General features: G+C 71.3%; 43 protein-coding genes (1 of these 43 running past the window's edge). 21 read left to right on the top strand and 22 right to left on the bottom strand.

Annotated elements, in window-relative coordinates:
* Together OG453_RS43815 and OG453_RS43810 are read left to right on the top strand one after the other, a co-directional pair.
* Positions 1-1,977: the 3' portion of a type I polyketide synthase gene (locus OG453_RS43815; RefSeq protein ID WP_266874408.1), read on the top strand. It extends 3,624 nt beyond the left edge of the window; the window shows 1,977 of its 5,601 coding nt (coding positions 3,625-5,601); the start codon falls outside the window, past its left edge; its stop codon occupies positions 1,975-1,977.
* 56 nt (positions 1,978-2,033) lie between these two features.
* Positions 2,034-2,783, top strand: a complete 750-nt coding sequence (locus tag OG453_RS43810; RefSeq protein WP_266874407.1) for a thioesterase II family protein — start codon at positions 2,034-2,036, stop codon at positions 2,781-2,783.
* Positions 2,784-2,847: 64 nt separating this feature from the next.
* Here the strand turns inward: OG453_RS43810 and OG453_RS43805 are convergent, their stop codons facing one another.
* The gene (locus OG453_RS43805; RefSeq protein ID WP_266874406.1) at positions 2,848-3,549 is read right to left on the bottom strand and encodes a TetR/AcrR family transcriptional regulator; all 702 of its coding nucleotides are present in this window, start codon (positions 3,547-3,549) and stop codon (positions 2,848-2,850) included.
* Between the two features lie 155 nt (positions 3,550-3,704).
* On the opposite strand from OG453_RS43805, the gene OG453_RS43800 reads away from it, so the two are divergent.
* Positions 3,705-3,902, top strand: coding sequence for a hypothetical protein (locus OG453_RS43800; protein ID WP_266874405.1), 198 nt, complete (start codon positions 3,705-3,707; stop codon positions 3,900-3,902).
* Between the two features lie 289 nt (positions 3,903-4,191).
* On the opposite strand, the gene OG453_RS43795 is transcribed toward OG453_RS43800, so the two are convergent.
* Complete coding sequence (locus OG453_RS43795; protein ID WP_266874507.1) at positions 4,192-6,315, bottom strand: BTAD domain-containing putative transcriptional regulator; 2,124 nt, start codon at positions 6,313-6,315, stop codon at positions 4,192-4,194.
* Between the two features lie 451 nt (positions 6,316-6,766).
* Positions 6,767-7,384: a TetR/AcrR family transcriptional regulator gene (locus OG453_RS43790; RefSeq protein WP_266874404.1), complete on the bottom strand. Its 618-nt coding sequence runs from the start codon at positions 7,382-7,384 to the stop codon at positions 6,767-6,769.
* A 126-nt stretch (positions 7,385-7,510) separates the two neighbouring features.
* Here OG453_RS43790 and OG453_RS43785 point away from each other — a divergent pair, with 126 nt between their 5' ends.
* A complete protein-coding gene (locus OG453_RS43785) occupies positions 7,511-9,202 on the top strand; it encodes an MFS transporter (protein ID WP_266874403.1) in 1,692 nt (563 codons plus the stop codon).
* A gap of 231 nt (positions 9,203-9,433) precedes the next feature.
* Here the strand turns inward: OG453_RS43785 and OG453_RS43780 are convergent, their stop codons facing one another.
* The 4 genes from OG453_RS43780 to OG453_RS43765 form a co-directional block, all read right to left on the bottom strand.
* Entirely contained in the window at positions 9,434-9,952 is a 519-nt protein-coding gene (locus OG453_RS43780) for a flavin reductase family protein (RefSeq protein ID WP_266874402.1), read from the bottom strand.
* A 101-nt stretch (positions 9,953-10,053) separates the two neighbouring features.
* Entirely contained in the window at positions 10,054-10,257 is a 204-nt protein-coding gene (locus OG453_RS43775; protein WP_266874401.1) for an acyl-CoA carboxylase subunit epsilon, read from the bottom strand.
* A gap of 78 nt (positions 10,258-10,335) precedes the next feature.
* Positions 10,336-11,883, bottom strand: coding sequence for an acyl-CoA carboxylase subunit beta (locus tag OG453_RS43770; protein ID WP_266874400.1), 1,548 nt, complete (start codon positions 11,881-11,883; stop codon positions 10,336-10,338).
* 203 nt (positions 11,884-12,086) lie between these two features.
* Positions 12,087-12,500 carry a nuclear transport factor 2 family protein gene (locus tag OG453_RS43765; protein WP_266874399.1) on the bottom strand — a complete coding sequence of 138 codons (414 nt, stop codon included), beginning with the start codon at positions 12,498-12,500 and terminating at the stop codon, positions 12,087-12,089.
* Positions 12,501-13,437: 937 nt separating this feature from the next.
* Here OG453_RS43765 and OG453_RS43760 point away from each other — a divergent pair.
* Positions 13,438-15,612 carry a BTAD domain-containing putative transcriptional regulator gene (locus tag OG453_RS43760; protein ID WP_266874398.1) on the top strand — a complete coding sequence of 725 codons (2,175 nt, stop codon included), beginning with the start codon at positions 13,438-13,440 and terminating at the stop codon, positions 15,610-15,612.
* Positions 15,613-15,677: 65 nt separating this feature from the next.
* On the opposite strand, the gene OG453_RS43755 is transcribed toward OG453_RS43760, so the two are convergent.
* Complete coding sequence (locus OG453_RS43755; protein ID WP_266874397.1) at positions 15,678-16,460, bottom strand: siderophore-interacting protein; 783 nt, start codon at positions 16,458-16,460, stop codon at positions 15,678-15,680.
* The gene (locus OG453_RS43750; RefSeq protein WP_266874396.1) at positions 16,442-16,591 is read right to left on the bottom strand and encodes a hypothetical protein; all 150 of its coding nucleotides are present in this window, start codon (positions 16,589-16,591) and stop codon (positions 16,442-16,444) included. The genes OG453_RS43755 and OG453_RS43750 overlap by 19 nt, the downstream gene beginning before the upstream one ends.
* Before the next feature lie 175 nt (positions 16,592-16,766).
* On the opposite strand from OG453_RS43750, the gene OG453_RS43745 reads away from it, so the two are divergent.
* On the top strand, positions 16,767-17,528 hold the full coding sequence (locus OG453_RS43745; protein WP_266874395.1) for a TetR/AcrR family transcriptional regulator: 762 nt from the start codon (positions 16,767-16,769) through the stop codon (positions 17,526-17,528).
* Between the two features lie 97 nt (positions 17,529-17,625).
* Here the strand turns inward: OG453_RS43745 and OG453_RS43740 are convergent, their stop codons facing one another.
* On the bottom strand, positions 17,626-24,150 hold the full coding sequence (locus tag OG453_RS43740; protein ID WP_266874394.1) for a type I polyketide synthase: 6,525 nt from the start codon (positions 24,148-24,150) through the stop codon (positions 17,626-17,628).
* Positions 24,151-24,214: 64 nt separating this feature from the next.
* Positions 24,215-29,710 (bottom strand): type I polyketide synthase, encoded by a 5,496-nt coding sequence (locus OG453_RS43735; RefSeq protein ID WP_266874393.1) that lies wholly within the window; start codon positions 29,708-29,710, stop codon positions 24,215-24,217.
* 349 nt (positions 29,711-30,059) lie between these two features.
* On the opposite strand from OG453_RS43735, the gene OG453_RS43730 reads away from it, so the two are divergent.
* Together OG453_RS43730 and OG453_RS43725 are read left to right on the top strand one after the other, a co-directional pair.
* Complete coding sequence (locus OG453_RS43730) at positions 30,060-30,218, top strand: hypothetical protein (RefSeq protein WP_266874392.1); 159 nt, start codon at positions 30,060-30,062, stop codon at positions 30,216-30,218.
* A 60-nt stretch (positions 30,219-30,278) separates the two neighbouring features.
* Positions 30,279-31,178 carry an AfsR/SARP family transcriptional regulator gene (locus tag OG453_RS43725; protein WP_266874391.1) on the top strand — a complete coding sequence of 300 codons (900 nt, stop codon included), beginning with the start codon at positions 30,279-30,281 and terminating at the stop codon, positions 31,176-31,178.
* A gap of 60 nt (positions 31,179-31,238) precedes the next feature.
* Here the strand turns inward: OG453_RS43725 and OG453_RS43720 are convergent, their stop codons facing one another.
* The 3 genes from OG453_RS43720 to OG453_RS43710 all read right to left on the bottom strand — a co-directional run bounded on the left by OG453_RS43720 (position 31,239) and on the right by OG453_RS43710 (position 34,528).
* Complete coding sequence (locus OG453_RS43720) at positions 31,239-31,886, bottom strand: TetR/AcrR family transcriptional regulator (RefSeq protein WP_266874390.1); 648 nt, start codon at positions 31,884-31,886, stop codon at positions 31,239-31,241.
* A gap of 104 nt (positions 31,887-31,990) precedes the next feature.
* Positions 31,991-32,860: an NAD(P)H-binding protein gene (locus OG453_RS43715; RefSeq protein ID WP_266874389.1), complete on the bottom strand. Its 870-nt coding sequence runs from the start codon at positions 32,858-32,860 to the stop codon at positions 31,991-31,993.
* Positions 32,861-32,908: 48 nt separating this feature from the next.
* On the bottom strand, positions 32,909-34,528 hold the full coding sequence (locus OG453_RS43710; protein WP_266874388.1) for an FAD-dependent monooxygenase: 1,620 nt from the start codon (positions 34,526-34,528) through the stop codon (positions 32,909-32,911).
* Positions 34,529-34,774: 246 nt separating this feature from the next.
* Between OG453_RS43710 and OG453_RS43705 the strand changes: the two genes are divergently transcribed.
* The 5 genes from OG453_RS43705 to OG453_RS43685 all read left to right on the top strand — a co-directional run bounded on the left by OG453_RS43705 (position 34,775) and on the right by OG453_RS43685 (position 37,962).
* Complete coding sequence (locus OG453_RS43705) at positions 34,775-35,071, top strand: antibiotic biosynthesis monooxygenase (protein WP_266874387.1); 297 nt, start codon at positions 34,775-34,777, stop codon at positions 35,069-35,071.
* A gap of 4 nt (positions 35,072-35,075) precedes the next feature.
* A complete protein-coding gene (locus OG453_RS43700; RefSeq protein ID WP_266874386.1) occupies positions 35,076-35,516 on the top strand; it encodes a nuclear transport factor 2 family protein in 441 nt (146 codons plus the stop codon).
* Between the two features lie 39 nt (positions 35,517-35,555).
* A complete protein-coding gene (locus tag OG453_RS43695) occupies positions 35,556-36,017 on the top strand; it encodes a nuclear transport factor 2 family protein (RefSeq protein ID WP_266874385.1) in 462 nt (153 codons plus the stop codon).
* A gap of 69 nt (positions 36,018-36,086) precedes the next feature.
* A complete protein-coding gene (locus OG453_RS43690) occupies positions 36,087-36,854 on the top strand; it encodes an SDR family NAD(P)-dependent oxidoreductase (protein WP_266874384.1) in 768 nt (255 codons plus the stop codon).
* Between the two features lie 34 nt (positions 36,855-36,888).
* Complete coding sequence (locus OG453_RS43685; RefSeq protein WP_266874383.1) at positions 36,889-37,962, top strand: LLM class flavin-dependent oxidoreductase; 1,074 nt, start codon at positions 36,889-36,891, stop codon at positions 37,960-37,962.
* Positions 37,963-38,045: 83 nt separating this feature from the next.
* On the opposite strand, the gene OG453_RS43680 is transcribed toward OG453_RS43685, so the two are convergent.
* Complete coding sequence (locus OG453_RS43680; protein ID WP_266874382.1) at positions 38,046-39,518, bottom strand: GMC oxidoreductase; 1,473 nt, start codon at positions 39,516-39,518, stop codon at positions 38,046-38,048.
* 370 nt (positions 39,519-39,888) lie between these two features.
* On the opposite strand from OG453_RS43680, the gene OG453_RS43675 reads away from it, so the two are divergent.
* From OG453_RS43675 to OG453_RS43660, 4 genes are all read left to right on the top strand, one after another.
* A complete protein-coding gene (locus tag OG453_RS43675; RefSeq protein WP_266874381.1) occupies positions 39,889-40,929 on the top strand; it encodes an acyltransferase domain-containing protein in 1,041 nt (346 codons plus the stop codon).
* 110 nt (positions 40,930-41,039) lie between these two features.
* On the top strand, positions 41,040-42,308 hold the full coding sequence (locus OG453_RS43670; RefSeq protein ID WP_266874380.1) for a beta-ketoacyl synthase: 1,269 nt from the start codon (positions 41,040-41,042) through the stop codon (positions 42,306-42,308).
* Positions 42,305-43,540, top strand: a complete 1,236-nt coding sequence (locus OG453_RS43665) for a ketosynthase chain-length factor (protein ID WP_266874379.1) — start codon at positions 42,305-42,307, stop codon at positions 43,538-43,540. The genes OG453_RS43670 and OG453_RS43665 overlap by 4 nt, the downstream gene beginning before the upstream one ends.
* Positions 43,541-43,611: 71 nt before the next feature.
* Positions 43,612-43,890, top strand: a complete 279-nt coding sequence (locus OG453_RS43660) for an acyl carrier protein (RefSeq protein ID WP_266874378.1) — start codon at positions 43,612-43,614, stop codon at positions 43,888-43,890.
* A 101-nt stretch (positions 43,891-43,991) separates the two neighbouring features.
* Here the strand turns inward: OG453_RS43660 and OG453_RS43655 are convergent, their stop codons facing one another.
* Positions 43,992-45,095 (bottom strand): phosphotransferase family protein, encoded by a 1,104-nt coding sequence (locus OG453_RS43655; protein ID WP_266874377.1) that lies wholly within the window; start codon positions 45,093-45,095, stop codon positions 43,992-43,994.
* Positions 45,096-45,387: 292 nt separating this feature from the next.
* Between OG453_RS43655 and OG453_RS43650 the strand changes: the two genes are divergently transcribed.
* A complete protein-coding gene (locus tag OG453_RS43650; RefSeq protein ID WP_266874376.1) occupies positions 45,388-46,116 on the top strand; it encodes an SDR family NAD(P)-dependent oxidoreductase in 729 nt (242 codons plus the stop codon).
* A gap of 135 nt (positions 46,117-46,251) precedes the next feature.
* On the top strand, positions 46,252-47,178 hold the full coding sequence (locus OG453_RS43645; RefSeq protein WP_266874375.1) for a zinc-binding dehydrogenase: 927 nt from the start codon (positions 46,252-46,254) through the stop codon (positions 47,176-47,178).
* Between the two features lie 129 nt (positions 47,179-47,307).
* Here OG453_RS43645 and OG453_RS43640 read toward each other — a convergent pair whose 3' ends face one another.
* Complete coding sequence (locus OG453_RS43640) at positions 47,308-47,952, bottom strand: hemerythrin domain-containing protein (protein WP_266874353.1); 645 nt, start codon at positions 47,950-47,952, stop codon at positions 47,308-47,310.
* 69 nt (positions 47,953-48,021) lie between these two features.
* A complete protein-coding gene (locus OG453_RS43635; protein WP_266873289.1) occupies positions 48,022-49,593 on the bottom strand; it encodes a DHA2 family efflux MFS transporter permease subunit in 1,572 nt (523 codons plus the stop codon).
* Between the two features lie 304 nt (positions 49,594-49,897).
* Between OG453_RS43635 and OG453_RS43630 the strand changes: the two genes are divergently transcribed.
* A complete protein-coding gene (locus tag OG453_RS43630) occupies positions 49,898-50,848 on the top strand; it encodes an MBL fold metallo-hydrolase (protein WP_266873290.1) in 951 nt (316 codons plus the stop codon).
* Positions 50,849-50,920: 72 nt separating this feature from the next.
* Here the strand turns inward: OG453_RS43630 and OG453_RS43625 are convergent, their stop codons facing one another.
* The 4 genes from OG453_RS43625 to OG453_RS43610 all read right to left on the bottom strand — a co-directional run bounded on the left by OG453_RS43625 (position 50,921) and on the right by OG453_RS43610 (position 55,204).
* Positions 50,921-51,862, bottom strand: a complete 942-nt coding sequence (locus OG453_RS43625; RefSeq protein ID WP_266873291.1) for an aromatase/cyclase — start codon at positions 51,860-51,862, stop codon at positions 50,921-50,923.
* Positions 51,863-51,900: 38 nt separating this feature from the next.
* Positions 51,901-52,698: an SDR family NAD(P)-dependent oxidoreductase gene (locus OG453_RS43620; RefSeq protein WP_266873292.1), complete on the bottom strand. Its 798-nt coding sequence runs from the start codon at positions 52,696-52,698 to the stop codon at positions 51,901-51,903.
* A gap of 1,166 nt (positions 52,699-53,864) precedes the next feature.
* Entirely contained in the window at positions 53,865-54,275 is a 411-nt protein-coding gene (locus OG453_RS43615) for a transposase (RefSeq protein ID WP_266873293.1), read from the bottom strand.
* 740 nt (positions 54,276-55,015) lie between these two features.
* Positions 55,016-55,204, bottom strand: a complete 189-nt coding sequence (locus OG453_RS43610) for a hypothetical protein (protein WP_266873294.1) — start codon at positions 55,202-55,204, stop codon at positions 55,016-55,018.
* 978 nt (positions 55,205-56,182) lie between these two features.
* On the opposite strand from OG453_RS43610, the gene OG453_RS43605 reads away from it, so the two are divergent.
* A complete protein-coding gene (locus OG453_RS43605) occupies positions 56,183-57,463 on the top strand; it encodes a S9 family peptidase (RefSeq protein ID WP_266873295.1) in 1,281 nt (426 codons plus the stop codon).
* The last annotated feature ends 208 nt before the right edge of the window (positions 57,464-57,671 follow it).

Below are 57,671 nucleotides of genomic sequence, written 5' to 3'. Positions count from 1 at the left end.
GCACTGCGTCCGGTGTCGAAGGAAGCCCTGGCCGAGGCGGGCGGAACGCGCGGCGACGACCAGTTCCTCATGAAGTGGGAGGCGGTCGGGCCCGGCACGGCCGACGAGCCGACCGGCAGCTGGGCCGTCCTGGGAGACACGGAAAATCTTCTGGGGGAATCGCTGCCGGACGCACCTGCGTACGCCGATCTCGCAGCACTCGCCTCGGCCGTGGACCGGGGCGAAGCGTCCGTACCCGCCGTGGTCGCCGCACCGCTGATATCCGGCCGGACCTCTGCCTCCGTGGATGTTGCTGGTGGGGTGCGTGGTGTGGTGGGCGGGGTTCTGCAATGGCTGCGGACGTGGCTGGGCGATGCCCGGTTCGAGGACTCGCGGCTGATCGTGGTGACACGGGGCGCGCTGGACGCGGTCAACGGCGAGGGCGTAACCGACCTGGCGGGCGCCGCGGTGTGGGGGCTGTTGCGCTCGGCACAGTCGGAGCATCCGGGCCGGATCGTCCTGGCCGACCTGGAGGAGAGCCCGGCCCAGGCCGGCTCCGACGAGGTGGCCGGACTCCTGCAGACCCTCGCAGGCTCGGGGCTTGAGCAAGTTGCCGTGCGTCAGGGGCAGTTGCTGGCGCCGCGTCTGGTGCCCGCCGCCGCAACCGGCGCGGGCCCGGACTGGGGTGAGGGCACCGTCCTGATCACCGGCGCCACCGGCACCCTGGGCGCCATCGTGGCCCGCCACCTCGTGACCGAACACAAGGTGCAGTCCCTGCTGCTGCTCAGCCGCAGCGGCGAAACCTCCCCCGGAGCCCGGGAACTGCGCGCCGAACTTCAAGAACTCGGCGCACAGGTCACCCTCGCCGCCTGCGACGTCGCCGACCGCCAAGCCCTCACCGACGCGCTGGCGCGTGTGCCCGCAGACCACCCGCTGACAGGTGTCGTGCACACGGCCGGTGTGGCCGAGGACGGCCTGCTGTCCGAGATGAGCCAGGAACAACTGGAGCGGGTACTGCGGCCCAAGGTCGACGGCGCCTGGAACCTGCACGAGCTGACCCGCGAGCTCGACCTGAAGGCCTTCGTCCTGTACTCCTCACTGGCCGGCCTGTTCGGCACGGCGGGCCAGGCCAACTACGCAGCAGGCAACACCTTCCTGGACGCACTCGCCTCCATGCGCCGGGCCCAGGAACTGCCCGCCGTGTCCATGGCCTGGGGCCTGTGGGAGGAATCCAGCGGCATCAGCGGCGACCTGAGCGACACCGACCTGCGACGACTGAACCGCATGGGACTGAAAGCGATGCCGTCCTCACAGGCCATGACCCTGTTCGACGCCGCCCTGGCGGCGGACGAACCGGTGGTGGCCCTCACCGGCATCGACACCGGCGCCCTGCACCAGCGCGGTGACAGCGTGCCCGCACTGCTCCAGGGCCTCGTGCCCGCGCAGCGCCGGCGGCGGTCCCCGGCCGGAGGCGAGACCGGCGGGGAGGCGCAGGCGCTGGCTGCGCGGCTGGCGGGCCTGACCCCGGGCGAGCGCGAGCGGGTCCTGACCGATCTGGTGCGCAGTGTGGTGGCCGGGATCCTGGGCCATGAGGACCCGCGGGAGATCGAGACGGACCGTGCCTTCCAGGAACTGGGCTTCGACTCCCTCAACGCGGTGGAGCTGCGGAACCGGCTGAACGCACTGAGCGGACTGCGCCTGGCCAACACCGTCGTCTTCGACTACCCCTCCGTCGACGCACTGGCCCGGCTCCTCGACGGACAGCTCACCGTCCAGCACACCCCCGCACCTCACACCCTGCTCACCACTCTGGGCGGGCTGGAGGAGCGCATCCGGGGCGTCGGGGATGACGAGGCGCTGCGGCGGCAGATCACCGAACAGCTGCAGCGGCTCCTGGAACTGACCGGGGCCGGGCTGGACGACGACCCCGATTCCACCGACGACCTCGATTCCGCCAGCGACGAAGAGCTCTTCGCGCTGATCGACGGGGCCGAGTAGCGGCGCATCCGCCTGCCCCGGACACCGACACAGACAACAGGAAGAGGGCATCGACCATGGGCAGCAGCCACTGGATACGGCGGATGGGGGTGACGGGCCAGGGGGACCTCCGGCTGGTGTGCTTTGCGCATGCGGGCGGCGCCGTCACCTCCTTCACGGGGCTCGCGCGGGCGCTGGCACCAGATGTCGAGGTGCTGGGGGTGCAGTACCCGGGCCGCCAGGACCGCCACAGGGAGCAGCCGGTCGAGGAGATTCCCCGTATGGCCGAGGCCGTCAACGCGGAGCTGGGCGCGATCCTCTCGGACGGGCGTCCGTGCGCGTTCTTCGGGCACAGCATGGGCGCGCTCGTGGCCTTCGAAGCGGCGGTGTCGCTGCGTGGGGACCAGCCGTCGAAGGAACTCACGCGCCTGTTCGTCTCCGGCCGTGCCGCTCCGCTGGCGGGGCCGCGCCCCGGCGATCTGCTGTCCGGGGCCGAGGAGTTGCTGACCGAGCTGCACCGGCTGGGGGGTGTCGGCAAGGACATCCTGGACGACCCCGAGATGGTCTCGATGATCATGCCGGCGGTGCGGGCCGACTACCGGGCGCTTGCGGCGTACCGCATGACCCCGGGCGCCTCGCTGGACTGCCCGGTCACGGTGCTGACCGGGGAGGCGGACCCGCTCGTCTCGCCGGAAGAGGCGGCGCAGTGGCAGGGCCTCACCTCGGCCCCCACCGAGGTGCGCGTCTTCCCCGGCGGCCACTTCTATCTCCAGGACCAGGTCCAGCAGGTCGCGGCAGCGGTGCGAGAGTCGCTGCTCTCCTCCTGACCTGCCGCCGGCCGGACGGGCGGAGGGCTTTTGCAGGGAGGGCCCGCTTCCGCCGGGGCGGGTGCTACTTGGAGGGGGGCTCGTACGTCAGATTGTGCATGGCGCACAGCTCGTACAGGTTCTCCTCAAATACCGGCTCGAGGTCGCTGTAGGCGAAGTCGAGCTGGCGGAGGATCTCCATGCACAGCAGGCCGTAGAGCTTGATCCAGCTCGACAGGAACAGATGCAGGGCCTCGGGCGGGAGCGCGGTGTTCGTCCGGGCCGAGTATTCGTTCATCTGCAGCTGGATGGATGGTGCCAGGTCGTCAAAGGCCGGCACCGGGTAAGGGGCTTGCTTCCATACGTCCGCGAGCTGGTCGAGGAAGACACTCTCGAACTGCTGCCCGGCCTGCTGCCGGGGGGACTCCTCGTCCGGCTTGACCGCCGACATCACGGGGCTGGCGAACATCCAGCTGAACTCGCTGGGGTGGTCGATGGCCCAGGCGCGCATCGCCCGGCACGTCAACAGCAGCCGCCTGCCGGGGAGTTCGGGGGAACAGGTGTCCCGCGCCGCCAGCATCGTCGAGGTGAGCTCCTGATAGAAGTCGGTGATGATCGCTTCGACCAGGGCGTCATGGCTGACGTAGTAGCGGTACACGGCGGGGCCGCTCATGCCCATCTCCCGGGCCACGGCATTGACCGTCACTCCCGTCGGCCCGTGCTCGCGCAGCAGGTGGCGGGCTGTCGTGCGGATCTCGCGAAGTGTGGCCTGCCGGCGCCGTTTCACCCAGGGACTTGACGTTTGCTGGCCCATCGCTTCGTCCTCGCACTCGTAGGCATTGACATGGTAGCTAGCCTATGGTTTGTTATAGCTCGTAAGTTAAGTCAGTGGTTCGAATATTACTGAGTAGAACTCGTACTGTCCATAGTCAAGGCACCGGGATGACGATGCTGAAGAGCTTTGAGGACTGGCGGTTCGCGGCGACGGCTCTCGTCCTTGTCGCGGGAAGCGCCTGGGGAGTTTCCCGGGCCCTCTCCCTGAGGGACGCGCAGATCGCCCGGCTGATGGACGTGTTGGACGCGGCGGTGACCGGAAACGCCGTCAGCGAAGGGGTCCTGCAGGAGGCGCGGCAGAGCTGACCCGGACCCCGTCGCGGCAAAACCCTGAAAGCTGGTGCGCAGCCGTCCCCCCGTGCGGCTGCGCGCCTGTCGTCCCGGTGCCGATCTCCAAGTGCCCTGGGCGCTGATTCGCCGAGCAGAGACAGGAAGCGGTGGTCACCGAGACGGCGCTGCGCACGCACTCCGTCCGGGGCCGCGCAGCGCCACAGGTGAGTTCGCGATAGGTGAGTTCGCGATACGGGCGCATCTGTTCATCGGCTGCCGGAGGCCCGGCCCGCGACGGGCCTCCCTACGAGCCCGGCACCGGCAGTCAGTTGCCGCCGCGGCCCGGTGCGTCGGATGTGCCGAGGCGGGTATCCCTCAGGACGTTCCTGACGAACAGGGCCGGAGGGTCCAGGGAGAGGGATGTGATGAGCGACATCCCGCCGCCCCAGGCCGGCCGCCTGCGGAAGAGTTCCGGGCGTGCCGTCGTGACGACGAACACCGGCCCGCTGGCCGTCCCGCCGCACACGTTGCCCACATAGTCCAGGAGCGTTTCGTCGGTCAGATGCAGGTCGTCGATGGCTATCACGACCGGACGCGGCTCCGCCGAACCGCCGGACAACACCTCACGGTCCAGCAGACCCACGAGCTCGGCCAGGGCCTCCGCCCCGTACAGCCGCCCCGGCGACTGGCAGGGCACGGAGTACGAGAGGAACCGGGGCGGGATCGGCAGGTCCAGGATGCGGCGCTCGAATTCCTTGAGCAGTTGGCTCTTGCCGGTGTTGGGGCCGCCGAGGACGGTGACGACATGGGGCGTGCCGTGATGGCGCACCCGGTGCCACAGGCCGTGCAGGACGTCGAGTTCGACCTCCCGGTCGGCGGGGCCGAGTTGGACCCCGGGGAAACGGGTGCGTTCCTCTGTGGCCTTCCACGCGCGCTCGATGTCGCCCGCACTGTCGTAGTACACGGCCGAAGCCGTCATCTGACGCGTTTTCCCGCACACCAGTATCTCGCCGGACTCGGCATGGCCCAGCAGGAACTGGCTCTCGTCGAGCGGTTCCCCGTCTGCAGACCACCCCGCCCCGGTGTCCCCGCTCCCGCCGTACCGCAAGCATGCCTCTCCGGTCGCCACCGCGGCGTGGAGCGTGGGACCGCACCGTTCCTGACCCGGTCGCGAGAGCGGGGCGGAGGAGCCCTTGGCGTGGAGTTCGTTGCGGATCGCCATGGCAGCGCGCACGGCGGACCATGCGTGGTTGCCGCCCGAGTCCAGGGCGTCGAAGACCGCCAGGTGGGTGGAGCCGAGCGAGCCGATGACCGCGCCGTCGAACGCGGCGACGAGGCCGCGGACGCGGTCGGCCATGCCATCGCGCAGGTCGTCGTTCTCGCCTGACGGCGAGGCTTCCGGCGCAGGCCCGAAGTCCAGCCTCAGGAGAAGCACGCTCACGACACGGCGCGTCCCCGTCGGTGCTGTCGCAACAGCCGGCGCGGGCGACGGGGGCGGAAGGGCCACGACATGAGGAGGCGCCGGCATCTCGGTCGCCCGCGCAACCGGTTCGGGGAAGTCCGCCCCCGGCTCGGCCGCTTCCCGGTCCGCGGTCGAAGCCCCGCAGGAGCGGACGCCTGCGTCACCCTCGGCGGACACGGAGGGTCCGGACACGGAGGGTCCGGACACGGAGGGCCCGGACGGGGAGGGCCCGGACGGGGACAGTCCGGCATCGTGGTTCAAGATGGCGTGCTGAAGCGCCTGGAGTTCACGCCGGGGCTCCAGACCCAGGTTGTCGATCAACAAGGTCCGCAGGCGACCGTAGACATCCAGGGCGTCCGCCTGCCGGCCGCAGCGGTAGAGCGCCAGCATGAGTTGGCCACACATGCGTTCGCGCAGCGGCTCGGACTCGACCATCGACTCCAGTGCACCGAGCGTCGACTGGTGCCGCCCGCACTGCAGTTCAGCCTCGAAGTGGTCCTCGATCGTGTCGAGCCGCGTGTTCCCCGCGGCGGTGAGCTGGGGCCAGCGGAACCCGGCCTCCGCGAGGTCGGTGAGGGCCTGGCCCTGCCACAGGTCCAGCGCGCCCTTGAGGGTCCTCGCCGCCTTGTCCGGGAATCCCGCCTCAAGGGCGGCCCGCCCCTCGGCGGTCTGCTGATGGAACACATGGAGATCGACCTGGTCAGGGTCGACCTGGATCATGTATCCCGGTGTCTTCGTCACCAGAATCTCGGACCAGGGCCCGGCCTGATGGGCCGCTAATGCCCGGCGCAGCCCCCAGACAGAATTTTGCAGAATTTTACGCGCTGTTGCCGGAGCCTTCTCTTCCGCCCACAATGCATTCAGTAGTTCGGAGGTGGGCACCACGCGATTCGCATTCAGCAGCAAGTAGGCCAGAGTGGCTCTCTGCTTGGTTCCGCCCAGAGCTATAGATCGTCCGTCCTTGATGACTTCCAGAGGGCCAAGCATACGAAACCACATCAGGACTCCCCGTTTGCCTGAGATCAATTTAGGATTCAGTTGCTCTTCCCACGGCAGCGCGATGCTGCGACGATGGAGGGCTTCGATGGCGGTCCGCATATAGGCGCCTAGGGGCGCCACGGACGACTGTCAACCTAACGGTAGTGAGGGATTGAAACAAGGCTAATAGTTTCTGCCCCCTGACCGGAAAGCCGGGCGGGACGGAAACAGACAGCGCGATGAGCGGACAGTGGGCGCACGATGTGTATCCCATCACCCTGACCGACCGCCCACTGTGCGGTCATCGCATTGCAACTCGGCCCTCTTTACGCAGGTAATCGGGGCTGTCATTCCGAGACACGTCAAGTTTCCGACCGTGTATTCTCCGGTGTGCAACCGGGGTGCAGGGAGAATATCGGTGCCGCAGGGCGTCGAGGTGACACCCCCGCGGCACGGGGTCTCACCGGTCCAGAATCCTGGCCAGCAACTCGACGGCGCGATGGTGCGGCATGCCCGCGGCACACAGGAACGTGACCGTGGTGGCCCGGCCCGCCTCCTCGGGGCGCACATGCCCGCTGTTGGTGGCCTCCATCACCGAGAACAACACCCCTTCCAGGACGTAGCGCAATCCCTCCGCCGGCAACGGCGAAGTGAACGTCCCTTCGTCCAGGGCGCGTTGGATGAGGCGCGTCCCGGCCTCATGGACGACGCCGAGGCGGTCGCGGATGCCCTTCATCGTGAGGCTCTGCGGGGCGAGGGCGAGCAGGAGGCGGTAGCGGTCGACGACCTCCCAGACGGCGAGAAGCGAGCGGGCCAGCGCCTCGACGGGATCCGCCACCCCTTCACGGCCCACGACGTGGGCCTGCTCCACCGACTCGATGGCCTCGCCGATGAGCGCGGCGACCAGCGTGTCGCGGCTGGGGAAGTGCCCGTAGACCGTGCGCCGCGCGACACCCGCCGCGCGGGCGATCTGATTCATGGATGCGTCCGGAGCACGAAGCAGTTCGGCGTGGGCGATGTCGAGGATGCGTCGACGGTTGGCTAAGGCCCGGAGGCCCGAGGCGTGTGGGGTCGTCATGACTCCTAGTTGTACAGGCATGTGCAAGTACCGCTACATTGCACAGGTGTGTGCAACTGCTTGTTGCGCCGCTCTGCACCCGCTGCCCGTCAGCCGCAGAGCCGGAACCAAGAACGGAGGGGCCCCATGCCGTTACTCGTCAAAGAGCCGGTCGAGCGGATGAGCCGACCGTACGCCCGTCGCTGGTGGGCGCTGCTGGTGCTCTGCCTGAGTCTGATGATCTCGGTCATGGCGAACACCGCCCTGACGGTTGCAGCACCAGCCATGACCCGCGATCTCGATCTGTCCAGCTCCGACCTGCAGTGGGTCATCGACGCGTACACCGTTCCGTACGCCGCGCTGATGCTGCTGCTCGGCGCGATCGGCGACAAGTACGGCCGCCGCGGCTCGCTCGTGCTCGGGCTGCTCATCATGGCCGCGGGCGGCGTGGCCGGCGCCTTCGCGGACACCTCGGCCCAAGTCATCGTCGTCCGCGCGGTCATGGGCTTCGGCGCCGCCATGATCATGCCCGCGACGCTCTCGCTGCTCGCGGCGACGTTCCCGCGCGAGGAGCGGGCCAAGGCCATCACCATCTGGGCGGCGACCTCGGGCCTCTCCATCGCCGCCGGGCCGCTGATCGCGGGCGTACTCCTCAAGGACAACGGCTGGGAGTCCACGTTCCTGATCAACGTTCCGGCGTGCGTCGTCGCGGTCCTGGCGGCGTACGTCTTGGTGCCGCCGTCCAGGGCCGGCGACCGCGGCCGGATCGACTACGGCGGCGGCGTGCTCTCGGTGATCTGGTCCGGCGCCCTGATCTACATGATCATCGACGGTCCCCACTTCGGTTGGGGCAAGTCGGCGATCACCGCCGCGGCGATCGCCGGGCTCGGCCTGCTCCTGTTCGTCTGGTGGGAGCTGCGCCACCCGCGGCCGATCCTTGACGTGCGGAAGTTCACCCAGCGCGCTTTCGCCGCCGCGAACCTCGCCATCGCGGTCTTCTTCCTCGCCGTGTTCGGCGTCTTCTACTACCTCACGCAGCACTTCCAATTCGTCCTGGACTACGACCCGTTGGAGACCGGCATCCGCATGCTGCCGCTCGCGCTCGGGGTCTTTCTGGGCGCTGCGACCACCGGCGTGCTGGCACCGCGCCTCGGCGCGCGCATCATGGTGACCGTGGGCATGGTGGGCGGCACGACGGCCCTGGCGCTGCTCATCAGCACCGACGGGAGCTCCACGTACTCGGACTTCGTGGCTCCGCTCGCCCTGCTCGGCCTCTCCCTGGGCCTCGCCGTCTCCCCCTGCACGGACACGATCATGGGCGCCTTCCCGGAGTCGGAACTCGGCGTCGGCGGCGCCGTGAACGACACCTCGCTCGAACTCGGCGGGTCGCTCGGAATCGCCGTGCTCGGCTCGGCGCTCGCCTCCTCGTACGCGGCGAATCTCACCGACGCAACCGAGGGGCGCAAGGTGCCGCCGGAGGCGCTGGAGGCCGCGAAGGACTCGGTCGCCGCGGGCAACGCCGTGGCACAGTCCTTCCAGGAGAGGGCACAGCAACTGACCGAGCAGGCCGCCCATGCCGCCTCGCCCGCCGACGCTGCCAAGCTCAAGCAGCAGGCTGCGGAAATCGCCCAGGGCTCGACCCAGATGGCCGACGCGGTCGGATCCGCCTTCTCCGACGCGGTGTCCCAGACGAGCCTGATCGGCGCGGTCACCCTCGGCGCCGGCGCCCTGGTCGTCGCCCTGCTCATGCCTCGGAAATCCACCGAGCCGCAGCCGCCCGCAGAAGAGGAAGCCCACCCCGAGCCGCAGCCGGCTCCGCTGCCCACGCGAACCGGCTGATCGCCTCCCCGGCGCATCCAGCGGTGTCCTCGGCGATTGGTCGAGGCCGTGCCGGGGGGGGGCCGCAGGGGGCCGGCTCGGTCGCCGGCCGGGCAACTCGAGTCGTATCACCGCGTCGGCAGGCACCGCGAACAGGTGCCTGCCGATGCTGGGTTGATGCACCGCCTTGTCAGCGGTGACGCGGCCCGACCGCCGCCCCGACGCCGTCCGTCAAGCGCGTGCACGGCGGTCTCACGGGATGGCGTGCAGGGTGCCGCGGTGGAAGACGATCGACGTGGTTGCCGCGGTCGTCCCCAGACCGGCCACTCGCGCCAGGGCGAAGTGATGGTCCCCCAGCTTGCGCACCTCCACGACCCGGCAGTCGAGCCACGCGGCGATGCCGGGCAGCAAGGGGTTCCCCAGAGGTGACTTCTGCAGCGGCAGCCCTGCGAACTTGTCCCTGCCGCTGGCCGCGAACCGTGCGCACAGCTCCTGCTGATCGCCCGACAGGACGTTGACGGTGAAGGTCGCCGAGTTCCGCATCTCCGGCCAGCTGGAGGACTTCTCGTCGACGAAGATCCCGATCAGCGGCGGATCCAGGGACACCGACACGAACGACCCCACGGTCAACCCCGCCGGCCTGTCCCCTGTTGTCGCCGTGACCACGGTGACGGCCGTCGGAACCTCGCGCAGCACATTGCGGAGCATTCCCGAACTGACGGGCGGCGCCTCCATGTCTGCATGACGGCGGGCGGGCGAAGTCGTGCCCATACTGACCTCCTGGTCGAGTCATCCTCTGTCAGACCTTGGCATCCGGACCTGGAGAGCCAGTCATCGTCACATGGTGGGGAGCGGCTCGGCGGCAGGAGTGTTCAGCGCCAGCTGTGCGGGGCACGGAACCCGCGCTCACGTTCCAGCCGGCGCCAGCCGGCCCGGGACCGCGGGCGGTGGGCCGCAGTTGGGCCGGGCGCGGCCGCACGGGCCATCAGGATCAGGGCGATGGCCGCGAGTTCCTCGGGCTCGGCGTGCCCCTTCTCGACACGCAGCAGCGTGTGAGCAGCAGAAACAATGGTCATGGGAGAGGGTCCTCCGTCACTGTGAGGGATGCCGGCGCCAAGATGTGGGCGCCTGGTGACCACCGGGTTACCGCAGGATTACTGCGGGGGGTTGCCGTGCTTGCGCGACGGCAGGTCGGCGTGCTTGTTGCGGAGCATCGCCAGGGAGCTGATGAGCACCTCGCGGGTTGCTGCCGGGTCGATGACGTCGTCGACCAGGCCTCGCTCCGCGGCGTAGTAGGGGTGCATCAGCTCGGCCTTGTACTCCTTGACCATGCGCGCACGCATCGCCTCGGGGTCCTCGGCGGCCGCGATCTGCCGGCGGAAGATGACGTTGGCGGCGCCCTCGGCACCCATCACCGCGATCTCGTTGGTCGGCCAGGCGTAGGTGAGGTCCGCTCCGATGGACTGGGAGTCCATCACGATGTAGGCACCTCCGTACGCCTTGCGCAGGATCAGCGAGATCCGCGGCACCGTCGCGTTGCAGTAGGCGTAGAGCAGCTTCGCGCCGTGCCTGATGATGCCGCCGTGCTCCTGGTCGACGCCCGGCAGGAAGCCGGGGACGTCAAGGAGCGTCACGATCGGGATATTGAAAGCGTCGCACATCTGGACGAAGCGGGCGGCCTTCTCCGAGGCCTCGATGTCCAGGACACCCGCCAGGGACTGCGGCTGGTTGGCGACGATGCCCACCACCTTGCCGTCCAGACGGGCCAGCGCGCAGATGATGTTGCGGGCCCAGCGCTCGTGGACCTCCAGGAAGTCGCCGTCGTCGACGAGCTCCTCGATGACCTTGGCCATGTCGTAGGGACGGTTGCCGTCCGCCGGGACCAGGTCGAGCAGCACGTCCGAGCGGCGGTCCGCCGGGTCGTCCGACTCGTGCACCGGCGGGTTCTCGCGGTTGTTCGAGGGCAGCATCGCGATGAGGTAGCGCACCTCGGCGAGGCAGGTCTCCTCGTCGTCGTACGCGAAATGGCAGACGCCCGAGGTCTCGGCGTGCACGTCCGCGCCGCCCAGACCGTTCTGGGAGATCTCCTCACCGGTCACCGCACGCACCACATCCGGCCCGGTGATGAACATCTGCGAGGTCTCACGGACCATGAAGACGAAGTCCGTCAGAGCCGGCGAGTACGCCGCACCGCCGGCGCACGGGCCCAGCATCACGCTGATCTGCGGGATGACACCCGACGCCTTGGTGTTGCGCTGGAAGATCCCGCCGTACCCGGCCAGCGCGGAGACGCCCTCCTGGATACGGGCGCCCGCGCCGTCGTTCAGGGAGACCAGCGGGGCACCGGCCGCGATCGCCATGTCCATGATCTTGTGGATCTTGGTGGCGTGCGCCTCGCCGAGCGCGCCGCCGAAGATACGGAAGTCATGCGCGTACACGAAGACCGTGCGGCCCTCCACCGTGCCCCAGCCGGTGATGACACCGTCGGTGTACGGCTTCTTGGCCTCCAGGCCGAAACCGGTCGCCCGGTGCCGGCGCAACTGCTCGACCTCCCGGAACGAACCCGCATCGAGCAGCAGCTCGATCCGCTCCCGCGCGGTCAGCTTGCCCTTGGCATGCTGGGCCTTCGTCGCCTTCTCGCTGGGTCCGGCCAGCACCTGCGCACGGATCTCGTGCAGTTCTGAGACCTGATTGCGTGTCACTACCGATAGCCGCCTCTCGGCCGGGGAACGGTCAGCGCGGCATTCGCCTCAAGAGGGTGGAGGCGACACCGCGATGACCGCCCGGGGGAACCCGCGGCAGGCCCGCCCAGCGGGTCTCGAGTGCGCGACATGCCGCGCGGAGTGGTCTTCGACGCTAGGCGGGCGCGCTCACACGGCGGTAACTCGGCCTTCCCGGCCCCCACTCAGCCGTCGGTGCCGATCAGCGTCCGCACGAAGTACTGCGTGTCGAAGAACTCGCGCATGGCCTTGATCCGGCCGTCCCTGATGGAGAACACCGAGACGATGTTCGCCTCGTAGGGCTCGCCGGTGCGGGACGCGGCACGGGCCACGCAGTCGAGCACGACCGTGTCGCCCTCTGCTATGACCTGCGAGATCTCAATGGTGTAGGGGACCTCCGTGGAGAACAGCTCCATCAGCGGCAGCATGAACTTGTTGAGGATCTCGTCCAGACCCACCCAGCTGCCGGCAAGCGCGTGCTCGCCGGGGATGCGGAACTCGGCGTCCTCCCAGAGGGTCGCCTGGATGGCCTCCGGGTCCCGCTCGTCGATGGCCTTGAGGTAGGCGAGGACAACGCTCTTCGCATCAGTGAATGTCATGACTGCTCCCGGTGTTGGGGGTGGATGACGACAGGGGCCGGCTTCGGCGGTGCGACAGGGCTCCGGCAGACCGTTCACGCCCGGCCGGTCAAGGGATCGCCACGTTCTGCCCGGCCTGCGTGCGGACGTGGATGCACCGCAGTCCCGTGGGACGTCGACCCGGCCGGATCGGCCGAGACATCGCAGGGCACGGCGGGCCAAGAGCCGCGCGCCGGTCCGAAAGCGGCCCGCCTCTCCGGAGGCTACACCGGCCGAACCACCGCACATCCAGCCAGGAAAGCGCCGAACACCCGCCACAGATACGCCGATTACCCCGGAATGGCCAAGCCGAGGCGGGACAATGGGAGCGATGCCTCAAGCAGCGTTGACCGGCCGGAACGGCCCCTCTCGGGGACCTCGCGGACGGGACCCCTCCCCGTGTCGGATACCACAGACCGACACGGATAGTCACACTTGTTTTAGGGCATCACGATGGTTAGGGTGACCCTACCGGCCGAAACGGATTGATTTCCGGGGGGCTTGTGTACGTCACGCACGGGGTTCCGCTGCCGCCTTCGGGCATCAGCGGGTGACACACATGGGGGGATACCGCAGTTGCAACAGGTCTGTGCAGCAACCGTTTCAGCACCATTCGTCGGCCTTCAGCCCGCTCCGCCCGTCACCGGCGTCGAGAGCCCACGGCTAACGCCCTGCGGAATCGATAAATCCGCCCCCTAGATCCCTCATCCGCTCCGCCCATCGCGAGGGCGGACCATCTCCGCGGTCCGGCACGAGCCCCCGGCCCGGACATCCTGGACGCCCGCCAGTGGTCTGCCGCTGCGCGGAACCGGATGACGGACCACGGGCCGGTACCGGCTCTTCACCCGGACCACGAACATCGCAGACTCAACAGAGACACCAATCTGCTGGTACGGATTCAGTCAATTGAGGAGCAGTCATGTGGTTTCGAATACTCGGGCCATTGGAAGTCCTCGACGGCAGTCAGTCCATCGCTCTGGGCGGGACCAAACAGCGCGCCACACTCGGTTATCTGCTCCTGAACGCCAATCGAGTGGTCCCCACCCGAGAACTCCTCAACGCGCTGTGGGCAGACGGAACACTGCCGACAACAGCACGGAAGATCCTCCAGAACGCCGTATGGGGTCTTCGCGGATCCCTCGCGGCCTGCGGCACCGACCGCCAGAGCGGGATCCTGCTCACGAAGGCTCCCGGATACGTCCTGCAGGTCGAACCCGACCAGATCGACCTGCACCTCTTCCACCGCCGGATACAGGAGGGGCGCACCGCCCTCGAGTCCGGTTCCCCCGCGCAGGCCGCGGTCATCCTCCGCGACGCCCTGTCCCTCTGGCAGGGCCATGCCCTGGCCGACCTCGTCGAGAGCGGGTTCAACTGGCCCGAGCTCGACGCTGCGGAGAGTGCCCGGCTCGACGCGATGGAGGACTACTTCGAGGCCGAGCTCCGCTGCGGACGGCATCAGTCCGCACTCGCGGCACTGGAGTCGATGGTCGAGGCGGAGCCCTTGCGCGAGCGCCTGTGCGGACAGTTGATGTTGGCCCTGTACCGGTGCGGCCGGCAGGCCAACGCACTGAGCGTCTACAGCCGGGTCCGCACATCCCTGATCGAGGACCTCGGCCTGGAGCCGCGGCGCGAGCTGCAGTCTCTTCAGCAGGCGATCCTGGCGCAGGACCCCAAGCTGTCACAGCCCGAGGCTCCGTCACCGGCGCCTGTGCGGACAGGTGCCGGCCCGTCGCAGGACCACACACCGGCGCGGTCCGCACAGCCCCGGGCGGCTGCGGCCCCGGCCCGGCCCAGGGTTCACGAGTACGCGATCCACGAGGGCACGGAGCACGGCAAGGACGTCTCCGCCGACGCGCACGGCCTCAGGACGCGAGTGCGGGTGCCGCTCCAGCGCACCGCTTCGGCGGGCCAACGCCTCGCGGTGAGCGTGCTGTTGCTCAAGACCGGGCTCAGGGCGCCCACGGGCGGCGGGCGATCGCAGGGCAGCGACGAACTGCGTGACCGCCTGGCCGGCCGCATCCGGGACCTCGTGGGCCGCCAGGGCGGATCGGTGATCAGCTCCATAGGGTTCACACAGCTGGCCGTGTTCGGGCCCGGGCACGAGGGCCACGACCATGCCGAACGAGCCGTGCGTGCCGCCCTGGCCATCCGGGACGAGTTCCACACCGCTCCCACGGTCACTCCGCTCGACCGCTCCGCCCGGCGAGCCGGCGAGGCGACGGTCCAGGCCGCGGTATCCACGGGAGAGGCACTGCTGCGCTACGAGGCCGACGGCTCCGTCCGGTCGGCGGACGGCGCTCTGCTCGACGCGTGCCAGTCCCTGCTGTCCCGGGCCTCCGCGGGGGAGGTCTGGGTCTGCGGGAACACCCGGCAGCTGACCGCCTCGGCACCTTCCTTCGTCTCCGTCGGCGATTCGCCGCAAGCCTGGAAGGTGATCCAGTCGCGCTCGCGCACCGAGCGGCCGCCGGCGGCGGGCGTGGTCGACAGGGAGATCGAACTCGACATCCTGCGGGGCATGCTGGAGCGCGTCCGGCACCGCGAAACTCCTCATGTGGTCACGATCATCGGAGAACCCGGTAGCGGAAAGAGCAGGCTGCTCAAGGAATTCGAGCGCCGCTCCATGGGGCAGCCGATCGACACCTGGTTCCTGGTGCCCTCCAGGCCGGACCAGGAATGGCGGCCGGCTCGTGGTACTCACCTTTTCCACCTGCGGAAGAGTCCGCTTCTCGATCCCTACGGAAACGAGGCACTGGAGATCGATCTGACTCAGTCTCTGAATTCCGGCCAGAACCCCCTGGAAAGCATCGTGCAGGACTGCCCGCTGGTCATGGTCGTCGACGATCTGCACGAGGCGGAGAAAGCCCTGCTGGACTTCGTCGGCAGGGTGAGCAGTGAGATGGCCCGGGGGCCCCTGTTCATCGTGGCCGCAGCGCGCCCGCAGCTCTTCGACCGGCGTCCGGCCTGGGGTGGCGGGACACCGCACTGCACCACCATCTCCATCGATCCGCCGGGCACGTCCCGCCGACTGCCGGCGAGCCCTTTGGCCGCACCCGCGAACCGGCTGGTCTCCGGCCTCGCCGACAGCACACCCTGACTGCCTCTTCCCCGCGCGCCGGGGAGGGGGACCAGGAGGACGGTCAAGGGAGCCCGTCCCCTGGCTCAGTGGTGAAGCCCTCGCTTCCCCGGTGTCCAGAAGGGCTTGACCTTGATCTGAGTACGGGGCCACTTCCGCACGTGGACGAGGTGGTCCCGGACCGCCTGGCACGTACGCGCCTCACCCGCGACGTACGCCACGCCGATCTCCTCGGGGAGGTCCAGGTCCGACACCGCGCCGAGCAGAGCCTGCGAGGAGACCGGGGATGCGCCCCTGCGGTACGCGCGCCTGAGGATGTGCGGCCCGGGCACGGGCACCTCGTCGTCGGGGGACTCGCTCTCCAGCACCCCGTACACCCGCGCCTCGGACCCGAGCGCCCTGATCATGGGGCCGAACGCGGCGGACGCCGTCTCCTCGCCGACGAACACGTGGTACGGAGCGTCCGTCCGGAGGTCGAAATCACCCAACGGCCCCCAGAACGAGACCTCCTGGCCGACCTGAACATCGCGGGTCCAGCGCAGTCCGATACCCTCGCCGTCGTAAAGATGCGTTCGGATTTCAACTTCCCGGCCGTCATCCGACTGATCCCAGACGGAGTAGGTGCGGAGCGTTTCACCCGGGCGCAGGATCCCGTACAGCGACAGGGGGTCGTTGATCTGGATCCGGATGTGACGCCCCGGGGGGATGACCGTTCCGCTCAGCCCGTCGGCGGCGATCCGGATGCGCTTCATCGTCGGGGTCACTGAGTCCGTCTCCGTGATCACTCCCTCCAGCCGCTGCTTGGCGAAGAGGTGCTCGAGGGGATTGAGTGACGGGCGCCGCGCGGGCTTCACCGTACCGTCCGGCATGACGACTCCTTCTCGTGGTTGCGTGATGCGAGGTGCTTTTCCGGTCGCTCCGCGCCCGACCGCACGGCAAGGCCCGCGGTGGCCGCCTTCTCCAGCGCGTCGATCAGCTGCTCGATTCGGGTGTCCTGCACCGCCACCACCCGGCGGACGCCCCGGATCGACGGTGGCCGGCGCCCTCTCCCGCCACCCCGACAAGCTCCTTCACATCCGGACCGTGGAGCAGCTGTGGACTCTGCGTCGCTTGCTCATTAATGTTTTACGCAATGACTTACCTTACAGGCACTAACAAACCATAGGTTACCTATCATGTCAATGACTGGAAGCGAGGACAGGAAGATGCCGCAGCAGACGTCAAGCAGCCGCGTGGAGAAGCGCCGGCAAGCCACCCTGCTGGAGATCCGCAGCACGGCCCGCCAGCTCCTGCGCAAGCACGGACCGACGGGCGTGACGGTCAACGCCGTGGCCCGCGAGATGGGCATGAGCGGACCCGCCGTGTACCGCTACTACGCCAGCCATGACGCGCTGGTCGAAGCGGTGATCGCGGACTTCTACCAGGAGCTGACGACGACCATGCAGGCGGCGCGGGACGCCTGCCCGCCGGAGCACCCCGGCCGGCGGCTGGCCGCCACCTGCCGCTCGATGCGGGCATGGGCGATCAACCACCCCGGTGAGTTCCGCTGGATGTTCGCCAGTCCGGTCCGCGCGGCGGCACGCCACGACGCGGAGTCGCCGCGGCTGCGTGCCGGGCAGCAGTTCGAGAAGGTCTTCCTCGACCAGTTCGTCGACATCTGGGAGAAGAACCCCTCCCCGGCCACGCGGTTCGAGGATCTGCCTCCTTCTTTGCAGGAGCAGATCCTCGAGTACGCGGCCCGGGCCGACAGCCCGCTGCCTCCCGAGGCACTGCACCAGTTCCTGAAGAGCTGGATCAGGCTCTACGGGCTGCTGTGCATGGAAGTCCTCCACCAACTGGACTTCGCCTACTCGGATCTTGAGCCGGTCTTCGAGGAGAGCCTGAGGGAACTGTGCGTCCTGCACAACCTCGAGTACCTGCCGCCGCAGGAGTCGTAGCGACGGCAGCGGCGCCCGGCCGCCCGCCGTCCGCCCCCGCCCCTTTGGGAGAGGGGCGGGGGCGGACGGCGGATCGAGCCCGAAGACGACCTGCCCTTCACCGCCTGCCCGGCGCGGGGAAGTGGCCGACGCGCACGAAGAACTCGACGTACTTCCGGAAGAGTTCCTCCGTGAGCGGGGGGCACTCGACGCCGGTGCCGACCAGGGCCGTCTCCGTGGAGGTCGTGTCGATGCCCGCAAAGGCTCCGTCGCCGCCCAGCGCGATCGCCTCGAACGCGTCGAAGAGCGGCAGCATGGCGTTGTCGCGGTCCGCCTGCACCAGGGCGCGCCAACTGCCGTGATCCGCCTCGTCGATCGCGTAGCCGTACCCCCGCAGATACTCCACGCAGTCGCGGAAGGTCACCCCGCTCTGGTTGAACAGGTGGAAGATCTGTCCGGACGCCTCCTTCTTCCGGGACAGGGCGACGATCGCCGCGCTGACGTAGTCGACCGGCACGAAGTGCACGTTCCCGCCCAGACCTTCGGGGGCGGCGCCGGCCTGGACCAGGCCCTTGAGGCTGAGCCACACGAAGTCACTGGTCTGGCAGGCCCCCCGTGCCTGGTCGCCCGAGATGACGTCGGCCCGGTGGATCGTGACCGGCAGCCCCCGGTCCGCGGCCAGGCCCACGATCCGCTCCGCCACCCACTTGCTCTGCACGTAGCCGGTGGGCTGGCGCTCGACGGGCGCGGTCGGGTCGTCCGGCCTGCGGGGCATGCCGTCGGACTCACCGCCGGAGAAGACTCCCGTCGTCGACACGTAGTGGACCGGAACCGAGCGCTCACGTGCGGCCAGCCGCAGCACCTCGACGGTGCCGGACACGTTGGGCGCCTTCAACTCCGTGTACGGGTAAAGCCAGTTGACGGTCGCCCCGGCGTGGTAGACGGCGTCCACGCGCCTCGCCAGGCTGTCGAAGTCGCTCTCCTCGAGCCCCAGACGCGGCTCGGCGAGATCGCCGACGACCACGGAAAGCCGGGCGGGGTCGATCTCGTCCCACACACCGAACCACTCAAGGCCCGCCCTGAGCCGTGCCCGCGCCGCCTCCTCGTCGGCGCCGCGGACGAGGCAGTGCACCGTGCCGCGTCCCGAGCGCATCAGGTCACGGAGCAGGAAGGCGCCGAGGAAGCCGGTGGCGCCCGTCAGCAGGACCTCCTGCGGGTCGGTGACCTCGTAGGACACCTCTGCCGCGGGAACGATGTCGGCGGGCAGGTCGATCTCGGCCTCGAAGTCCACCGCGTCGCGCGCGGTGGACACCTGCTCCCCCAGCCGCTCCAGAAGGACGGTCCGCAGGAAGGCCGCGAGCTCCGTCGGCGTGGGCCGGTCGAAGACCACCGTGGCCGGGAGCCGGCAGCCGGTGGTGCCGGCCAGCTGGTTGCGCAGTTCGACGGAGGTGAGGGAGTCGAAGCCCAGCTCCGAGAACCGCTGTGCCGGCCGGATGCCGTCGGTGCTCGTGTGCCCGAGCACGGTGGCGGTCTCGGCCAGGACCACGTCGAGCACCCGGCGCAGCTGTTCCTTCTCCTCGAGTCCGGCCAGCCGCCCGAGCAGGGTGTCGAAGCCGTTGTCGACGTTCTGGGCCGTGCGGCGCACCGGTGTGCGCAGCAGTGCCCGCAGCACGGGCGGTGCCTGTGAGGGCCGTTCGCGCAGGGTTCCCGGGTCGAGCGGCGTACCCACCAGGGCGGGTGTCCCGAGCCGCAGCGCGGTGTCGAGCATGGCCTGCCCCTGCTCCTGCCCGATGGGGCGGAAGCCGCCCCGGGCGATGCGGTTGAGGTCCGCATCGTTCAGGTGGCCGGTCATGCCGCTGTCCTGGGTCCACACGCCCCAGGCCACGGAGGTGGCGGCGAGTCCCGCGGCGGCGCGGTGTTCGGCCAGGGCGTCGAGGAACACGTTGGCGGCCGCGTAGTTGGACTGTCCGGCGCCGCCGATCACACCGGCGAGGGAGGAGAAGAGGACGAACGCCGTCAGGCCGAGGTCGCGGGTGAGCTCGTGCAGGTGCCACGCCGCGTCGACCTTGGGGCGCATGACCGTGTCGAGGCGTTCGGGCGTCTGGTCCTGCAGCAGACCGTCGTCCAGGACACCGGCCGTGTGCACGACGCCGGTCAGCGGACGGTCGGCGGGGACGCCGGCCAGCAGATCCACCAGCGCCTCCCGGTCCGTGATGTCGCACGCGGCGATCTCCACCTCGGCGCCGAGACCGGTCAGTTCCCGGCGCAGCTCCTGCGCCCCGGGGGCGCCCGGCCCGCGCCGGCTCACCAGCAGCAACCGCGCCACCCCGTGCTCGGCGACCAGCCGCCGGGCGAACAGCGCGCCCAGGGATCCGGTACCACCGGTCACCAGGACCGTGCCGTCGGGCTTCCACCGGTTGCGGTTCATGCCCGTGGCGGTGGCGGTGGGGGGAGCGACGCGGCGCAGCCGAGGCAGGAGGATCCTGCCGTCCCGGATCGCCGTCTGCGGCTCCTGCGAGGCGAGGGCCGTCGGCAGTGCGGCCGCGGAACGCGGGTCGCCGTCGATGTCGACCAGCACGATCCGGCCCGGCGCCTCCGACTGTGCCGAGCGCACAAGCCCCCACAGTGCGGCGGCCTGCGGATCTGCCGTTCCCTCCCCCAGCGGGCTCATCGCTCCCCGGGTCGCCACGACGAGCCGGGTGGCGGCGAGCCGCTCCTGTGCCAGCCATTCCTGCAGCAGCGCCAGCATCCGGTGCGCCGCCGCACGCACGAAGCCGGGGACATCCGCTCCCGACGGCGGCTCGTGAGGTCGCGTGAGGTCGAGGAGGACGGCGTCCACCGGTGTGTCGGCGGCCGCGACGGCGCCTATGTCGGCGAAGGCCCGGGCGCCGGGCACGGTGAGGCTGCCCCCGCGGTCGCCGAGCAGGCCCCAGCGCAGGCCGCCGGTGTCTTCCCGCGTGCCGCGGAGCGGCTGCCAGGCCGTCTCGAACAGCGCGTCGTAGCCGTGCTTGAGCGACTCGTCGAGGGTCTGGGCGCTCAGTGCGCGCGGCTCGACCCGCTCGGCGCTCAGGACGGGGTGCCCGACGCGGTCCGCCGCCAGCAGGGTGAAGCCGTCCGCGGCCCGGTCGATGCGGACGCGCAGGGCGGCGGCTCCGACGGCGTGCAGGCGCACCCCTCGCCAGTCGGCGGCGATCGGCGCGAGGGGGCTCGCCGGCTCGTCCTCGGCCAGGCCTACGGCGCGCACGGCCATGTCCAGCAGTGCCGGATGCAGTCCGAAGTACGCGCAGCCCGCCTGTAGTTGTTCGGGAAGGCTCACCTCCGCGAACAGGGTGTCGCCGGAGCGCCAGGCCGCGGTGATGCCCGGGAGGGTCGGCCCGTGCCCGGTGCCGGCCCCGGTCGGCTCCGCGGTCCCGCTGTCGAGGGCGACTTCCTCGGCGCCGGGCGGCGGCCATTGCTGGAGGCCCGCCGCGTCGGCTGTGGCGTCCGCGCCCAGCAGGCCCGCCGCGTGGACCGTCCAGAGCGTGTCGGCGGCGTCGGTGCGCGCCGAGACGGTGACGGTGCGGCGGCCGGTGTCGTCGGACGTTCCGACGCGGACCTGGATCTGCAGCCCGCCCGTCTGCGGCAGCACCAGCGGGGCGGCGAGGGAGAGTTCCTCCAGGACGGTGCAGCCCCTCTCGTCGCCCGCGCGGACGGCGAGTTCGACGAACACCGAGGACGGTACGACGTCGGTGCCAAGGACGGTGTGCCCGGCGAGCCAGGGGTGGGTGAGCCGGGAGATGCGCCCGGTCAGCAGGACCTCGTCGCCGTCCGCGACCGGCACCGCGGCGCCCAGCAGCGCGTGCCCGGCAGCGGCGAGGCCAAGGCTCGCCGCGTCCCCGGTCACGGCCTGCTCGTCGAGCCAGTAGCGCTTGCGCTGGAAGGCGTAGGTCGGCAGGTCCACCCGCCGGGCGCCCGCACCGGCCAGGGCCCCGGTCCAGTCGACGTCCACGCCCTGCACCCACACCTCGGCCAGCGAGGTCAGGAAGCGGCCCAGGCCTCCCTCGTTGCGGCGCAGTGTCCCCGCCACCACGGCCGGGACCTCGGGCCGCGTCGCGCTCTCGAGTATGTCCTGGACGCTCGTGGACAGCACCGGGTGCGCACTGACCTCGATGAACGTGCCGAAGCCCTCGGCGGCAAGGGATTGGACGGCGGAGTGGAAGCGCACCGTCTGGCGCAGGTTTTGGTACCAGTACCCGGCGTCCATCGTGGAGGTGTCCAGCCAGTCGCCGGTCATCGTCGAGAAGAACGGCACCTCGGAGGGGAGCGGCCGCACGTCGGCCAGAACACGGGCCAGTTCGTCCTCGATCCGCTCCACGTGCCAGGTGTGCGAGGCGTAGTCCACCGCGATCCGCCGGGCCCGCACGCCCGCGGCCTCGCACTCCGCAAGGAGCTCGTCCAGCGCGTCCGGGTCGCCCGCCACCACGACGGACCCGGGGCCGTTCAGCGCCGCGACCTCCAGCCGGCCCCGATAGCGCGCAAGGCGGGTCTCGACGTCCGCCGGCGCCTGTGCCACGGACACCATCCCGCCCCCGCCGGCCAGGCCCGCCGCGATGGCCTGCGACCGCAGCGCCACCACGCGCGCCCCGTCGGCCAGGGACAGCGCGCCGGCCACGCACGCGGCCGCGATCTCGCCCTGCGAGTGGCCCACCACCGCCGCCGGCTGCACGCCGTAGGAGCGCCACAGCGCCGCCAGCGACACCATCACCGCCCAGGACACCGGCTGCACCACGTCGACGCGTTCCAGCGACGGCGCGCCCGGTGCCTGGCGGAGCACGCCCTTAAGGTCCCAGTCCACGAACTCGGCGAGCGCCCGGCCGCACGCGCCCATCTGCTCGGCGAACACCGGTGAGGAGTCCAGCAGCCCCACCGCCATGCCCGTCCACTGGGTGCCCTGGCCGGGCAGCACGAACACCGCGCGGCCCGCGGTGCCGGACGCGGTGCCCTTCACGACGCCCGGTGCAAACTCGCCGCGGGCCAACGCGCCAAGGCCTGCGACCAGTTCGTCCCGGGAACTGCCGGTGACGACCGCACGGTCCTCGAAGACCGCACGGCTCGACACCAGGGACCAGGCCACGTCCCGGGGCGCCGGCGCGGGATCGGCCTGCACGGCCGCAAGGAGCCGCGCCGCCTGCCCCCGTACGCCCTCGAGGGAACGCCCCGACACGACCCACGGCACCACCGTCGAGGCGCCGGCGGCGTCGGCGGCCTCCGGGTCCGGTGCGGGCGAGGGCGAGGGGGAGGGCTCTTCCGGGGCTTCCTCCAGCACCACGTGCGCGTTCGTCCCGCTCACTCCGAAGGAGGAGACGGCGGCCCGGCGCGGCGCCCCCGTGCCGGGCCAGGGCCTGGCCTCGGTGAGCAGTTCCACCGCACCGGAGTCCCAGTCCACCTCCGGCGTCGGAGCGTCCACGTGCAGCGTCTTGGGCAGCACCCCGCGCCGTATCGCCTCCACCATCTTGATCACACCGCCGACACCGGCGGCGGCGACGCTGTGGCCGATGTTCGACTTCAGCGAGCCCAGGTAGAGGGGGCGCCCGTCACGGCGCTGCTGCCCGTAGGTGGCCAGCAGTGCCTGCGCCTCGATCGGGTCGCCCAGCCGCGTCCCCGTCCCGTGCGCCTCCACCGCATCCACATCCGCGAACGAGAGCCCAGCGCTCCCCAACGCCTCCCGGATCACACGCTCCTGCGAGGGACCGTTGGGAGCCGTCAGACCATTGGACGCACCGTCCTGGTTCACCGCCGAACCCCGCACCACCGCCAGCACCCGATGCCCAAGACGCCGCGCATCCGACAACCGCTCCAGCAGCACCAGCCCCGCACCCTCGGACCAGGCGGTGCCGTCGGCCGCGGCGGCGAACGACTTGCACCGCCCGTCGGCGGCGAGACCGCGCTGCTTGGCGAAGTCGATGAGGCCGCCGGGGTCGCAGCTGACCGTCACACCGCCGGCGACAGCCAGGGTCGACTCGCCGGACCGCAGCGACCGGATCGCCGAGTGCATCGCGACGAGGGACGAGGAGCAGGCCGTGTCGAGCGACACCGCGGGCCCCTCGAAGCCGTAGGTGTACGAGATCCGGCCAGAAGCCACACTGCTGAGCTTGCTGGTCATGAGGTAGCCCTCGAACTCCTCGGGGGCGTTGAGCCCGAGGTAGCTCTCCTCCACGATGCCGACGAACACACCGGTCCGGCTGCCCTTGAACGCGGTGACGTCCAGGCCCGCGTGCTCGAACAACTCCCAGGAGGTCTCCAGCAGGAGCCGCTGCTGCGGGTCCATCGCCACGGCCTCGCGCGGAGAGATGCCGAAGAAGCCCGCGTCGAACAGGGGGGCCTCGTGCACGAAGCCCGCCTCGACCGAGTAGCTCTTCTCCTTGATCTTCTCGATGTCCCAGCCGCGGTCGTGCGGCAGTTCCGTGACCGCGTCGGTCCCCTGGTCGACCAGGTTCCACAGATCGGCGGGCGAGGCGACGTCGCCGGGATAGCGGCAGGCCATGCCCACGATGGCGACGGGCTCGTCGTCGGCCGCCTCCCGCTCGGCCAGCCGCCTGCGGGTCTCCTGGAGATCGGACGTCACCCGCTTGAGGTAGTCGACAAGCTTGTCTTCGTTGGACATCGGCTCGGTATCCCTTTCAGGAAGTTCAGAAAGTCTGTTGACGGTGGGGCGAGCTGACGAGAGGTCAGTCGGCGGGGCCGGAGAGTTCCGTGTCGATGAGGGCGAACAGCTCGTCCACCGACGCGGACTCGATCCGGTCGGCGGGGGCCGGATCGTCGGCTCGGGCGGTTCCCTGCGCCGGGGCGCCGAGCCTGGACGCCATGCTCTGGAGGCGCCGACGGACCATCTGCCGGTGCCGCTCGTCCTCGCAGACCGCAGCGAGCATGGTGTCGATGCGGTCCAGCTCGGACAGGACATGCGTGGACACGTCGGCCTCGGCAGGACCAAGGCGGTCGAGGACGTGAGCGGCGAGGTCGCGTGGGGTCGGGTGGTCGAAGACCAGGGTGGCCGGAAGGTTGAGCCCGGTCGCGGCCGTCAGACGGTTGCGCAGCTGGACGGCCGCCAGCGAGTCGAACCCCATCTCCTGGAACGCCTGGTCCGCGGCGATCGCGTGCAGGTCCGGCCGGCCCGTCACGGCCGCCGCCTGCGTCCGGACCAGGTCCAGCAGGAGCGTGCCGCGTTCCGCCTCGTCCAGGTCCGTGAGCCGGTCGGCCAGCGTGGCGCCCCCCGCGTCGCCGGCAGTGTGCGCGGTGCGGCGCGCCGGGCCTGCGGCCAGGTCGCGCAACGCGGGCGGCACGGCCTCGTGAGCGTGCAGCGCGGCCCGGTCCACGACGCCCGCGATCACCACGGCGGCAGAGCCCGCGTCCGCGCCGAGGTCGAGCGCCCGGTCGAAGAGGCCACGGCCCTGATCCGCGGTGAGCGGCTTGAGCAGGTCGAGACCGGAGCGCCGCGCCGCGGCGCCGGAGCCGTCGAGTTCCCACCTGGCCCAGGCCACGGCGGTGGCGGGCAGCCCGAGCGCCTTTCGGTGGCGGGCCAGGCCTTCGGCGCAGGCGTCGGCGGCCGCGGTGTTCGCCCGGCCGGGCCCGCCGAACGTACCGGCGGAGGAGGAGAAGAGGACGAAGGCGGTGAGGTCCAGGTGCCGGGTGAGCTCGTGCAGGTTCTGGGCCGCGTCGCTCTTGGGCCGCAGGACCCGGTCGAGCTGTTGCGCTGTCATCGCGGACAGCACACCGTCGTCCAGCACGCCGGCCGTGTGCACCACCGCGGTCAGCGGACGGTCCTGCGGTATCGCCGCAAGGAGCGCCGCCAGTGCCTCCCGGTCCGCCGCATCACACGCGGCCAACGTCACGCGAGCTCCCAACTCGCCCAGCTCGGTGCTCAGTTCGGCCGCGCCCGGCGCCTGGGCACCACGACGGCTGACCAGCAGCAGATCCCTGACGCCGTGCTCTGCCACCAGATGCCGGGCCAGCACGGCCCCCAGGGTTCCGGTGCCGCCGGTCACCAGGACCGTGCCGTCCGGCTTCCACGGCTGCCCGGTCGGGCGGTCGGCCGGGACCGGACGCAGCCGGGGCACGTGGATCCGGCCGGCGCGCACCGCCGGTTCGGACTCCCCGGAGCGTGCCGCGGACGCCAGCAGGTCCAGCGGCGGGGTGTGCGTATCCGCATCGGCCAGTACGAGGCTGCCTGCGCCCTCGGCGCCCGCGGTACGCAACAACCCGCGTACCGCCGCCGCTTCCAGGTCCAGGCGCGTCGCGTCGTCATCGCCCGTCACGACCGCGTTGCGGGACAGCACCACGACCGGCGTGCCCTGCAGCGCGTCCTGGGCCAGCAGTTCCTGCACGAAGGAGAGCGCCCGGTGTGTTCCCTCGTGCACGTCGCCCGTCGACGGCCACGGCACGAGCAGCAGGTCGAAGGCCGCCTCGCCCGACGTAAGGGCCCGCGCGGCCGCACCGAGATCGTCGAAGCGGGGGATGCCGGGCACGTCGGCGGCGATTGCCGCCCAGCGGGCCGTGGGCTCGGGGGCGGCGTCGTAGGGTATCCACTCGATCATGGACAGGCCCGTGCCGCGCGGCGCGCAGGTGGCGCCGAACTCCTCCTCGGGCACGACCCGGTAGGTGAGCGATCCGACGCCGAGCACCGGCCGGCCCTCGGGGTCCAGGAGGTCCAGCGTGAGGGTCTGGTCGTCGAGGCGGGTCGACCGCACTCCTAGGGTGTCGGCGCCCACGGCGTGCAGCCGGACGTCGCGCCAGAGGGCGGGCACGAGGACGCCTTCCGCGCCGTTGGCCGCGGCGGGTGCCGGGGAGGCGGACAGCGCCGCGTCGAGGAGGGCCGGGTGCAGGCCGTAGCGCCCGGCCTGCGCCAGCAGTTCTTCGGGGAGGCGGACCTGGGTCGTCTTGCCCTCACGTCCGTCCTCTTCGCCGGTCGGGGCTCCGGTTGCCGGGTCCACGGTCGAGGCCCGCGTCCGGGCGGGATCGTCGACCGCGAGGATCCCTTGGGCGCAGGCGTTCCACGGGCTGTCGGGGGTGTGGGCGGGGTCTTTGGCGTCGGGCCGGGCGTGGATGGTGACGGTGCGGCGGCCGGTGTCGTCACACGCGCCGACGCGGACCTGGATCTGCAGCCCGCCCGTCTGCGGCAGCACCGGCGGGGCGGCGAGGGAGAGTTCCTCCAGGACGGTGCAGCCCCTCTCGTCGCCCGCGCGGACGGCGAGTTCGACGAACACCGAGGACGGTACGACGTCGGTGCCAAGGACGGTGTGCCCGGCGAGCCAGGGGTGGGTGCGGCGGGAGATGCGTCCGGTGAGCAGGACCTGGTCCTGGTCGGCGACCGGCACCGCGGCGCCCAGCAGCGGATGCCCGGCGCCGGCGAGCCCGAGACCGGCCGCGTCCCCGCTCCCGGAGTGCTCCTCCAGCCAGTACCGCTTGCGCTGGAAGGCATAGGTCGGCAGATCCACCCGCACCGCGCCCGGCAGCACCCGTGTCCACTCGACGTGCCGCCCGCGGGCGTACAGCCGGCCCAGCAGAGCCGCCAGCGACTCCTGCTCCGGCCGGTCCGCCCGCAGCACCGGCGCCACCAGACCGGGATCCCGTTCGGCCCCGGCCGAGACCAGGGCGCTGAGCACCCCGTCCGGGCCGAGCTCGACGAAGTCGGCGGCGCCCTCCTGCTCCAGACAGCGCACCGCGTCGAAGAACCGCACCGCCTCGCGCAGTTGCCGCACCCAGTACCGCGGCGAGCATGCTTCCTGACCGGACAGCACCTTGCCCGTCACCGTCGACACCAGTGCAATCCGCGGCGCCTGGAGCGACAGGCCCTGGACGATCTGCTCGAACTCTTCGAGGACGCCGTCCATGTGCGGTGAATGGAAGGCATGGCTCACCCGCAGCCGGCGCACCCGCCGGTCCTCTGCGCGCCAGCGCGCTTCAAGGTCCTCGATGGCCTCCGTGTCACCGGAGACCACCACGTTGTCCGGCCCGTTGACCGCGGCCAGCGACACCTTGCCCGCCAGTGCGGCCAGGTCGCCGGCGACCTTCTCCGGGTCGGCCTGGACCGCGAGCATCGCGCCCCCCTCACGCGCGGATCCCATCAGCCTCCCCCGTGCCACCACGAGTTGGGCCGCATCCGCCAGCGACAGCACACCCGCCGCATGCGCCGCCGCCACCTCGCCCACCGAATGACCGGCCACGAAGTCCGGCACCACACCGAACCGCTCGAGGAGACGGAACAGGGCCACCTCCAGGGCGAACAACGCCGGCTGCGTGAACTCCGTCCGATCCAGCAGCTGCGCCTGCTCCGATCCCTCCTGGGCGAACATCACGTCCTTCAACGGCCGCGCGAGGTGCGCGTCCAGCGCCTCGCACACCTCGTCGAACACCGCGGCGAACTCAGGAACCGCCTCGTACAGCTCCCGGCCCATGCCGGGCCGCTGGGCCCCCTGCCCCGTGAACACGAAGGCCAGATCCGCCGCGTTACGTGAGCGCGACGCCCCCGCCGCCGCCGAACCGTCCGCCGCACCCGATGCCAGTGCCGTCAGGCCGCGCACCAGCTCCGCCCGGGTAGCGCCGACCACCACCGCGGCCGTGTCCAGCACGGCCCGCCCCGACGCCAGGGACCAGGCCACGTCCCGGGGCTCCGGGGCGGAGCCGGACTCCACGGCCTCCACGGACTCCACGGCCGCAAGCAGCCGCGCCGCCTGCCCCCGCAGTCCTTGCGCCGAGCGCCCCGAGACCACCCAGGGCACCACCGACAGTCCAGCGGCGGCAGCGATCGGCGGCTCCTGCAAGGCAGCCGCGGGAGCCGCGGGAGGAGCCTCCTCCACGATCACGTGCGCGTTCGTCCCGCCGATGCCGAACGAAGAGACACCCGCACGGCGCGGCCGCTCCTTTGACACCGGCCAAGGTGTGGCCTCGGTGAGCAGTTCGACCGCACCGGAGTCCCAGTCCACCTGCGGGGACGGCTCATCCACGTGCAGCGTCTTGGGCAGCACCCCGCGCCGCATCGCCTCCACCATCTTGATCACACCGCCCACACCGGCGGCGGCCTGGCTGTGCCCGATGTTCGACTTCAATGACCCCAGGTACAGCGGACGGCCCTCAGGACGCTGCTGCCCGTAGGTGGCCAGCAGTGCCTGCGCCTCGATCGGGTCGCCCAGCCGCGTCCCCGTCCCGTGCGCCTCCACCGCATCCACATCCGCGAACGAGAGCCCAGCGCTCCCCAACGCCTCCCGGATCACACGCTCCTGCGAGGGACCGTTGGGAGCCGTCAGACCATTGGACGCACCGTCCTGGTTCACCGCCGAACCCCGCACCACCGCCAGCACCCGATGCCCAAGACGCCGCGCATCCGACAACCGCTCCAGCAGCACCAGACCCGCACCCTCCCCCCACACCGTGCCGTCGGCCCCCGCCGCGAACGACTTGCACCGCCCCGCGGGCGACAGCGCCCGCTGCCGCGAGAACTCCACGAACGACGTCGGTGTGGCCATCACCGTCACGCCCCCGGCCAGCGCCAGGTCGCACTCCCCCTGGCGCAGGGCCGTCGCCGCCAGGTGAATCCCCACCAGCGACGACGAGCACGCCGTGTCCACCGCCACCGCGGGGCCCTCGAACCCGAACGTGTACGAGACCCGGCCCACGGCGATGCTGCTGGAAGCGCCTCCTGCGACATAGCCCTGGATGTCGACGGGGACGTCGTCCAGGATGCTCGCGGCGAACCCCTGGTACATCAGCCCGGCGAAGACGCCGGTGCGGCTGCCGCGCAACGCGGCCGGCACCACGCCCGCACTCTCCATCGCCTCCCACGCCGTCTCCAACAGCAGCCGCTGCTGCGGATCGGCCGCCATGGCCTCCCGCGGCGACATCCCGAAGAACTCCGGCTCGAAACCGGCGGCATCCTCCAGGAACCCGCCCTCGTGCACATAGGACTTGCCCGCACGGTCCGGGTCCGGGTCGTAGAGATTCTCGTCCCAGCCCCGGTCGGCCGGGAACGGGGAGATCGCGTCCACCCCGCGGTCCACCAGCTTCCACAACCCCTCCGGGCTGCTCACCCCACCCGGAAACCGGCACGCCATCCCCACGATCGCGATCGGCTCGCACGCCCGGTCCTCCACCTCACGCAGCCGCCGCCGGGCATCCCGCGCATCTGCGACCGCACGCTTGAGGTACTCCCGCAGTTCCTTCTCATCAGCCATCAGAATCCAACCGCTCCAAGGTCACACGTACAAGTGAGGTGGGTAAATGGGTGGGTAAATGGACGGGCAGTGAATCGTGGGGCGATGAATTTCAGCGGGGCCACATTCGCGAAAAGCCTAAACGGGACTTAGTCACGACCCGGTAATTGCCGGCGCCGACGGGCCGGAGAGCGGTTCGTTACCGTGGAGTTCCCCTCCCCCAGGAAGCCGATGACCGCAGGTCAGAGCCCGTACCAGAGGCGGGGTTCGAACGATGTGATCCACCGGTTGACGGCAGGTGTGCACACCCGATTAATCTTCATTCCAGTTAGGCGAATTCGCGCAGCACAAAACAGGGGGCATCCAGATCATGGATTTGCAGCATGCGGGGAAGTCCGTGGTGGTGACGGCAACGGGTCGGGGGATTGGCCCGGCGGCGGCGGAGGCGACGGGAGGGCCGGTGGGGCGGTGGGGGACACCGCAGGAGTTCGCCGACCTGATCGACGGCGGCATGGAAAGGGTTCTCTGACCCGCCGGGCACGGGGCAACACAACTCTTGTCACTCTCTTGGAAGGTGTGCGAGACCGACGTGGAATTCTCCGTACTGGGACCCCTGCGCATGAACGAGCGCGGCGAGTCCTACACTCCGACGGCTCCCAAGCAGCGACAGCTGCTCACTCTGCTGCTCCTCAACGCGAACCAGGTCGTGTCCACCAACACGTGTATCGAAGAGCTGTGGGAGAACTCCCCTCCCAACAGCGCGCTCTCCACCCTCCAGTCCTACATACTCCAGCTGCGGCGCAGCCTGCGGCGGGTGCCGCGGATCGGCAGCCTCCAGGCCGCCCGCCTCATCCTGGAGACCCGTGACGGCGGCTATCTGCTGGCCGTGCGCAGCGAGGAACTCGACACCAACCGCTTCTGGTCCCTGGTGCGCGAGGGCCGCTCGGCGCTCCACCACGACGACGTGCGGGCTTCGGCCCGTCTCTCCGAAGCCCTGCTGCTGTGGAAGGGGGCCGCGCTCTCCGACGTACAGCGAGGTCCTGTCCTGCGGGCTCATCTCGTGGGCCTGGAGGAGGAGCGCACGAGCGTGCAGGAGCAGCGCATCGCCGCGGATCTGCGCCTGGGCCGTCACCAGGAGCTGCTGGGCGAGCTGAGCCAGCTCACGGCCAAGTACCCGATGCACGAGAGCCTGCACGCCCAGTTCATGCTCGCGCTGCACCGCACCGGCCGCCGCACCCAGGCGCTGGAGGTGCTGCGGCGGCTGAGCACCGTGCTGCGCGAGGAGCTGGGCCTGGACCCCTCGCCCCGGGTGCGCCGTCTGCACCAGGCGATCCTGGCGGGCGACCCCGCCATCGACATCCTGGCGCACACCGACTCCGTGCTGGCCGCCGAACCCGGTGCGTCGAACGGACGGCTGGTGCCCGCGGGCGGCGATCTGGTGACCGCGGGGGGACCCGCGGGGCGCCGGGAGCAGCTGGTGCGGCGCTGACCGCACCACACGGCACGGCGAGGAGGGCTGAGGCGCGCACTGCCTGTCCGGGGTGGCGCCTCAGCCCTTCTCGCTGCCGTCCGCCGTCCCGTGCCGGGATGGCGGGTTGGCCGCGAGGAAGGCGTCGGCGACGGTGTGCACGTACTGCGCGCCGAAGGTGCGCTCCGCGAGGAGCCGGCGGAACATCAGCGGGCCCGCGAGCTGGTCGATGGCCAGCTCGGTGTCCAGGTCGCCGGGCAGTTCGCCGGTCTCCTTCGCCCGCTCGACGATCGCGCGGAACCCTCCGGAGCCCGCCTGGTACAGCGACGCCTTGAGCTCGGCGAACGTCGGGTCCACACCGGCGCGTTCGATGACCACCCGCATCCCGCGCTCCCCCACCGGGTCGTGCAGCAGGGCCCGCAGACCGTTGAGCTGGCCGACCAGGTCGTCACGGAGCACGCCCGTGCGCGTGGGGCGGGCGTTCGCGATGCGCTGGGCGATGGCCTCGTAGATGAGGGACGAGGAGTCGGGCCAGTGGCGGTACAGCGTGGTGCGGCCCACCCCGCTGCGTGCGGCGACGGCGACATGGGTGACCGCGGACCACCCCTGCTCCACGAGCAGCTCCTGGGCCGCCGCGAGGGCGGCGGCCCGGCTGCGGGCCGCCCGTGGGTCCATGCCGCGCCCCGGCACCGGCGAACTGCGTCCTGCGGCGTCGGCCTGCGTGGACATGACGGCTCCCCGTGGTTCGTTGATCTGCTGTTCGGAACAGAGTGTGCCAGTTCTTCCCCCGCCCGGAGGGCGGGCACGACCATCCGGGCGGGACGACGTGCCCGTCAGGCGCGGTAGAAGTCCAGGTGGTCGTGGGCCCAGACGGCGAAGGAGCGCGGCTCGCGGCCCAGTACCCGGCGGACGTCGGGCGACAGCCGGCCGTGCAGTTCGCTGCCGTGCTCGATCGCCTCCTTGAGCGTCGTGATCACCCCGTTCACGGTCTCCTCGGAGAAGTGGCGCAGCATCATCTCCCGGTGCGCCGCGAGCGGAACCGTCTCAAAGCGCAGGTCCCGCCCGAGCAGCGAACCGACCACGGCGAGCTGCTCACGGCCCGTCAGCGCCTGCGGCCCCGTCAGCTCGTACACCTGGTCCTGGTGGCCCTGCCCGGTGAGCGCCCGCACCGCGACCTCGGCGATGTCCCGCGGGTCGACGATCGCCTCCGGCACGTCCGCGAGCGGCCCGCGGGCGACGCCTTCGGCCTTGATGGACGCGGCCCAGCCGAGGTTCATGCTCATGAAGCCGTTCGGCCGCAGAATCGTCCACGGCACCCCCGACTCCCGCAGCGCGTCCTCGGCGATTCGGTGCCAGTGGCCCAGCGGGTTGGTCTTCGGGTCCTCGGCCATCTCCACCCCCAGGGTGGACAGCTGCACGATGTGCTCGATGCCCGCCTCACGCGCGGCGGCCACCAGATGCGCGTCGTGGGTCGCCTTGTTCGCACCGAGCGACATCAGGAAGACCTTCTGCACTCCCTCCAGCGCGGGCGGCAGCGTCTTGGGGCGCCCCAGGTCGGCGGCGACCACCTCCAGGTCCCCTCCCGCGGCGAACGCCGCCCGGCCCGGATCGCGGGTGAGCGCCCGCACCTTGTGCCCGTCGGCGCGCAGCAGCGACAGCACCTTCCCGCCCACGTTTCCCGTGGCTCCGGTCACCAGAATCATCGTCGTCTCCTCGTTGGTCCGTACATGTGTGGGGTGGGTCGAAGGCCGCTAGTGGGCCGGTTCGGGGCGGTCCAGGACGGTGCGCAGGGCGCTCTCCAGGCACTGCCGCGCGGCGTCGGTGTCCCCGGCCGGGCCGCTGGAGCGCCAGGCGATGAAGCGGTCGGGCCGCACCAGCACCGCGCCGGCTCCGCTCACGCCGTAACTCTTCTCCCACTGGGCGCCGGCGAGTCTGTGCACCGGCAGGGTGATGCCGAGCCGGTCGGCCACCTCGGCGGCCGCGGCCGTCCACGGGTCCTGTGGGCCGTCCCCGGTGAGCAGGACGAAGGAGCGGCCGAACAGGGCGGTGGTGGAGGCGGCCGGTGAGCCTTCGGGCAGCGGTATATAGGGCGCCCGTGATCCGGGGCGGCCGGTCGGGGCGGCCGGGTCCTCAAGGAGTTCCGCGGCGTCGTCGGGCTCGCGGACCACGGCGCCGTCCGCGCACCGGTAGCCGAAGGCCTGGACGACGGGAGGCAGCGGCGCGGCGAGCTCCCCGTCGTCGAGGTAACCCGCCAGTCGTTCCACGGTGTTGCGCAGCTGCTGCTCCCCGATCATCTCCGAGACCGGACGGCGTTCCGCGTCGTGGCTGTCGAGCAGTCCGGGACCGGCCTCGCCCTTGACGACCATCGCCAGCTTCCACGCCAGGTAGAAGCCGTCCGTGATCGCGGTGTTGCCGCCGAGGCCGCCCGGCGCGGGCACCAGCCTGGCCGCATCGCCCACCAGGTGGACGCGGCCGTCGCTGAACCGGTCGGCGATCTCGCTGACGATGTCGGTGCGTCCCGTCTCGACGACCTTCAACGGCAGATCGGGCAGGCCCAGGCCGGTGCGGACCAGTTCGGCGCACCGCTGTTGGGTGAAGGTGGCGAAGTCCGGCGGGTTCTGGGACATGCCGAGCACATAGCCGTAACGGCCGGGCACGTCCGTGGTGTAGAAGACGCCCGGTGCCGGCTGCTGCAGCCAGAAGAGCGCGAACTTGCGGCCTTCCGCGACCCCCGGCAGCTGGCGCAGCGGTTCGCTCAGGTCGGCGTCGAAGAAGACCCGGAAGATCTCGCCGAGGTTCCCGCGGCCGTGCATGGCGATGCCCAGTTCCTGTCGCACGGGGCTGTGCGCGCCGTCGGCGCCCACCACATGGTCGGCCGTCACCGTCCGCTCGGTGCCGGTGCGCACGTCCCGCAGCACAGCGGTGACCACGTCCGGCGACTGGGCCAGGGAGACCAGTTCGGTGTCGAAGAGGAGCTCGGCGCCGAGCTCCCGGGCCCGGTCGGCCAGGATCACCTCGGTCCGCTCCTGCCCTGCCATCGCCCAGTCCTCGGGCGAGACATGACGCATCGCCATCTCGCCCTCGGTCATGATCCGCTTGAGGACGGGGCCCGCCAGGCTGTCGGCCACCACCATGTAGAACTCGCCGGTGCCGGCGTCCGGCCCCGCGGCGGCGATCCGGTCGGCGACACCGCCGATCCGCAGCGCCTCCATGGTGTGGGGGTACTGCCCGCGCGCCTTCATGATGACCGAGGTGCCCGGATGTTTCTCCGCCACCAGCGGCCTGACGCCGTGGAGTCCCAGGAACAGCGCGGTGGTCAGGCCCGCGAGGCCGCCGCCCACGATGAGAACGGGTACGTGCTCGTCCGACACGGCCACTCCTTGGTCGCTTGGGTTGTCCTGGGTTGTCTTGGGTCGTCTTGGGTTGTCCGGGGGCGCCGCCAGGGGGCGGGCCGGCCAGGAAGCCAGTCTGCGGAGGGCCGTTGGAGCACTGATGGGGTCCCGGTGGGCGGCGCTGCCCTCCACCGCCGCCCCAACAGGCCATCAGCGGGCGCGTCGAAGGTGGCAGGGGCGGACCGCGCGAGTGCCGCCCTCACCCTTCGAGACACAGGAGTCGTCGTGGTCGTCTTCGTCAACAAGCTGACACTCACCGGAGCGGCCGAGGACCTGGAACGCATCTACGCCCATGTCGCCGAGTTCATGCGCACCCGTCCCGGTCTCGTCCGCTACCAGCTCGTCCGCTCGCAGAGCGACCCTTCCGTGTACTTCAACGTCGCGGAGTGGGAGGACCAGACGTCGTTCGAACAGGCTTTGAAGGAGCCGGAGTTCCGCAACCGGCTCAAGGCACTGGGCACGGTCATCAAGGGAGAGCCGCACCTGTCCGACCTGGTCGAGTCCGGCGTCGGGGAGGCCTGAACCGGTGACCGGACCTCTCAAGATCAGCAACCCGGTCGACGGTGAGACCTACGCCCGGATCGTCCAGTTCTACGCCCATCAGATGCAGCTCCTCGACGAGCGGGCGGCCGAGGAATGGGCCGACGGATTCACCGAGGACGGGGTCTTCGCGCAGAACGTGAAGCCGGAGCCCTGGACGGGCCGCGCGGTCATCGCCGAGCGGATGCGCGCCGGGATGGACCGGCTGGCCACGCTCGACGTACAGCGGCGGCACTGGTTCGGCATGGTCGCCACGGAGCGGCAGGACGCCGAGACCGTACTGACCCGCTACTACGCCATGGTCTTCGAGACCCCTCGGGGCGGCCGGGCGTCCACCTATCTCAGTACCACCGGCGAGGACGTCCTGGTCCTCCAGGACGGCCAGTGGCGGGTCAGCCACCGCCTGATCACCCACGACGGCACCTGATCCGGCCGGCATCCAGCACGAGGAAAGAAGGTTGTGAGCATGACCGAGCTGACACGCGACCGGGTGGCCGCGGCGTACGCGTCACTGGTGACCGGGGACCGGGAGCAGATTCTCCGGTACTGGTCGGAGAACGTGCGCTTCCAGATGCCGGGCAACCACCAGTACGCCGGCTGGTTCGTCGGCCTGGACGACTACCTGGCCAAGATGGGCAAGCTGATGGCCGCCACGGGCGGCCGCATCAGCTCTGAGACGCTCGAGGTCCTCATCGACCAGGAGGCCGGTGTGTCGATCGACGTGTACCGCCTCGACGGCTACCGCGAGCACGCCAAGGAGGGCGCGACCTCCCCCTACGATCGGCTGCAGGTCGAGGGTGTGCACATGCTGCGCTGGGAGGACGGCCGGATCGTCGAGGGCCGCAGCGCCCTGTTCGCCGACGGTGTCACCCAGGGCAACCTGTGGTGGTCACCGGTCGGCGCCGACGGCGAGCGTTACGAGTACTGACACCTCGCGAGGCCGTCCCGGAGCCTGTCCTCGGCACGGCCTCGCGCACCCCAGCCAGGAAGTGCAGCCATGACTCAGCCAGCACAGGGCCTGCTCCAGGACCGGACGGTGGTGATCACCGGGGGCGGTACGGGAATCGGCCGGGCGGCCGCGCACGCCTTCGCCGCCGAGGGCGCCCGCGTAATGGTGGTCGGCCGGAGGACCGCCGTACTCGCCCAGACCGCCCGCGGCCACGCGGGCATCCATCCGTTCGGCGCCGACCTTGCCGACCCGCGGACACCGCGCGCCGTAGTGGCAGCGGCCGAGCGTGAACTCGGCGGCATCGACGTCCTGGTCAACAATGCCGTCACGATGGGGTCCGCGCCCCTGGGCCGCATCGACCCGGACAACACCCGCAACCAGGTGGCCACGAACCTGCTCGCGCCGCTGTTCCTCACCCAGGAGGCGCTGCCTCTGCTGGAGGCCGCCAAGGGCCTCGTCATCAACGTCACCACGGCCGGCAACCAGCGGGGCTGGCCCGGTCACTCGGTCTACGGCGCCACGAAGGCCGCTCTCGACTTCCTCACCCGCACCTGGGCACTGGAACTCGCCCCCAAGGGGGTCAGGGTCGCGGGCATCGCCCCGGGCCCGGTCGAGACACCCATCGCGGAGCACGCCGGGCTCGACCCCGAGGGCATCGCGCAGTTGCGCGCACGCCAGCGCGGCCGGGTGCCGCTGGGCCGTGTGGGCCAGCCGGAGGAGGTGGCCTGGTGGATGGTCGCCCTGGCCCGCCCCGAGGCGTCGTTCGCCACCGGCCTCGTCCTGCCCGTGGACGGCGGCGCGAGCGTCGTCTTCTGACCGCCCTCTCGACTGCCAGCACAAGGGAGCCAGCATGGAATTCGGCATCAACTTCTTTCCCACCATGGGGCCCGACGACAAGGACGCGGCGGACTACTTCGAGGAGAGCCTGAGCCTGGTCGCGCTCGCGGAGGACCTCGGGTTCGACCACGTCAAGACGGTGGAGCACTACTTCTTCAAGTACGGCGGCTACAGCCCCGACCCGGTCACGTTCCTGGCCGCCGCCGCGGCCCGCACCAGCCGCATCAAGCTGGTGACCGGCGCCGTCATTCCCGCGTTCACGCATCCGCTGAAGCTGGCCGGCAAGCTGGCCATGCTCGACAACATCTCCCGCGGCCGGCTCCAGGTCGGCTTCGGACGCGCCTTCCTGCCCGACGAGTTCGACGCCTTCGGCATCGACATGGACGAGAGCAGGGCGCGCTTCGACGAGGGCCTGGCGGCCTGCCAGAAGCTGTGGAGCGAGGAGGACGTCGTCTGGAACGGCACCTTCCACTCCTTCGGCCCGGTCACCCTGCTGCCGCGGCCCTACCAGCGCCCGCATCCGCCGATCCTGGTGGCCACGGCGAAGACCCCCTCCTCCTGCGAGCAGGCCGGCCGTGACGGCCACGGCCTGATGATGGTCCCCTCGATCTCCAAGCGCGAGACCGTGCAGGAGATGCTGGGCCTCTACCGCAAGGCCTGGGCGGATGCGGGCCACCCCGGCGAGGGCGAGGTCCACATGAGCTACAACTGCTATCTCAGCGAGGACACCGCCGAGGCCCGCGCGAAGGGCAAGGAGTACTCACAGCGCAGCAACACGGTCATGCGGGACGCGGTGGCCTCCTGGGGCCAGCGGCGCAGCGAGGTGTACGCGGGCTACGAGAAGATCGTGCAGAACATCGCACGGGCCGACTTCGACCGGTCACTGGCCGAGAACAAGGCGCTGGTCGGCACCCCGCAGGAGGTCACCGAACGGCTGCGGACGATCCGTGAGTGGTTCGGGGACATCGTCGTCAGCCTGCAGGTCATCTCCGGCAACCCCAGCCACGAGGAGTCCACGCGCAGCATGCGGCTCTTCGCCGAGCAGGTCATGCCGCACTTCCGCGACACGTCGGCCACCGTCGGCTGACACCGGCGCCTGCACCGCCCGAAGGGGCTTTCCCGGACCTCGTCCGGGAAAGCCCCTTCATGTGTGCCGGTGTCCGTCCGCAATCAGCGGGGGCGGACGAGGTCGTGGACCAGCAGCGAGGTCACGCGCGCCGCGACGGCGGCCACGGTCAGCGCCGGCGGGACACCGGTGCCGGGCAGCAGCGAACCGTCCACCACGTAGAGGCCGCGGTAGCCGTTGACGCGGCCCGCGTCGTCGGTCACCGTGCCCAGCGGTACGCCGCCGACCACGTTGCCGCCGGTGGTGCCGATCCGGCTGAACGCCGTACGGGTGCCCGGGTTGGCCTCGTTGAGCCGGTCCAGGGTGTGGGTGATGGCGGACTGCGCTCGGGCGAGCTCCGGGTCGTCGGCCGGCCAGTCAAGGACGACGTCGTCCTTGTCCGGGTCGTAGCGGAAGGCACCGAGCGCCGGCGCCGGGACGGCCCCGATGGTGGTGGTCCAGCCCTCCCCCTCCGGGGCGTCCGGCCAGGGGAAGTTGAGCAGCGACACCGGACCGAGCGGGTTGTCCTGCCAGTCCTGCGCGAAGATCGCCGCGGGACCGCCCTGGCGGGGGTTGTTCTCCGCCATGCCGGTACGGGCCGTGATGACCTCGCTGTTGCCGACGCGCGTACCCAGCGCGCCGTGCAGGGCGGGCAGTGCGCCGCTCGCCCTGGCGCGCAGCAGCAGCCGGTTGGTACCCAGGGTGCCGGCGGACAGCACCAGCCGCGTGGCGGTGATCCGGTGGCGGGAGCGCACCTCGCCCCGCTCGTCGATCGACTCGTAGTCGACGTGGTACCCGGTGCCGCCGTCGGCCGGGCGCACGGCGCTCACCACGCTGAGCGGCCGCACCTCGATGTGCCCCGACGCCTCGGCGCGGGCCAGCAGCGTGCGGTCGAGGCTGCGCTGGGCGCCGCTGTTGACACCAAAGACGTTCAGACCGTCGATCTGGGAACGCACCCGGGTACCGGCCATCTCCTGGCGGACCACGTCCCAGTCCACGGCCAGGTCGACCTTGCCCCACGGGATCTTGGCCTTGTCCAGCTGGTCGGCGAACGAGCGGGCCGAGCGGTAGAACTCGGACTGGTAGACGTCGTCCGGAATCGGCTCGCAGCCGATCAGTTCACGCGCCTGCGGATACCACCGCTCGCTCATCTCGCGGTGGTCCAGGACATCGCCCAGGGTGCGGTGGAACAGTTCGGCCGAGGGCTCGCACATCGTGCCGTTGGTCGCCAAGGAGGCTCCGCCCACCCCCGTGCCGGCCAGGACGTTCATGCCGCTGCCCTCGACGAACTCCAGGACGCCCGTGTAGACGTCGAGCTTGGCGTCCGTGAGCGGTGACGTCTCGCTGAGCCATGCGGCACGGCCGTCGGGCGCCGTCTGTGTCGCGAAGGTGTCGCCCGCCTCGTCGACCGGCCAGCGGCGCCCCCGCTCCAGCAGAACGGCATCGACCCCCGCCTCCGCCAGCCTTAGCGCGGCGATGGAACCTCCATAACCGCTGCCGACGATCACCACGTCGGCGCGGTGCTGCTGCCTCTCCACTGAGCGGCCTCCCTGCCCTTTTTCGTCCCGGACTGTCGGACACCGTCGAACATCCCGGACGGCGATGGAGGCTCACTGTGAAGCCGCTGCAGAGCCGCTGAATCCAACGCCAACGCCAACGGCCGCCGGGCGACGGTTTGGTGACCGTGGTCCGGCGGCCGTGTGCGGTGGGCGCGCGCTGAGCCGAAGGAGACGGATCACGCTCCGTCGGCCGTGCTTGCCACTATGGGAACCCGGGCTGGGAAGCAGATGGGGGCCTGCTGGAGAGTGGCGGGGCGGCGCTTGCCGGATCGAGACCGATCCTCCAGGGCGTGGTGCGAGGGTGCGGCTGTTGCGCCGTCCCGTCCCGCCCCGTCCTTTGGAGGCAACCGTGCGCCCGACCACTTTGTCCCCGGCTCCCGCACCACGCGGTGTGGCCCTGCTGTTCCCCGGTCAGGGGGCGCAGCAGCCTTGCATGGCCACCGGGTTGTACCGCGCTCATCCGCCGTTTCGCCGTCTCATGGACGAGGTGTTCGAGGTGTGGGGCGCGCAGGGCGCCGCGCTGCGCGCCGACTGGCTCTTTGACTCCCCGGCCGTGGATCTGGACGGGGTGCGCCGGGCCCAGCCCCTGCTGTTCGCCGTCGACTGGGCGCTGGGCCGCATGGTGCTCGACTGGGGAGTGCGGCCCGCGGCCCTGCTCGGCCACAGCGTCGGCGAGGTCGCGGCGGCCACCCTGGCCGGTGTCTTCACCCTGGAGGAAGCGGCCGGGCTGATGGCCGAGCGGGTGGCGCACATCGAGTCCGCGCCGGCCGGCGGCATGCTCGCGGTGCACGCAGCCGCCGCCGACATGGCGCCCTTCCTGCACGCCGACGTGGTCGTCGGCGCCGTCAACGCACCGCGCCAGGTGGTCCTGGCCGGTTCCGAGGCACCGCTGGCCGCAGCGGAGGCACAGCTGCGCGCGGCGGGGTTCACCTGCCGCAGGACCCGCGCCCTCAGCCCCTTCCACAGTCCGGCCCTCGCCCCGGCGGCACAGGCGGCGCTGCCCGCGCTGTCCCGGCTGGCGCTGCGGGCACCGCGGCTTGCGCTGCACTCGGCGTACACGGCAGGGCTGCTGACTCCGGCCGAGGCGACCGACCCGCGGTTCTGGGCGAAGCAGCCGGCCGCCCCGGTGCTCTTTGGCCCCGCGCTCGATGCGTTGCTCGCCACCGGCGAGCTGATGCTGCTCGAGGCCGGGCCCGGGCAGGGTCTGACCGCCCTGGCCCGGCGGCATCCGGCGGTCGGCACCGGCCGCTCCGCCGCCCTGGGGCTGCTGCCCGCGCGCGCCCGGGGCGACGCATCGGATCTGCACACCCTGCGCGCGGCGGTCGAACGACTGCTGTCCGAGGGGTGGTTGGCGCACGACCCGCTGCCGGCGCCGACGAGCGTGCGGTGAGCCAGGACCAGCACGCAACCAGAGGCCCACCATCCCGCCTCCAGGCAGGACTGCGAGCGTGGCACGCCGGGGCCGGTCACCGGACCCCGCCGACTGTGAGTGAGGATGTCATGGAGCGTCGCATCGTCATTACGGGGATCGGTGCAGTGGCCCCCGGCAAGCCGGGCGCCAAGGAGTACTGGGAGCTGATCTCCAACGGCCGCACGGCCACCCGTACGATCTCGTCCTTCGATCCTGCGCCCTACCGGTCCCGGGTCGCCGCCGAATGCGACTTCGACCCCTTCGCCGCCGGACTGGACCGCCAGGAGGTCCGGCGCATGGACCGGGCCACCCAGTTCGCCGTCGCGGCCGCCCGCGAGGCCGTCGCCGACAGCGGCGTCGACCTGCCCGCGGACGACCCCGCCACCGTCGGGGTGTCCCTCGGCAACGCCGTGGGCTGCACCACGAGCATGGAAAGGGAGTACGCCGTCCTCAGCAAGGAGGGCGCCGCCTGGCTGGTCGACCACCGCTACGCCGTACCGCACCTCTACGACCACTTCGTGCCGAGTTCCATCGCGGTGGAAGTGGCCCGCCTGGTGGGGGCGCAGGGCCCCGTGGCGCTCGTCTCGGACGGCTGCACCTCGGGCCTGGACGCGATCGGCCACGCCACGGACCTGATCCGCGAAGGCAGCGCGGACGTCGTGATCAGCGGCGGCACCGACGCCCCGATCTCGCCGATCACCCTGGCCTGCTTCGACGCCATCAAGGCGACCACCCCCCGCAACGACGACCCGGAGCACGCCTCGCGCCCCTTCGACGCGACGCGCAACGGGCTCGTCCTGGGCGAGGGGGCCGCCGTGCTGGTCCTTGAGGAGCTGGAGCACGCCAAGCGACGCGGGGCGCGGATCTACGCCGAGGTCGCCGGGGTCGGTACGCGCTGCAACGCCTACCACATGACCGGACTGCGCTCCGACGGGGCGGAGATGGCGGACGCCATCACGCACGCCCTGGCGGAGGCCCGCCTGGCGCCCGGGTCGATCGACTACGTCAACGCTCACGGCTCGAGCACCAAGCAGAACGACCGGCACGAGACCGCCGCCTTCAAGACGGCACTGGGCCGGCACGCCTACGACGTCCCCGTCAGCTCGGTGAAGTCGATGATCGGGCACTCGCTCGGCGCGATCGGCGCGCTGGAACTGGTCGCGTGCGTGCTCGCCATGCGCGACGGACTCATCCCGCCCACCGCCAACCTGCACGAACCGGACCCGGTCTGCGACCTGGACTACGTACCGCTACGGGCCAGGGAGGCCGAGGTCGACAACGTCCTGAGCGTCGGCAGCGGATTCGGCGGCTTCCAGACCGCCGTCGTGCTGGCCCGTCCCGAGCGGGAGGCGGCGTGAGCGGCAACGGCACGGTGCGCACCGTGGTCACCGGGGTCGGTGTGGCCGCACCCAACGGGATGGGTACCGAGGCGTACTGGGCGGCGACGCTGGCGGGACGCAGCGGCATCGCCCCGACGACCCGCTACGACGCCGCCGGGTATCCGCTGCGGCTGGCCGGGGAGGTACCGGGCTTCGTGGCAGAGGAGCACATCCCCAGCCGGCTCATCCCGCAGACCGACCACGCCACCCGGCTCTCCCTGTACGCGGCCGACGAGGCGCTGCGCGACAGCGCACTGGACCCCGCACAGCTTCCCCCCTACGCCATGGGCGTGGCCACGGCCTCGTCGATGGGCGGGTTCGAGTTCGGGCAACGGGAGCTGCAGAACCTGTGGAGCAAGGGCGGGCGGTTCGTCAGCGCGTACCAGTCCTTTGCCTGGTTCTACGCCGTGAACACCGGCCAGATCTCCATCCGGCACGGCCTGCGGGGCTCCAGCAACACCGTGGTGACCGACGCGGCCGGCGGCCTCGACGCGGTGGGGAACGCCCGGCGCCAGATCCGCAAGGGAAGCACCGCGATGCTCACCGGCGGCGTCGACGGCGCGCTGTGTCCGCTGGGCTTCGCCGGGCAGTTCAGCTCCGGTGCGCTGAGCACCGCCGGCGAGGCGGACCGCGCGTTTTTGCCCTTCGCCGATGACGCTCCGGGCCAGGTACCGGGCGAGGGCGGTGCGTTCCTGGTCCTGGAGGACGCCGCGAGCGCGCAGCGGCGCGGCACCCGGATCTACGGCGAACTGGCGGGCTACGCGGCGACGTTCGACCCCGGCCCACTGCCGTCCGGGCAGGCCGCCACGGGCCTGGTGCGCGCGATCCGGCGGGCGCTTAACGACGCCGGCACGGCCGCGGAGGACGTGGACGTGGTGTTCGCGGACGCCGCCGGTGTGCCCGACCTCGATCGGGCGGAGTCGGGCGCGCTCGGTGAGGTGTTCGGGCCCGGCGGTGTCCCGGTGACCGCGCCCAAGAGCATGACGGGCCGGCTCTTCGCGGGCGGGGCGTCGCTGGACCTGGCGACCGCGCTGCTGGCCCTGCGGGACGGCACGATCCCGCACACCGCGAACGTGTCGCGCCCCGGCCGGGGGCATCCCATCGACCTGGTCACCGGGGAGCCACGCGAGGCGGACCTGCGCTGCGCGCTGGTCGTGGCCCGCGGACGCGGCGGGTTCAACGCCGCCGCCGTCGTACGACGCGACGTGTGACACCCACGGCGCGGCGCGCCCCCTCCATCCCTTCCCGCCCACGGCCCACACCCACGCCGAAAGGACATCTCATGAGCGACGCAAAGACGACCGTGACCGAACTGACCGTGGAGGACCTCACCCGCATCATGCGGGAGTCCGCGGGCGAGGACGAGTCGGTCGACCTCAGCGGCGACATCCTCGACTCCGACTTCACGGAACTCGGTTACGACTCCCTGGCCCTGCTGGAGACCGCCGGGCGCATAGCCCGTGACTACGGTGTCGAGCTGAGCGACGACGACCTCGACGGCATCGCCACCCCGCGGGAGTTCCTGACGGCCGTCAACCGGACGCTGACCGCCGCCGCGTAGTCCCGGCCATCCGGTCGCGCAGAGGGGCGGGCGGGGCACACCTGGTGCGGTGTGCCCCGCCCGCCCCTCTGCGCGGCTTTCGACTGCTTGTCAGCTGCTTGTCAGCGGGGCGCGGCCGTGTCGGCGGACCGCGCGCCCGCCTCCTCAAGGACACGGGCAAGGAGCCGTGTGGCGTTGCGGTGCAGCGGGAAGTCGGTGCCGGGCGCCATGATGCCGCTCTCCTCCAGGAGCCGGGTCACCCGTGCGGTGAGCACGCAGAACCGGAACGCGGCGAAGACCTCGTAGTACTCCAGGTGTTGTACGACGTGCCCGGTGATCCGCTCGTAGTGGCGCACCGTCTCGGCACGGTCGGGGAGCCCGGTGAGGCGGAGGGCGCCGATGCCCTCGCTCAGGTGCCGGTCCAGGTGCAGGAACCAGGCCAGGTCCGACTCGGGCCTGCCCAGTGCGGCCATCTCCCAGTCCAGTACGGCGGCCGGTGTCTGCCCGTCGTAGATGATGTTGCCGAGCCGGGCGTCGCCCCACAGCAGGCGGGGCGGGCCGGGCTCCTCGGGCTGGTGATCGTGCAGCCAGGTCAGGGCAGTCGTCGCGGCCTGGTTGTCGTCCGCGCCGTAGTACGGCAGGAGCTCGGTGTACTGGGCCAGTTGCTGCGTGAGGTGGCCGGTGCCGTACTGCGGCCGGTCCAGGAAGCCGAGGCCGAGCGCGACCGGGTCGAGCCGGTGGATCGCGGCGAGCATCTCGATGCCGCCGAGCCAGGCGGCACGGCGGCTGTGCGGCGCCAGCTCGGCCAGCCAGCCCTCACGGTGGTACGAGGGGAAGTCCGCGGGCACCTCGCCCTCGATCCGGCGCATCACCAGGAACGGCGCCCCGAGCAGGGCGGAGCCGGGCTCGTGCCCCAGCAGCGGGGCCACCGGGACATCCGTGCCGTTGAGGGCCTCGAGCAGCCTGACCTGCTCCGTCCAGCGGTCCTCGGCGTAGAGGCGGTGCCCGGTGGGGGCCACCCGGACGGCCAGGGGTTCGCGGCGGGTCGTCCCGTCCTCGGTCCACTGGGCATCGCACAGCAGGATCTCTCCCGAGAATCCGGCGGTGGCGGGCACCCGTACCGGCCCGACCTTCACCTCGCCGGCCCGGGGCTGCCGGCGGGCCGTCAGCCAGTGGGCCAACGCCCGGCGGGTCTGTTCGGGGTCGCGCTGCACGGGTACGGGCACGGACTTCCTCCTTCAGCGGTCGGCAGGGGCGCCCGGAGCACGCGTCCGTTCAACGGTGTCCGTTCGACGACGTCCGTTCGACGACGTCCGGTCCGGGCGGAGCCCGAGTCTGGCCGGGGCCCCTGGCACCTGAATCCAGCGGCGCTGGGGAGCGGCCGACGCCCGTGCCCTGCCGCCGTGCTTCTCCAGCCGGTCTCCCTCGCCTCGCCAGCACCGCGGAGCAGCATCGTGCTCCCGGACTCCGCGGCTGTTCTGCGCGGGCTGGTCTTGCGACCGGGACACAGGAGGAGCAATGCAGCTGCAGGGCAGGACCGCCGTGGTCACCGGCGGAACGCGCGGTCTGGGCAGGGCCGTCGCGCAGGCGCTGGCCGACGAGGGCGCCCTGGTGGTCGCCGCGGCCAGGGACGTGCAGCCGGATGCCCCGGACCGGGGCGGCCGGATCGTCCACGTCAAGGCCGATGTCACGGTGCCCTCATCGGTCGCCGATCTGATGCGTACGACCCACGAACGGTACGGCGGCCCGCACATCGTGGTCGCCAACGCCGGAGTGAGCAGGCCGGGCCCGGTCTCGGCGCTGGCCGACGAGCACTGGGACGCCGTGATCGCCACCAACCTGACGGGCGTTTTCCACACGGTCAGGGAGGCGGTGCCCTACCTCCGGGACGCCGAGGCGGGCCGCATCATCACCATGTCCTCGCTGCTGGGACGGCGCGCCATGCCCGGCGCCGCCGCGTACTGCGCCTCCAAGGCGGCCGTCGAGCGCTTGACGGAGGTCTGCGCACTGGAGCTGGCGCCGCAGGGCATCACGGTGAACTGCCTCTCCCCCGGTTTCATCGACGAGGGCCAGGGCCGGGACCTGATGGCCAACGAGACGATCTGGCCGCGGCTGCAGGGCACCCTGGCCACGGGCCGGGCCGGCACGGGAGCCGAAGTGGCCCGGGCCGCCGTGTTCCTGGCCTCCCTGGAGAGCAGTTACGTGAACGGCGCCGTGCTGCCGGTCGACGGCGGCGTGCGCTGGTGAACGTGCCGCCTTTCCCGGCACCCTGCCCTTCCCCGTAGCCGCTTTCCCCCTTTTCTCCTCGCAGCTCTTTCTTCCCCGCAGCCCCTTCTCTTTGCGGCATCCCATCGCGACGACAGCCCCGGAGGCGAACGCCACGTGCAAGCACTCACCACTCCCGCGGACGGCGGTACCGGGGTGCGGCCGGTAGCGGTCCCCGAGCCCGAACCCCGCCCCGACCAGGCCGTCGTGGAGGTCAGGGCGGTCTCCGTGAACCGCGGCGACCTGTCCCTGCTGGGCATGCTGCCGCCGGGCTCACGGCTCGGCTTCGACGTGGCCGGCACCGTGGTCCGGGCGGCGGCCGACGGCAGCGGGCCGCCGCCCGGCACCCGGGTGGCCGGCGTGGCCGAGCGGGACGGCTGGAGCGAGCGCGTCGCCCTGTCGACCACCCGGCTCGCCCCGCTGCCGGACGGCGTCGAGTGGACCGACGCGGCGGCCCTGCCCGTGGCCGGCCTCACCGCGCTGTACTCCCTGCGGCACGCCGGATCGCTCCTGGGCCGCCGGGTCCTGGTCACCGGCGCCAGCGGTGGCGTCGGCAGGCTCGCCGTCCAGCTGGCCCGCGCCGCAGGGGCCGAAGTGGCCGCCTGGGCCGGTTCTCCGGAGCGGACCAAGGGCCTGAGCGAACTGGGCGCCGCCAGCGTGTCCACGTACGACGCGGGACCCGGGGCGACGCAGCCGGTGCACGTCCTGGTGGACAGCGTCGGCGGCGACGTGTTCCGCAGCGCCTTCCAGCTCGTCGAGCCGCGCGGCGTCGTCGTCTGTTACGGCAACACCACACGCACCGACCTGTCCCTGCCCTTCGACTGGGGGCACGCCCGCCCCGGCGTCCGGATCCGCTATCTCCACCTGTTCGACGAGATGCCCCGCAGGCCCGTCGGGAACGACCTCGCCGTCCTGCTGCGGCTCGTCGCCCAGGGCGCGCTGGACCCGCACGTCACCCTCGTCGGCGACTGGAGGGACGCGGAGCCCGTCCTGCGCAGCGTCGGCGACCGGCAGGTCAACGGCAAGGCCGTGCTGGTGCTCTGAAATCCCGTCAGAAGGCGACCGCCCCGGACCGCATCGCGCGGTCCGGGGCGGTCGCCTTCTGAGGTGGCCCGGTGCCGGACGCACCGGGGGATTACGCGTCCGGCACCGGGGTCTTGGTGGCCGCCGCTATCAGGCGGCCCTGCCCTTCCAGGGTGAGTTGCGCTCGTACTTGGGGCGCCACACCGCGCGGTACACCAGGCGCAGCGGCGGCGGGACCTTGTCGAGCACGGTGCGCCGTTCGGCGTCCGGCACCCCGTCGAGCAGCCAGGGGAAGAACGTCGCGGCGCCCTTGATGCCGACCTGGCTGCGCTGCCGCGCCACGAAGGCGCCCCACTCGGCCGCCGTGAGCTCGCTCTCGATGAGCGGCAGGGCCTGGGCCTCCTCGTGGTCGAGGTGGTCGGTCAGACAGGCGATGACGTCGTCCATGAGTTCCGGCAGGGCCTTCTCGCCGCCCTCCTGCCCGAGCGCCGCGTCGATCTTCTCCACGGCCTTGTCCAGCTGGGCGTGTTCCAGCTCCATGGCCTGGAGCATCCTCAACTGCTCGTCCTGGCCGTCCAGTTTGGTGCGCAGGACGGGCCACAGCGAGTGGTCCTCGGCGAGGTGGTGGATCGTCAGGTAGTTCTTGAAGAGCTGCCATCCCCGGCGGAAGGCGGCGACGTCGTCGTACTGGGCCGCCGCAAGCAGCCGCAGATCCCGCCGGAAGGCGTGGTGGATCGCGTACATCATCGTCAGGTCGACGGCGGGTGCGCCGCCGGTCTGCGCTGGGGCGTTCACTGCGGACTCCTCAGGGTCGGGTACGGCGTGCGGGCCCGGGTCTGCGGGCCCGGCGGGCATCGGGGCGGCTCAGATCACGACGCCCATCTCGGCGTTCTCCGCGTCCTTGGAGGAGACCCGGATCACCAGGACGGCCAGGACGAACGCACCGAGCAGGACGAAGCCCGTCACCAGGAACGCCGTGCCGTATCCGTGCGCGAGCGAGTCGAAGACCGCCTTGCGGACCTGCGGCGGCATGTGCGCCGCGTCCGCGGGCCCGTAGCCCTCGGCCGCCTTGGCGGCGGCCGGGCCCATCAGCTCCGTGAGCCGGTCCTTGGTGGCGGTGACCGCGATCGTTCCCAGTGCGGCGAGCCCCAGCGCGGCGCCGACCTGCTGTCCGGCGTTGAGCAGGGCGGAGGAGACACCGGCCTGGGCCTTGCGCACCCCTGCCACCGCCGCGAGGGTCAGCGGCACGAAGCACAGGCCCACGCTGCAGCCGGAGAGGACCAGCGGGCCGAGCAGGTCGGCGCTGTAGCTGCCGTCCTCGCTGAGCCGGGAGAACCAGAAGAAGGCGACGGCCGCCAGGAGTGTCCCGGCGCCGAGCAGGATGCGCGGGCCGACGCGCCCCACCACCTGGCTGCTGATCGTCGCGAAGACGGCCGCACCCACGGCGAACGGCAGGAAGGAGAAGCCGGTCTTGAGCGGGCTGAAGCCGAGCACGATCTGCATGAAGAGGGTGAGGAAGTAGAAGAGGACGATCATGCCGGCGCCGAGCGCCAGCATGATCGCGTACGCCCCGGAGCGGTTGCGGTTGCGGAAGATGCTCAGCGGCATGAGCGGGGAGTTGCTGCGGACCTCGATGAAGATGAAGAGGACGAGCAGGGCGGCGCCGACGACGAGCGGGGTGAGCGTACCGGCGCTGCCCCAGTCCTCGGTGGCCGCGTGGATCAGCCCGTACACCACGAGCGACATGCCGACGGTGGAGGTGACGGCGCCCGGCAGGTCCAGGCGCCGCCCTTCGGTGGTGACGCGCTCGGCGGGGAACGCCTTGACGGCGGCCAGGAACAGCAGGATGCCGATGGGCACGTTGACGAACAGCACCCAGCGCCAGCTGAGCGCGTCGGTGAAGACGCCGCCCAGTACGTTGCCCAGCGCGCCGCCCGCGCCGCCCATGGCCGCGTAGATGCCCATGGCCTTGTTGCGCTCGCCGCCCTCGGAGAACGTGCTGGCGATCAGCGCGAGCGCGGCGGGGGCGACCAGCGCTCCGGCGATGCCCTGCACGGCCCTGGCGGCGATCAGCCAGCCCTGGTTGGTCGCCACGCCGCCCAGCAGCGAGGCCACCGTCAGCAGGGCGACGCCGAAGAGGAACGTACGGCGCTGGCCGTACATGTCAGCGATCCGTCCGCCGAGCAGCAGCAGTCCGCCGAAGGCGAGCGCGTAGGCGTTGACCACCCACTCCAGGTTGGTCGCGGAGAAGTCGAGGGCGCTCTGGATGGACGGCAGTGCCACGTTCACGATCGAGACGTCGAGGACGACCATCAGCTGGGCGACCGCGATGGCGGCCAGCGCAAGACCCTTGCGGGAACCGGCGCCTGCCGCCGCGCCGGCCTGTGGGGAAGCGGGCGGGGTCGCGTGAGCCTGCCCCAGGGATCGTTCGGACACCAGATCTCTCCTGCCGATGAGCTGTGGAAATGGGGGGATGCGGGGCCGGCCGTCACATGGATCCGCGGATCCCGGCCCATGGGCACCGGCCCACCGACGAGATACGGAACAACTTGCCCCACAACTGTGGAACAGTATGTCCCGCAGAGATCTCCGGTGCAAGGTGTGCCACACAGCGGAGCCGGCTCCTGCGCCGGTCCTCCTCTCCGCGGCCATCGCGCCACCTCCACCGCTCCAGCGGGACGGCAGATCGTGAGGACCGCACGCGCACTGCCCCACCCCTGCCCCGGGAAGGAATTCCCCGATGACCCAGCCATCGGCCACGCCCCGCCCCGGCGCCCCGCCCGCGCCGGCCCCGCCCCGTCTTCAGGAGCTCGCACCGGGCGTCCACGCCTACATCCAGCCGGACGGGGGCTGGTGCCTGAACAACGCCGGCGTGCTGATCGGCGACGACGCGGTGGCCGTGGTGGACACCGCCGCCACCGAGCGGCGGGCCCGCGCCCTGCGCGCGGCCATCGCCGCCCGCACCCCCCTGGAGGTGCGCACGATCGTCACCACCCACCACCACGGGGACCACCACTTCGGGAACTCGGTGCTCGCCCCGCACGCCACCGTGGTGTCCCACGAGGTCACCCGGACCGAGATGGCCCGGCGCGGCCTGGCGATGCGCGAGGTCTGGCCGGACACGCAGTGGGGCGACATCAGCCTCGCCCTGCCGACCCTCACCTTCCGCGAACGCACCACGCTCCATGTCGGCGACCTGACCGCCGAGTTGATGCACGTCGGCCCCGCGCACACCACCAGCGACATCGTGGCCTGGCTCCCCCGGCAGCGCATCCTGTTCGCCGGGGACGTCCTGCTGCCCGGCTGCACGCCCTTCGTCCTGATGGGCTCGCTGAGCGGCACCCTTAAGGCCATCGAGCGGCTGCGCGCCCTTGACCCGGCCGTCATCGTCGGCGGCCACGGTCCGGTCGCGGGCCCCGAGGTCCTCGACGCCACCCGGGACTACCTGCTGTGGGTACGCGACAGAGCCCGGGCCGGCCTGGCCGCCGGACTCTCCCCCCTGCAGACCGCGCGCGAGGCGGACCTGGGCCCCTACGCCGGGCTCCGCGACCCCGAGCGCCTGGTGGCCAACCTGCACCGCGCCTACGCCGAGGAGTCCTCGCCGGCGCGGGACACCGAGATCCGCTCGGCGCCGGTCTTCGGGGAGATGGCGCAGTACAACGGCGGCCGTCCGGTGGCATGCCACGCCTGAGGCAGGGGCGCAGACACACCCGAGCGGCCCCCGTCCACGCCACCGGCGTGGACGGGGGGCCGCACTGCGCGGTCAGCGGGCGGGACTGCGCTCGGTGAACTCCTTGGCGTGGCGCAGCGTCGCCAGACTGTTGGTGCCCAGCGCGTCCCGGATGAAGGCCCGCGCGCCGGCCACGGTGGTCTCCGGACCCAGCAGGGTCACCGAGGACGGGTTGATGACGACGGTGTGGCGCGCCACGGCCGTCGTCACCCCCTCCGACTCCTCAAGGAGCCAGGCCCCCACATGCGCGGTGAGCAACGGCGGCACACGCAGCTGCTTGTAGACGATCCGGGAGGAGCCAAGACTCACCCGCACCGACTCGGTGGTGTGCCGCGAGCCGTCCCTGGCGATGGTGTCCATCTCCAGGACCTGGATGTCCTCCTGCGGCTCCGTCAGCTTCACCCGGGCCACATGCGGAAGCCGCTCCTGCCACTGCTCGCCCCGCCACAAAAACGCGTGCACCTCGGCGCTCGGCGCCTCGATGCGCACCCGGTCCTCGAAGGTGCACAGCAGTTCCCCCAGCTGCCCGGCCGACTCCGCGGTGGACTTCATCCGGCCCAGCTCGGCCTCGCTGTTGTGGTCCAGCGCACGGTTGATCCACTCGACGTTCTCGGGGGCGTCGTCCAGGGCCGTGAAGTCGTGCAGGAGCACGACCTCGCACCGGGCCTTGGACAGCGGGCGGATCTGCCACTGGCCCCCCATCGACGTCGCCGGAGCCGTGCTCCTCTCCTGCCGGAAACCGATCGTGAGCGCCTGCGGGTCGAGCCGGCGCCGCGACTGCCAGGACTTGACCTCGTCGTTGGCCGTGGCCCAGACCTGCAGGATCTCCTCACCCTCACCGAGCGGCGTCTGCTCCACGTGCACCGAGGGGGGAAAGACGCGCGGCCAGTCGGCGGCGTCCGCGATGATTGCATACACCGCCTGCGCCGGGGCGTCGATGGTGATCGTGTGCCGAGCGTGATGCGTCACTGCCATGGTGGATCCGGCTCTCCTTCGGTCGGACTGGGCGGGCATCAGTAGTTGCCCAGGCCGCCGCAGACGTTCATGGCCTGGGCGGTGATCGGAGCGGCGGCGGGAGAGGCCAGGTAGCCCACCAGCGCGGCCACTTCCTCCGGGGCGGTGTAGCGGCCCAGCGGGATCTTGGCCTCGAACCGCTTGAGCACCTCTTCCTCGGCGATCTCCCAGTGGCCCGCATATCCCTGCCGGACCGACCGGGCCATGGGGGTCTCCACATAGCCGGGGCACACCGCGTTGACGGTGATCCCGGTCTTGGCCAGTTCCAGCCCGAGCGACTTGGTGAAGCCGACCACCGCATGCTTGGAGGCGCTGTACGGCGCTCCGAGCACCACTCCCTGCTTGCCGCCCGTGGAGGCGATGTTGATGATCCGCCCAACAGACCTGGACCCCATCCCGCCCGCGTTGAGCACCTCACGGGTGACGCGGAAGACACTGGTCAGATTGGTCTCGACGACGTCGTTCCACAACTCGTCCGTGATCTGCGCGGTCACCCCGCCGCCACTGCGTCCCGCGTTGTTGACCAGGATGTCGATGGGCCCGAAGCGATCGACGGCCGCCGCCACGCAACGGGCGACGTCCTGGCCCGAGCGCACGTCGGCCTCGACGCCGTCGACGCTGATGCCGCACTCCGTCAGCTCCTTCACCACCGCCGCCACATCCTCGGCACTGCGCGACGTGATGAAGACCCTGACACCGGCCCTGCCCAGCGTCTCGGCCACCGCACGGCCGATGCCCCGCGTGGCCCCCGTGACCAACGCGACCCGAGACTCCCCGCTCTGCGGCTCCGCCGTCATGATGCTCCCTCCCGACCTGCCCGACACTGCCTGAACAGGTCCGAGCCTGGAGGGCGGCCCTGGAGGATGACTGAAGACCCAGGAGTGCGAACACGGGCCCGCCACAGACAACCGCCCGCGGCCACGAGCCCTGCCGCACCCCGAGTCCCGCCCGGCCCACCCCGCGGCAGAGCACGGCGAGACCCGCCGCCCCCGCACCGGGCTCCACCCCGTACAGGCACAACGCCAGCGAGGGTCTCACCACGGGCCCCCAACACAGCCCGCCCGCCCCAGACACCCCCCAGACACCCCCGGGCAGCACCTCACCACCCGGGGGTGTCACCTCACCACCCGGGGGTGTCACCAAGAACACCGCCCCCCGGACACCGGTCCCCTCCCGATGACGGGCGGCTCGAACCGGACCCGGCCCAGGACACCGCCCCGGCCCAGAGCGGCATCGAGGCACAGCGCGCCGGCCGACACCGCCCCCCGCGCGCGCACCGGCCACTGCCCGCCGCAATCCACCACCAGGCACTCGAACGCCTCCGCAGAGAACAACACCGAAGCGCCGGGCACAACGAAGCCATCGGCCCGGACACCCACACCATCCTCCTCACCACACCCCCAAGCCACACCACCCCGGCAACAGCACACCCGGGCACGGGGCCCGGCCACAGCCGAGCCGGGGCACGAAGGCGGGCAGGCAGCGTTCTCGCCACCGCCGACCGCCTCCGGCACACCCCGCTCCCCGGCATCCGCAGCACGCCCAGCATCCGCGGCAGGCCCCGGCGGCCCCGCGCGGACCGCGTCGCCCACGCCCCAGACACGGCGTGCGGCCCTCCCCCCCCCGGCCTTGCCCGCAACACTTCCGGCAACGCAGAGCGATTCACGTCATGGAGAGTGATTCACGTCATCGGGGGTGAGGGGGTTGCTGCCCGCCCATGCCTCCAGCATCAGACACGTCCGGCGTCACGGGCGCACCCCCCGCCCCTACAGGGAGTTGACGGCGCCTCAGCCCAACCCGCAGTCCCCGCCGCCCAGCCCGCGCGCGGCGGTCATCCTGCCGCCCGGCGTCCTGGCCGCCACCGCCGCGGCGGCCCTGACCGTCCCTGCCCAAGGCACCCCGGCCGGTCGACTCCTCACCGGGGCCGGCCCGTTCACCGCCGGCGTACTGCCCTTCAACACGATCACCGCCTGGCGTCGGCGCCCCGTTCGACGGCGGGGACGCCGGCGCAAGCCATGATGCTCTGCGCGTCGATCACCACCGCGGCCGGCTCCGCCAGGCGGCTCCCGCCCTCGCGCACCCGGCGCCGCATCAGGGCGTCGAGCCGCTCCAAGATGCCGCCCTTCTCCCCGCGGCCGAAGCAGTGCCACACCCCGTTCCAGTGCGGGCCAGTGTGCGGAAAGCAGCGCCAAGCAATCCCGGTGCGAACCACCCAGAGCACCGCATCCAGGAGGCCGCGCAGACCGCGGCGGGGCGGATGGCCGATGCCGAGGCCACGGCCGACCCTGCCCCCCCGCCAGCCCGTCAGGAGCGGCCCGGCCGGCACCCAGCGGGCGCCGGACAGGCCGCCAAGATGGCGACAGCGTGCGCCCATGCCTCCGCCACGGCGCCGGGCCCCGGGCGCCGGTCAGGGCGCAAGGACTGGACGGCCAGGGCATTGGCGAAGCGGGGTCGCCCCCCCCGGCCCGCCCGCAGGTGTTCACGCAGCGCCCGATGCATCGCCGCCAACGACACCAACGACACCAACCGCCCCAGCACAACAGCGCTTTGACCCCGGACCAGCCGGCGGTGCCACCGCGCGACATCCCCCAGCTGTTCGAGACGGGCCCACCACTCATCCGTGCACTCATCCGTCAACACGAACCCGCCGCGCCGCGCAACAGATTCGGCGCACCCCCACCGGCCGGCCACCGCCGGCCGGCACCACACCGTCCGCCGCGACACCCCCGCCACCCCAGCCGCAATCGCCACATGCACCAACGCCGGCCTCCCGGCCTCCCGGCCTCATCCAACCCCGGCAGCCCGGCCACCACCGCCTGCCGCCACAGCCCCCGGCCCTGAGACCCCGAGACCAGCACCACCACATCCCCGACAGGCGGTACCCCCTCAACCGCCGGCGGCCGCACCCGGCAGGCGCAAGGACGGCAATCCAGCAGTCACACCCACCAGCACACACCCACCACCCCGAACAGGGACAGCCCCCACACGTCACGCCCGCCCAGGCCCAGCATGCCCCCGCTTCGAAGCCCTCACGACGGCATGCCACCCCTCACACCACAAACCCGTCGCCCCGCCCGGACCTCTCGACCCGGGCGAGGCGACGGAAACAAACACTCAGGCGTGGTTGTCGTTCATGTCACCGACCGAAAAGTCCACAGCCCCCTGATTGTTGTCATCACCGATCGGCGCCAGCCTGCTCTGGCCGACCGCGGGAGTGCTGGGCGCCGCCGTGGCGGTGGCCGCCGAGCCCAGCAGCGCGAGCGCGGCCAGGCCGAGAGCGGTGACAGAAAGACGGATACGCATTTTGCCTCCAACTGAGAGTGCGGTTGATCTCATAAGCACGATTACCGGGCACACCGTTCGCCGCAACGAATAAAGATCCATTCGGGTGGCGGGACGCAGTGTCGACCCACAGTTCCTTGACATCAGACCCGCAGACCACCCGCGAGCCAGGGCGGCCGAGCCCCCCGGCAGCCGCCTTGAGCCAGGCACTCCCCGCGCGGACAAACCACCAACGACCCAGGCGACCCACAGCACCACTCTTCAACCTCTTGCATCCGCGCCGGTACCGACCTTGCCGCGCAGGCCCACGACGCCAGCCGCTCACCGCCCAGACAGCCACCGAGGACACGTCCGCAGCCGCCGACCCCACCCAAAACCACTGAACGCCGCCCGAGCACACCGGCGTGCACGACGAGACACATGCAGATCTCGTCGACAAGTGAGAAGACCGGCCTCACCCCGAAACCGCGCCACACAACCGCATTCACACGCCGACGCCCGGAAAGCCAAGCGGCCACGCCGGGAACAGCCCGTCCGGCCCCCACGGCTGCATCGACCACGGGACCGGCGCCACACGGACGGGGAACACAGAAACCACACAGTCACCCGCCCCACCAAGAGCCGGGACCGGGGCGCTTCTACACGGGGAGCGTGCGCCCATGGGCGCACGCTCCCCGTGGCACCCTCCAGGTCACCGAGGCGCCCACCGGAGCCGGAAGGTGATCACCGCCTCGAACTCCCGACCACAGCTCACGGCAGGTCAAGACGACCCTCCAAAGGAGCTGGGCCCATCACCGTCCTGCCGGCTCCGCCCTTCCCGGCACAAGAGCCCCACCCAACATCGAAGAGCAGAGGGCGGCCCCCATGCCCACCATCACAAGACGGCACCCGGGGTCTACCCCTCCCCCACGCCCGGGGGTGTGCACCAGTGCGTCCAGCGCCGCCCCCGATGGAGGCTGAACCCGCTTCGGATCAGCCAGAGTCGAGGGAGAACGCACCGTGCCTGTCACTCGAACCCCGCACCGCCACCGCCGAGTCACCACAGCCGCCGTCGCCGCCACGATCCTCGCCGGCGCGGGCGTCGTCAGCACCGGCGCTGCATCAGGGACGTCCGCCGCGCCCTCCCCCAACGCCGCCACCCAGCGCGGCACCCTGCTCTCCGCCGAGTCGCTCTACACCCTCACCTCGGCCAAGGACTCCGCAGCCGAGCTCACCGCCTGCGGGTACGACCCCGGCGCCGCCCGCCACGGCGTGGACGCCTACCGACTCCTCTACCGCACCATCGACACGAAGGGCCAACCCACCACCGCCAGCGGGCTGTTCACCGTCCCGCGCGGGGTCCAAGGACATCTGCGGACCGTCTCGTTCGCCCACGGCACCGGCGTCCACCGCATCGACGCGCCCTCGATGCAGCGGAAGGTGTTCCTGACCGGCCCCTCCATCACCTACGCCTCCGCAGGCTTCGCCACCGTCGCACCCGACTACCTCGCCATGGGCACAGGCCCGGCCAAGCACCCCTGGATGGACGTGCCGTCCCAAGCCACAGCCTCCCTCGACCTGCTCCGCGCCGCCCGCCAGTTCGCCCCGACCACCGGACGCGCCCTTAACCGTGACGTCCTGGCCACCGGCTTCTCCCAAGGCGCATCGGCTGCGCTCGGGCTCGCCAGGGCCCTCCAGGCGGGCGAGGACCGGCACTTCAGGCCCGGCGCCCTCGCCCCCATCAGCGGGGCCTACGACTTCGGGGGTGCCCAGATCCCGGCGCTGCTCGCGGGCGACAGCGAGCTGGAGCCGAGATGGCGCGTGGTGTACGCCGCATACACCCTGGTCGCCTTCGACCGCGTCCACGATGTGTACGACAACCCGGGCAAGGTGTTCCGCGACCCTGCCGTGGAGGAACTGTTCGACGGCATGCACACCGGCCCGCAGATGATCAACGCGCTGCCCCGCACGCCGGACGAACTACTGACGCCATACGGGCGCGATCTGCTGACCCGGCCCAAGAGCGGCCTCACGGCCGGGCTGCGGACCACCGACAGCGTATGCAAACACTGGAAGCCCACGGCACCCATTCGGCTCTACAGGGCACAAGGCGACGAACAGGCGACCGTCCAGAACACCGCCAACTGCGCCGCAGCCTTCCAGGAAAGAGAAATCGGAGTGCCGGTCATCGACCTCGGCACCGCCGACCACCAGAAGTCACAACACCTCGGCTCAAACGTGAAGGCAACAGCAAAGGTCGTGCGCTGGTTCAGCACACTCCCCACGCGCAGCAACCCATGACCCGCCCCCACCCCGACCACCAGAGCCCAGCCCCTCTGGACGCTCGCCCCGACCTGCCGTGAGCTACGGTCAGGAGTTCGAGACAGCCATCACCTCCCGGCCCCGGTAAGCACCACCGCGACCTGCAAGACGCCACGCGGAACATACCCCCATCGGCGCACCCTCCCCGTGCACAAGCGCCCCGGCCCCGGCATTGTCACGTACCCGC

This window comes from Streptomyces sp. NBC_01381, assembly GCF_026340305.1.
Lineage (GTDB): Bacteria > Actinomycetota > Actinomycetes > Streptomycetales > Streptomycetaceae > Streptomyces.
This window is presented reverse-complemented; position numbering and strand designations above follow the sequence as displayed.

Coding starts and splice junctions, on each gene's coding strand:
- OG453_RS43685 (WP_266874383.1), top strand. CDS start 36,889: ATGGAATTCGGCATCAACTTCTTTCCCACCATGGGGCCCGACGACAAG.
- OG453_RS43775 (WP_266874401.1), bottom strand. CDS start 10,257: ATGACCATTGTTTCTGCTGCTCACACGCTGCTGCGTGTCGAGAAGGGG.
- OG453_RS43795 (WP_266874507.1), bottom strand. CDS start 6,315: ATGCTTGGCCCTCTGGAAGTCATCAAGGACGGACGATCTATAGCTCTG.
- OG453_RS43650 (WP_266874376.1), top strand. CDS start 45,388: ATGCAGCTGCAGGGCAGGACCGCCGTGGTCACCGGCGGAACGCGCGGT.
- OG453_RS43800 (WP_266874405.1), top strand. CDS start 3,705: ATGACGATGCTGAAGAGCTTTGAGGACTGGCGGTTCGCGGCGACGGCT.
- OG453_RS43780 (WP_266874402.1), bottom strand. CDS start 9,952: ATGGGCACGACTTCGCCCGCCCGCCGTCATGCAGACATGGAGGCGCCG.
- OG453_RS43790 (WP_266874404.1), bottom strand. CDS start 7,384: ATGACGACCCCACACGCCTCGGGCCTCCGGGCCTTAGCCAACCGTCGA.
- OG453_RS43735 (WP_266874393.1), bottom strand. CDS start 29,710: ATGGCTGATGAGAAGGAACTGCGGGAGTACCTCAAGCGTGCGGTCGCA.
- OG453_RS43715 (WP_266874389.1), bottom strand. CDS start 32,860: ATGATTCTGGTGACCGGAGCCACGGGAAACGTGGGCGGGAAGGTGCTG.
- OG453_RS43625 (WP_266873291.1), bottom strand. CDS start 51,862: ATGGCAGTGACGCATCACGCTCGGCACACGATCACCATCGACGCCCCG.
- OG453_RS43720 (WP_266874390.1), bottom strand. CDS start 31,886: ATGTCCACGCAGGCCGACGCCGCAGGACGCAGTTCGCCGGTGCCGGGG.
- OG453_RS43755 (WP_266874397.1), bottom strand. CDS start 16,460: ATGCCGGACGGTACGGTGAAGCCCGCGCGGCGCCCGTCACTCAATCCC.
- OG453_RS43610 (WP_266873294.1), bottom strand. CDS start 55,204: ATGCGTATCCGTCTTTCTGTCACCGCTCTCGGCCTGGCCGCGCTCGCG.
- OG453_RS43695 (WP_266874385.1), top strand. CDS start 35,556: ATGACCGAGCTGACACGCGACCGGGTGGCCGCGGCGTACGCGTCACTG.
- OG453_RS43785 (WP_266874403.1), top strand. CDS start 7,511: ATGCCGTTACTCGTCAAAGAGCCGGTCGAGCGGATGAGCCGACCGTAC.
- OG453_RS43660 (WP_266874378.1), top strand. CDS start 43,612: ATGAGCGACGCAAAGACGACCGTGACCGAACTGACCGTGGAGGACCTC.
- OG453_RS43670 (WP_266874380.1), top strand. CDS start 41,040: ATGGAGCGTCGCATCGTCATTACGGGGATCGGTGCAGTGGCCCCCGGC.
- OG453_RS43810 (WP_266874407.1), top strand. CDS start 2,034: ATGGGCAGCAGCCACTGGATACGGCGGATGGGGGTGACGGGCCAGGGG.
- OG453_RS43690 (WP_266874384.1), top strand. CDS start 36,087: ATGACTCAGCCAGCACAGGGCCTGCTCCAGGACCGGACGGTGGTGATC.
- OG453_RS43765 (WP_266874399.1), bottom strand. CDS start 12,500: ATGACATTCACTGATGCGAAGAGCGTTGTCCTCGCCTACCTCAAGGCC.
- OG453_RS43745 (WP_266874395.1), top strand. CDS start 16,767: ATGTCAATGACTGGAAGCGAGGACAGGAAGATGCCGCAGCAGACGTCA.
- OG453_RS43760 (WP_266874398.1), top strand. CDS start 13,438: ATGTGGTTTCGAATACTCGGGCCATTGGAAGTCCTCGACGGCAGTCAG.
- OG453_RS43740 (WP_266874394.1), bottom strand. CDS start 24,150: ATGTCCAACGAAGACAAGCTTGTCGACTACCTCAAGCGGGTGACGTCC.
- OG453_RS43620 (WP_266873292.1), bottom strand. CDS start 52,698: ATGACGGCGGAGCCGCAGAGCGGGGAGTCTCGGGTCGCGTTGGTCACG.
- OG453_RS43730 (WP_266874392.1), top strand. CDS start 30,060: ATGGATTTGCAGCATGCGGGGAAGTCCGTGGTGGTGACGGCAACGGGT.
- OG453_RS43615 (WP_266873293.1), bottom strand. CDS start 54,275: ATGGGCGCACGCTGTCGCCATCTTGGCGGCCTGTCCGGCGCCCGCTGG.
- OG453_RS43630 (WP_266873290.1), top strand. CDS start 49,898: ATGACCCAGCCATCGGCCACGCCCCGCCCCGGCGCCCCGCCCGCGCCG.